This window comes from Ferrovibrio terrae (assembly GCF_943372915.1).
Classification (GTDB): domain Bacteria; phylum Pseudomonadota; class Alphaproteobacteria; order Ferrovibrionales; family Ferrovibrionaceae; genus Ferrovibrio; species Ferrovibrio terrae_A.
The window spans coordinates 1-40684 of record NZ_CALSAN010000033.1 but is presented as its reverse complement, the minus strand read 5'-3'; the positions used below and the strand labels follow the sequence as shown (position 1 = coordinate 40684).

Here is a 40684-nt window from a genome sequence, read left to right as displayed (position 1 = left end):
GACGGCGTGGTGCGCGCGCCTTCGGCATTCTCGATCACCTTCGGGTTTTTGCCATCCATGATGGCGAGGCAGGAATTGGTGGTACCCAGGTCGATGCCAATAACTTTGGCCATAGTGTCACTCCTGTTTTTGGCGGTCCGCGGCTGCCTCATCCGAGCACGGCGGCAGACCCCTTTCGGTTCAACTCATGGCCGGGTATGTAAGAGTGCCTCCCCCGTCCCGCAACGGGTGGAGGGCAAAAAATGTCCAGAAAAGCCATGGCGATGCCGCTCCCCGGCAGAACAGCCGGGCATGAGGAACCGATGTCCGAGAAGACCTTTCCGCCTGCTTCCACCCCGGGCCAGGCACGGGTTCCGGACCAATCCGGAACCACTGCCCGGGCCGCCTTGCCCGGGCCGCTGCCTTGGGCGGGCATCGCCTTCGGGCTAGGTGGTTATTTTCTCTGGGGAATCTCGCCGATCTATTTCAAGGCCGTGGGCGCCGAAGGGGTCGCGCTGCTGGATTTGACCGCCCATCGCATCCTGTGGTCCTGCCTGCTCTGCCTTGGCCTTCTGCTGGCGTTTGGCAAACGGGCCGAATGGCTGGGCGTGCTGCGCAACCCGCGCCTGCGCCGGGCGCTGGCCGGCAGCGCGGTGTTCCTGCTGATCAACTGGCTGGTCTTCGTCTGGGCGATCGACCGCAACCAGGTGATCGCCTGCAGCCTGGGCTATTACATCAATCCGCTGTTTGCCGTGGTGCTGGGCCGGCTGGTGCTGAAAGAGCAGGTCTCGGTCGTACAATGGGGTGCCTTTGCCCTGGCGGGCGCGGGCGTGCTGGTGCTGATCGGCAATGCCGACTCGGCGATTTACCTGTCGCTGATCATCGCGCTGACCTGGGGCTTCTACGGCCTGATCCGCAAGCGCTTTGCCGTCGACAGCCTGATCGGCCTCACCGTGGAAACCATGGTGCTGTTGCCCTTCGCGCTGGCCTACATGGCTTGGCTCGCCTGGCAGGGCCAGGGCGCGCTGGGCATGGCGAACAGCTGGACGCATATCCTGCTGCTCTGCGCCGGGCCGGTGACGGCCGCACCCTTGGTGCTGTTTGCCGCCGGCTGGCGCCGGCTGCGCATGGCGACCATGAGCCTGCTGCAGTATCTCTCGCCCAGCCTGCAGTTCCTGATCGCCGTGCTGCTGTGGAACGAACCCTTCACCACCGTGCATGCGATTGCCTTTGCCTGCATCTGGGGCGCACTGCTGATCTACAGCTGGAATTCCTGGCAGATTGCCCGCAGAAGCGCCTGACGCACGCCTGAATTGCAGGCAGTAAAAAATCATTGGACGCACGCAAACAAAGGGTCTTTGCTTGAGCCGCTGACTCAACAAGAAGCGGGGGCGTATCATGGTCAATCGACGTCAGATGTTGATGGGTCTGGGTGGTGTGGCGGCATCTGCCGGCCTATTCGGATATGCGGGGCCGGTGCTGGCTGCCGGCAAGGTGTCGCGCGGCGCCAAGAGCGTGCTGATCGTGGTCGATGTGCAGAACTGCTTCGTGCCCGGCGGCAGCCTGGCAGTGAAGGAAGGCGATGTGATCGTGCCGCTGATCAACAAGATCGCCAAGACGTTCAACAACGTGGTGCTGACGCAGGACTGGCATACCGCCGATCATGTGTCCTTCGCCTCGCAGCACAGCGGCAAGAAACCCTTTGAAGCGGTGAAGCTGGCCTATGGCAACCAGGTGCTGTGGCCCGATCACTGCGTCCAGGGCACCGAGGGGGCGTCGCTGGTGAAGGATCTCAGCATCCCGCATGCCCAGCTGGTGATCCGCAAGGGCTACCACAAGGATGTCGACAGCTATTCGGCTTTCATGGAGGCCGATGGCAAGACCTCCACCGGACTCGGTGGCTACCTCAAGCAGCGCGGCATCAAACGCGTGTTCGTGGTGGGGTTGGCGACCGATTTCTGCGTGGCCTGGACGGCCATGGATGCCCGCAAGCAGGGCTTCGAGACCTATGTGATCGAGGATGCCTGCCGCGGCATCGATGCGCAGGGCTCGCTGGCCAAGGCCTGGTCGTCGATGAAGACGGCTGGCGTGAAGCGGATCCAGTCCGGCGACCTCGCCTGATTTCAAGGATTTGATCCCGCGAATTTGATCTTAGTCGATCTAGACAATCCCGGGGCATGCGCCAGATTTCTGGGGCATGCCCCATGTTGATTCCCATGCCAGCCTGAACACCTCGCAGACCGGCTTCCGGCTGTTTCCGGGCCTGCTGGATACGGCACGGCAGCGCAGCCTGCTGGAGGCGGTGCAGGGCGTGCTGGCGGTCGCCCCGGCCTATCATGCGCGGATGCCGAAAACCGGCCAGCGCATGAATGTGGCGATGAGCAATGCCGGCCGATATGGCTGGTACTCCGACAAGGAGCAGGGCTATCGCTATATCGAACGGCATCCGGAAACCGACCTGGCCTGGCCCTCCATCCCTGATCCGATGCTGGCGGTGTGGTGGTCGGTCGCCGATTACGACCATGCCCCGGAATGCTGCCTGATCAACCTGTATCGCGAGACGGCCAAGATGGGGCTGCATCAGGATCGTGACGAAGCCGAGATGGCAGCGCCGGTGGTGTCGATCTCGCTCGGCGACGATGCGCTGTTCCGTCTTGGCGGCACGACGCGCAAGGCACCCACGCGGTCATTCAAGCTGGCATCGGGTGATGTGCTGGTGCTGGGTGGCGCGGCGCGACTGGCCTATCACGGCATCGACCGGGTGATGGGGGGCACCAGCCGGCTGATCCCCGGCGGCGGCCGGATCAATCTGACGCTGCGCCGGGTAACGCGGCCAATCGGGCGGTGATTTCGGCTTTGCTGGGCGGCGGCGGGAATTCAGCGCTGATCGTTGTGCCCTCGCCGGGCACCGAGGCGATCTCGAACCGACCGCCATGCATCTCGACCAGTGATTTCACCAGTGGCAGGCCGAGTCCGGTGCCTTCATATTGCCGGGTCAGGTCGTTCTCGACCTGACCAAAAGGTGCCAGCACCACCGGGATATGCTCGGGCGCAATGCCGATGCCGGTGTCGCGCACCCAGATGCGGAAGGCGGCATCGTTGAGCGGCTGTGCACCCACCTCGATGCGACCGCCGGAGGGGGTGAATTTCACCGCGTTGGAAATCAGGTTGAGCAGGATCTGGCGCAGCGCCTGCCGGTCGACGAAGCCTTCGAACAGTCGGGCATCCACCGCCAGCGACATGAATACGCCGCGGCCTTCGGCGCGTTCGCGGAAGGTGCGCAGGCTGGCTTCCATGATTTCGACCGGGTCGGTCATTTCCGGCTGAATGCGCCAGCTGCCGCTCTCGATCTTCGACATGTCGAGAATGTTGTTGATCAGGCTGAGCAGATGCTGGCCGCTGGAATGGATGTCGGAGACATATTCGGCGTAGCGCGCATTGCCCAGCGGGCCCAGCAGCTCCTTCTGGATCACCTCGGCAAAGCCGATGATGGCATTCAGCGGTGTGCGCAATTCGTGGCTCATATTGGCCAGGAAGCGGGTCTTGCTTAAACTGGCTTCCTCGGCCTGCTGGCGGGCGCGGTCGAGCGCGCGGTTGCGCCGTTCGCTGCGCGCCATGCCCAGTTGCAGCAGCGACAGCGCGGTGCCGACGCCATAGTAGCGTTCGCTGCGGGTGACGATGAAGCCGCGCAGCAGGGCGCTTTGATGTTCGTCGGCGATCAGGCTTTCCAGCGTGTCGACGCTGATGCTGGCATCGACGATCAGCGGCGCGCGATCCATCAGCGCCGAGACCGGCTTCTTGGCATAGAGCGCCCGGCCATAATCCCGGGATAACTGGGTGATCAGGTCGTAGCGGTTGATCAGGCCGACCGGGCGGCCGTTTTCCACCACGGCAATCGCGCCGAGATCGGGATCGGCCTGGAAACGCAGGTCGACCTCTTCACAGCGCATGGTGGCGTGTACCGGCGGCAGCGGCACGGCCATGGTGCCGATGGTCTCGAGCGCCTCGGTGGTCATCATGTCCAATGGTCATCCCCCGGTATGCGGGGCGACTATCGGTGCTGGAGATTGCGGATTTTTGACAAAGACGGATGTCTGCGTCGAATTGTCGAGGCGAGTGACCGCCGTGACAATTCGCGCAGAATGATCCGGAGGTGTCAGGCCTGGGTGTTGACCGACTGGCCCGGCTGGATTTCGGGCGCGGGACCGCCCTTGGAAACGCCGACCATGGCGGCACGCAGCAGGCGGCCGTGCTGCATGTAGCCGGCCGCGATCACCTGCACGACGGTGCCGCTTGGCTGATTCGGATCCTGCACCTCGAACATGGCCTGGTGCAGGTTGGGGTCGAAGCGCTGGCCCTTGGGGTCGATGCGGGAAATGCCATGGCGTTCGAAGACCGACAGCAGTTCGCGCTCGGTCGCCTCGACGCCGACCACCAGATTGCGCATCGGCTCGGAAGCTTCGCCCTCGGCCTTCGGCGCGCTTTCCAGCGCGCGGCGCAGGTTGTCGGCCACCGTCAGCACATCCTTGGCGAATTTGCCCGAGGCGTATTTGACGGCGTCGTCCTTCTCGCGTTCCAGGCGCTTGCGCAGGTTCTCGCCCTCGGCGACGGTGCGCAGCAGGCGGTCCTTCAGTTCGGCGACCTCGGCCTGCGCCTTTGCCAGGGCGTCAGCCTCGGGCGCGGCAGCGGCCTGGGCCGTTTCAGCGGCCGGCTGCGGCTGGGCGGCATTCAGGGTCGGTTCAATTCTCTGATTATCGTTCTGGCTCATAGGGGTCTCTCTGCAAGGCCCTGCATATACGGACGGCCGCGCGGAAATGAAAGGGGTGTGTTCGGAAATCCCCGGTTTTTAGCCGATCAGCCGGCCAACAACCTGGGCCGTGAAATCCACCATCGGCACCACCCGGGCATAATTCATGCGGGTCGGGCCGATCACGCCGATGGCGCCGACAATACGCTGCTGCTGGTTTTGCAGCGGCGCAACAATCAGCGAACAGCCGGCCCGGCGGAACAGCGTGTTCTCCGAGCCGATGAAGATGCGCACGCCTTCGCCGCCCTGCGTCAGGTCGATCAGGCGCAGCATCTCCTCGGAATTCTCCAGCTCTTCCATCAGATTGCGGATGCGTTCCAGATCGGCCATCGCCGCGACGTCATCCAGCAGGTTGGCGCTGCCGCGCACGATCAGGGTTCCGCGATCCGGCTCGCCACCCCAGACTGCCAGGCCGGCTTCCACCACACGGGCGGCCAGTTGGTCCAGTTCGGCCTTGCGCAGGCTCAGCTCATGCATGATCTCGTTGCGGGCCACACCCATGGTGCGGCCCTTCAGGCGCCGCGACAGGAATTCGCCGGCTTCGTTCAGCGCCGCCTGGGTCAGGCCCACCGGCAGGTCCAGCATGCGGTTTTCCACCTGGCCGGACTCGGACACCATCACCACCAGGGCTTTGCCGGGGCCGAGCGGCACGAATTCCACATGGCGCAACGGCGCGTCTTCCTTCGGCGCCACCACCAGGCCGGCATGGCCCGACAGGCCGGACAGCACGCCGGTGGCTTCCTTCAGCACATCCTGGAAGCCGCGGCCCGAGGCGGCGACGCGGCCTTCGATCGAGCTGCGCTCGTCCTGGGTGAGGTCGCCCACCTGCAGGAGGCCATCGACGAACAGGCGCAGGCCGCTTTCGGTCGGCAGGCGGCCGGCCGAGGTATGCGGGGCATAGAGCAGGCCGGCATCTTCCAGATCGGCCATGGTGTTGCGAATGCTGGCCGGGGAGAGGCGGTGCTCCAGCTTCTTGGAAATGAAGCGCGAGCCCACCGGTTCGCCGGTGGTCATGTAGGTCTCGACGACCAGCCGCAGGATGTCGCGGCTCCGCTGGCTCATTTCCTGGATCATGGCTACCAGACTTAAGAACCTGCCGGGGCCACGTCAATGCCGGGCTTGGCGTGGTTTGCCTCAGTTGGCTGCCAGACTGCGCTCTTCCTCGCGCTGGGCCTGCCGCAGACGGGCGGCTTTGGCGGCTTCCTCCCGGCGTTTCAGCAGTTCATAGGCCACGGCACCCAGCAGGGTGACGGCAATGATCAGTACGGCCAGGGCGCTGATCGCCGGGGTGGTGCCCTGGCGCAGGCGACCGGCCAGCACGGTGGTGAGCGTCTTGTCGGCGAGGATCGAGAAGGTGGTGGTGTTGTAGTTCTCGAATGACGACAGGAAGGCCAGCGCCGCGGCCGACAGGATGGCCGGGCGCATGAAGGGCAGCAGGATGTGCAGAAACACCTGCGGATGGCTGGCGCCGAGATCCAGCGCCGCTTCCTCCTGGGCGCGGTCGAAGCGCTGCAGCCGGGCGAGGAAGATCAGCATGGTATAGGCCGAGATGAAGCTGGATTGCGCCACCACGGTCATCAGCGTGCCGTCATAGAGGAAGCGCGTGCCGGTGGCGCCGGTCATCTCGCGCCAGAAGATCACGGTGGAGATGCCGATGATGACGCCGGGTGTCAGCACTGGCGACACCACGATCAAATAGTAGAACGAGCGCGCGCGGGCATAGACCTGGGTCATTAGAATGGCGGCGGCCAGGCCGATCGGCACCGACACCAGCACCACCAGGAAGCCGATCCACAGTGAATTCTTCAGGCCATAGATGATGTCGCTGTCGCGCAGCAGGCCATCAAACCATTTCAGCGTGAAGCCCTCGAAAGGATAGACCTGCGGATAGCTGGACGCATTGAAGGCGGTGATTCCCATGATCACCAGCGGCCCGAACAGATAGAGGAAGAACAGGCCGATATAGAACCAGATGGCGATGCGGTTGATGGTTGCACTCTTCATCGCGCGATCTCGCCCAGTCCGACGCGGAACAGCCGCAGCACCAGCAGCACGAAGATGATGCAGGCCAGCAGCAGGATGAAGGCATAGGCGGCGCCCTGCTGCCAGTTGAAGGCCTGGTAGAAGCGGTCGTAGACGATCGGCGTGAACCACAGGGTGCGCGGCCCGCCCAGCACCAGGGGTGCGGCCAGCGCGCCGGCATTCAGCATGAAGACCAGCGTGGCGCCCGAGGCGATGCCGGGCTTGGCATGCGGCATCACCACCGACCAGTGGATATACCACCAGGGCGCGCCGAGATCGCGCGCGGCCTCGATCTGGTTGCGGTCCAGGCTCTCGATGGCGTTGTAGAGGGAAAACATCATCATCAGCAGATAGGCATAGGCCAGGCCGGCATAGAGCCCGACATCCAGGCCGAGAAAATCGATCGGCTGGTCGATCACGCCGGTCTTGAGCAGCAGGGTGTTGATCACGCCCTGGCTACCCAGCAGCACACGGAAGGCGAAGGCGCGCAGCACCTCGTTGACCCAGTATGGCGTGATCAGCAGCAGCATGAAAATGCGAACGCGTGCCTTTGTCGTCACCTGCGCCATGTAGAAGGCAAGCGGATAGCAGATGATGAAGTTGAGGATCGTCACCAGCACGGAAGCGCCGATGGTGAGGAAGAAAGCCTTGATGTGGGTGGTGTTCCAGTTCGCCGAAGAGGTGGTCGAGCCGTACAGGAAGTAGTGGTAGTTCTCCAGCGTGTAGACATCGCGCGGCCCGCCGGTCTGCGCCGGGGTCAGCTTGGGTCGCAGTGACAGGTCGACCATGTAAAGCTGGGGCAGCACGATCATGATCACGGTCCACAGGCCGACGGCGATGACCAGATAGCTCGAAATCGCGATACCGTTGCGGCGCCAGAAAGACACCGGCGCCAATGAGCCAAGCTTGCGGCGTTCCAGCATCGAAAGGATGAAAAAGGCTGCAATCACCACCAGCGGCAGGGCCAGGATCAGGCTATGGCCAACCGAGCTGTGCATGCTCAATCCCGGCCAAAGCTCTCGCGCGGCAGCACCAGGGCTTCCTCGACCGGATAGCCGATGGCGGCCTCGGTGCCGATGGCCGGCACGGCGCCGGCGTCAGAGCGGCCCAGGGTCATCGTGATCTTCTGGCCAATATCGCCGGCACTGAAGGCCACATGGGTAAGGCTGCCTTCATAGGCCATCTCGCTGACGCGTCCGCCGATCCACTGGTGTCCAGCGGGTGGATTGGGCTGCAGCGCATCGGGGCGGATGAACAGCACGGCCTCCGATCCCTTGACCAGTCCACGTGCATTGCGGCCTTTCAGCAGGCCGATTGGCGTTTCCACCACGGCAATGCCGCTGTCAGACGCCACCACCTTGCCGATGAAGGCATTGTTCTCACCGACGAAGGAGGCAACGAAGGCAGTCCGCGGCGCCTCGTAGACACTGCGGCCATCGCCGACCTGCTCGATCACGCCGCGATTCATCACGGCGATGCGGTCTGACATGGTCAGGGCTTCGCCCTGGTCATGGGTGATATAGATGAAGGTGATGCCGACCCGGCGCTGGATGGCGCGCAGTTCGTTGCGCATATGCTGGCGCAGCTTGAGATCGAGTGCCGACAGCGGCTCGTCCAGCAGCAGAACCTTGGGTTCGACGGCGAGCGCGCGGGCAATTGCCACGCGCTGCTTCTGGCCACCCGACAGTTCGTCCACGCGCTTGCCGCCCTGATCGGGCAGGGCGATCAGATCGAGCAGTTCCTCGACCTTGGCGTTGCGCGCACGCCGCGACAGGCCGCGCACACGCAGGCCATAGGCGATGTTGTCGGCCACGCTCATCATCGGGAACAGCGCCAGATTCTGGAAAATCAACGCAGTGGGACGTTTGTTCGGGCCGATACCCTGCATGTCGCGGCCATCCAGCAGCACGCGGCCCTGGCTGGGCTCGATAAAGCCCGAGATGGTGCGCAGCAACGTGGTCTTGCCGCAGCCCGAGGGGCCGAGGAAGGAGAAGAATTCACCGGGTGCGATCTGCAAAGATGCATCGTCAACGGCGAGGAAATCACCGAAGCGGATGCTGACATGATCCAGCGTGATGGCGGCAGTCAGGGATGCGGTCATGATCTATGGCGAGACAAAACAGGTGGCGCCGGCGGCTACGGACCGCCGGCGCCGCCGTATTACGCGGCCTTGAACTTTTCGGCGTATTGCGTGCGCAGTTCGGCGAACCACGAGGGCTCCGGCGGGCGATGCCACAGCTTGGTGGTGGCATCGTCCGGGAAGGCTTCGGTGAAGTTCTTCTTCGCCACATCCGACAGCAGTGCATCGGCGCCCTTGGCGACCGGGTTGTAGCCCGAGCCATCCGCCACCTTGGCCGAGACTTCCGGCGTATGCAGGTAGTTGATCCACTCATAGGCTTGGGCGACATTTTTCGCGCCGGTGGTGAGCGCCCAGCCGTCGAGCCAGGCGATCGCGCCTTCCTGCGGTGCCATATACGACACTGGCCGGCCCTGTTTCTTGAGCGACAGTGCCGGGCCATCCCAGGTCTGGCCGATCACCACGCCGTTTTCCATGAAGCCGGATTTGGTGTTGTCGGCTGAATCCCAGAACTGCTTGATCCACGGCTTCTTGCTGACAGCGAATTTCAGGATCTCGTCGTAGATCTTCTTCATGGTCGCCTCGTCCTTGAAGGCGTCCATCATGCGGTTGCTGGGCAGCTTGCCGATCCGGTCCCACCACAGGCCAATGCCGAGCAGCAGCGAATGCGGCCGCCCCTGCACCTTGCCCTTGAATTCGTCGTCCCACAGCGTGCCGTAGCTGAGCGTCTTGTAGTCCAGCTTGGCCTGATCGGTGCGCCAGGCGATGGCCTCGCTGCCCCAGCAGTGCGGCACGTGATACAGCTTGGAATCCCAGGTCCATACGCTGGTCGAACCCTCCAGCATTGCCGGCAGCAGGTTGTCGAGCTTCAGCTTCTTGGTGTCGAAGGGCTGCAGCACGCCGATATCCTTGAACTGCGGCGCGCGGTCGCGGGTCGGCTGGCACAGGTCAAAGCCGGTGCCGGCAGTCGCCTGCAGCTTGTTGATCTGCTCTTCGTTCTGCGAGAACGGGGTCTTGTTGATCTTGATGCCGGTCTTCTTCTCGAAATCGGGGATCACCGGATCGGGCAGTTCGTCATCCCAGTGCAGGATGCTGAGCGTACCCGACGACGATCGTGCATCCTGGACGAACCATGGGCCCAGGGCGGCGACCGTGCCGGCCGCAACCGTGGATTTCAGCAGGGTGCGGCGGGTGAAGGCATGGGCAGCACGATAGGTGGCTAAGGCGGAAGGAACGCGGTCACGCGTCTTGGTCATTGCAAATCCTCCTCTGGATACCAAGGAGGAAGTCAGCAGGATTCGTGCCATGGCCAGACTCGGGTGCGGGCGCGAACGGACCGGCAATTGCGGCCCCCTGCTGCACCCCAAGCGAGCAGGATGGGTACGGACTGCTCCGAATCAGGGCAGCCGGTCAGGCCGGGTTGAGCCACCAGATCGCGGCATTGAGCCAGACGGCAAAGCTGACCCAGGCCAGGTAGGGCACCAGGAGCAGCGCCGCACGGCGGTCATGGCGCCAGAACTGGATGGCAGTTGCAGCAATCGCGGCCCACAGGATGGCGATCTCAGCCAGGGCAAGGTCGGGCCGTTGCAGCCCGAAGAACAGCACCGACCAGGAGAGGTTCAGCAGCAGCTGGACGCCAAACAGTACCAGCGCGCCTCGGGCGCGGTGCAGGCCGGCACTGCGCCAGACCAGCCAGGCAGCAATCGCCATCAGCGCATAAAGCAGGGTCCAGACAATCGGGAAGGCGAGGTCCGGCGGTGTCAGGGCGGGCTTGACCAGTGTCGGGTACCAGCTTTTCACCGGGCCGGCGGTGATGGCGCCGCCCAGCCCCGAGATGGCGAAACAGGCGACAAGGCTGAGTGCCAGCGCGCCAAGGCTTGGCAGCGACAGAACGGGATGGCGCATATGGCGTCTGTACATGGATGCAGACCTTAGGCCGTGCTGCCGGCGAGGCAAGGGCGGGTTATGGCTTCGCTCCTGCCGGTGCGACGACCGAGCTGGTGAGGCCCATGGTGTCGAGCGACTTCCGCACGCTGCCATTGGCCTTCTGTTCCTCGATGACCGTATTGGCATAGGCCAGGGCAGCGGCCCTGCCGCGGGGCACCGCAACGGCTGTCATCGTGTTGAGGAAGCCGCCATCGAGCACGCGGGAGCCCGGCACCTTGTCGAGCAGGCCGACCAGCGATTCCCGTGACAGGCCGATGGCTTCGGCATTGCCGGCATTCACCAGGGCTACGGCGTCGTCCACACCGCGCACATGGACAACCTTGGCCTGCTTGAGGAAGGCGGCGGCGGCACGCGCCGTGGCGGTGCCCTCCACGCCGGCGACGCGGATATCGGGCCGGTCCACATCCGCCAGGGTTTTGACGTTGGTGCGGCCGGCCACCAGCAGCGTGCTCTGCAGCAGATGATAGGCGGCGCCAAAATCCACCAGCTTGGCACGGGCGGTATCGTGGGGCATGAAGGTGACGTCCCAGGCATCCGTGTCGCCAGCTGCCGTGATCTCGCCGGTCGAGGCATAAGCCACGAACTGCACCGGCCGGCCGGCCTTGGCGGCGATGGCATTGCCCAGATCGACCGTCACGCCCTTGAACTGCCCGGCGGCATCCTTGATGGCGTAGAGCGCAGAGGGTGCCGGCGAGATGGCGATGGCCACGCGCACCGGCCCTTTGGGTGCCAGCTCATTAAAGGGTGCCGGCTGTGCCCGGGCAGGACCGGTCAGGATGAGCGCAGCCGCAAGGGCTGCCAGACTGAAGATGGCGCGCATGGTTCCTCCCGCCGGCCTGATGGCCCTTCGGGCAAGTCTAGCGGGGCCTGACAGCAGCCGACAGCCGGGAACGCCAGACGGCGGTCCGATCACGACGGATTGTGTGGGAACTGTAGGATTGATCCGGAAATTTGGAGCGGGCGAAGGGATTCGAACCCTCGACCCCAACCTTGGCAAGGTTGTGCTCTACCCCTGAGCTACGCCCGCTCGGCGCTGGTTTTGCCGGCAGGGCCGGCAGGCCGGGAAAACCCGGTTCGGTCATTGGGAAACCCGAAGACGGGAAACCCGAAGGCCGATCAACCGGCGGGGTGCCGGTTGCAGGCGCGCACTATACCCAGCCATGACTCCGATGCAAGCGTCTCGTTCGACAAAATAACCGCCCGGCCAAGGGCTTCCGCGCAGCCCGCGGAAGCGGCCAACCCGCTGGGGAATCTGAACTTATTATCGCTTGCCAAATTGGCCGGCCGCCGGCGAAACCCCTTGCGCCCACAGGCCCGCTCCTGTATCTGGTGCGCCTCGCGCGGCAGGTCTGCGCGGCTTATGGGTCCCCATCGTCTAGAGGCCCAGGACGGCGCCCTCTCACGGCGCAAACCGGGGTTCGAATCCCCGTGGGGACGCCACTTCAGGCACATACACTATCAATCAGCCGATCTGGCCGGCCTGGCCGGGGGGATTAAGCCGGCTTTTGCCCAAAACGCCGCTGGTCAGGACGCGCGATCCATCATTAAATGGACTGGATTTCGCCGGGTCGGGAACCAATCATTAAGAATGGTTGTGTACCAGTATCCCTCGGCAACTGTGGCCTGTTTTCCGACATGACCACAGTCGGGGTTGTCGTTCACATTATGTGGGCGTCCTGCTGTTGAATTTACCGGTATTGATCTGAGCGCGATGTGGCAGGCATCCGCAGAAATAGATCATGAGGGTCTGCATGAGCAGTGTTGCGGTCGTTTCAAAGGAAGACACGTTTGGCCTGCAGGCCTTCGTGGATGCAGCGGCGGGCGGGGACCCGGTGCTGCAGGAAGTCAATAACTACCACCTGTCCTACGCTTTTCAGAAGCGGCTGGGTCGGGCGGAACTCATCATGATCTCGTCCACCGGCCATCGCGCCGTCTATGTGCAGTATGTGCGCATGGATGACGATGGCGGCATTATCGGTCGCCCGCCGATCACGCCGGATGTGGCGAAGTTCATCTTCGACAATTTTGCCGTCCGCGGCCACACCGAATCCTTCAATATCCTGGCGCGCGACCTGGAAACTGGCCGCCTGTCGCCGCGGCTTGCTGCGCCGAAGCCCGAAGATGTGCGCCACAAGCTGGGCAACACGGAAAACAGTTTCACGGCCACCGGCGCCAAGCTGGCGGCGCATTGGCCGATCTTTCACAAGCTGCGCGATACCGGCTATGGCAGCATCATCCGCGCCACGCTGACCAACCATCAGGTCTGCTCGTCGCGGTGTCATTTCTGCTCAACGATCGCCCGTAACAAACGGGACTCGGTGACGCTGGAAGAGGCGCAGAATTTCGTCACCGCGCTCTACGACGATCAGGCGGCTTACAATCGCGAGCATTTCGCCAAGTATAACGACGAATACCGTGCGCTGACCGGCAGCGATATTCGCCTGCGCGGCCTGATCCTGTCGGGCGGCGGCCAGCCGAACCTGTGGCCGCACTTCACCGAATTCGTGCGCTGGCTGGCCGAGCGCGACATCGATCTCGGCCTGATCACCAACGGCTTCCCGCAGAAGATTCCGGAAGACGTCTACAAGCATTTCAAATGGGTGCGCATTTCGGTCACGCCGGCGGATGCGTCATCCTTCTATCCGGACGGCAAGTTCGAGCGGCAGTACATTCCCTCCACACTGAAAAACAACCCGGACATCACCGTCGGCTATTCCTATGTGGATGGCCCCTGGGCCGAGGAAGATATCCTGCAGCGCATCGACAAGTCGGCGGTGGAAAACGGTTTTCAGTATGCCCGCGTGCTGACGGACTGCAATCTGGGCCGTTCCGCCCAGCTGCAGGCGCATCATAATCTGGCTGAAAAACTGCACGATATCGGTCTGGTCAGCGATGAAGGCGTGGCGAAGTCGCGCGTTTTCCAGCAGCTGAAATATCATGGCACCGAGGACGAAGCGCAGAAGCTCTGGGACAAGGGCCAGTGCTTCCTGCAGTCCTACAATGTGTTCTGGGATACCACCGGCCATGAAGAGAATGGCCACTCCTACTGCTATCCCTGCGATTCCGTGACAGTGCTGTCCGACGACGCGGTGGAATTGAACTCGACCGCCTCCGAGCGCCGCTTCAACTCGTCGAAATGGGGCACGGTACCCAATACCGAGGTGGCGAAGCTGTATACCGAAAAGCTTCACCCCTTCTTCGACCCGCGCGAGATCTGTCATTCCTGCCTGTTCATGCGCAACAACCAAGCCACCAAGGCCCTGATCAATCGCGCCGACTACAGCGACATCAAGCTTCCCGCCAACATCCAGCATCAGAACTTCCCATGACCGAGAAACTTCGCCTGGTGACTGAAAACGATCTGGATGCGCGTCGTCGCGCCCTGAACGCGGAATACGACGAGGACTATTACGAGCGCGGCGTGGTCGTCGGCAAATCCGGCTACATGAATTACAGCTGGATGCCAGAACTGACCATCCGCATGGCACATTTCATGATCACCACGCTCGGCATCAAATCGACCGATCGCGTGCTGGACTACGGTTGCGCCAAGGGCTACCTGGTGCGCGCGCTGCGCCTGCTGGGCGTCAATGCTGAAGGAGTCGATGTCTCACGCTATGCCATCGACAATGTTGACGGTGCGGTCAAGGCGCATTGCCGCCTGATTGCCGACTCAGCCGATGCGCAGCTCTTCAAGGGGCAATACGATCTGATGATCGCCAAGGATGTGTTCGAGCATATCCTGGAGGATGACCTGCGGACCCTGCTCAAGCATGCACATCCGAACTGCAAGCGCATGTTCGTCGCGGTGCCGCTGGCGGCTGACGACCACAGCAATTCCTTCATCGTGCCGGAATACAACAAGGACATCACCCACATTACGATCAAGAGTTCGGGCTGGTGGACCAAGCTGTTCGAGGATGCCGGCTGGAGGGTTGACCAGTTCTCGCACACCTTCCCTGGTGTGAAGGAGAATTGGACCGGTGCCTGGGTCGACGGCAACGCCTTCTACAACATTTCATCCGGCAAGGCCTGACCGGCCAGACAATGGCGGGGTGCCGGTGAAGGGTGGGCAGGCTTCTAAAAGCAGTTAAATGCTTTCGTTACCATTCCGGTCAGACACTCGGTCAACACGTCCTGCAATTCCGGCCCGGCACAGTCACAGTGATCAGGGCCCGCCAAGGAGTACCGGTACCGTGTCAGAGCAAGTTGCCACCAGCGATATCACCGATCCCAATACCCATTGGTGCCGCGTCGTCATGGACCGCGAAACCAGGAAGCTGATGAGCGGTCTGGACTATTCCAATATGTCGGCCCTGGAGATTTCTGGCGCCGCCTGGAAGGACTTCGGCTTCAAGGACTATACCGTAGCCGTTTATCCGGAATTCGATGTCAGCAAACATGTTGCCTACAAGCCCGGCGGTGGCCAGTTTGATGTCGTGATCGCCGAGCAGGTGATGGAGCATGTGCCCACCCCCTGGGTGGCGGTTACCGGCATGCGCGCCAGCCTCACGGATGGCGGCTATCTGCTGATCACAGTGCCTTTCTTCATCCGCGTGCATGGCCATCCCAACGATTATACGCGGTGGACCGAAAGCGGCCTGCGCAACATGCTGGAATGGGCCGGCTTCAAGCCGGAAAATATCCAGACCGGCTCCTGGGGCAACCGGGCTTGCGTGAATGCCAATTTCAAGGGCTCGGTCTGGCGCGGTGAGCCTTACGATCCGGCAAGCCATTCGCTGGAAAACGAACCGGATGTACCGCTGATGGTTTGGGTTCTGGCGCAAAAATAAGCCTGCGCCCGCGACGATGGCAAATTTCGATCTTCGCTATATCAACCTGGACCAGGCGACGCAGCGCAGGACCATGGTGGAGCAGAGTTACGGCCAAAGTCGCTTTTCACAGCGCTGGTCTTTCGAGCGCTTTTCCGCGGTCTCAGCCGAATCCGATCTGGTTCGGGATGCGCCGGGCAGGCTGAGCGGACCCTACAAGGGCAATTTCCTCAGCCACATGACCTGCGTCAGGCAATCGCTCGACAGCGATGCCCATCTTTTCGTTGTCGAGGACGATGTACAGTTTTGCGATCAGACTGGCCCCATCCTGGAGGGCATGGTCGATACCATGGCGGAGGATGCCTGGGATGTCATCCGCACGGAAATCAGCCTGCTGAGCGCGGTGGATTTTCCCAAGATCTATAAACTAAGCGTTTCCGCGGCCGGCCGGGAAAAGGTCAGGCTGCTCAATCTGGGGGGCATCGATTGTCCCGGCACGGGCGCAAGTGCCTATATCGTCAATCGCCAGTCGAAGCGGAAATTCATCCAGATGATGGACGCAATGGTTGTGCGTAATGGCGGGCTGAATGCTCCATTCGATGTCTGCCTGCATGAAATGATTCGCCATAAATTCCTGCTCGGCTATGTGACGGTGCCATTCCTCACGGCACCATCATTCCATGCGGATGAAACCCAGGCCCCCGTCATGACTGCCGATCAAGCCACACCTCAGGATGAGATGCTCCGACGGTTTAACCAAAAACTGCTGGAACTGATGTCAGCATTCCGGCGGCTCGTTTGGATCGGATATACGCCTGACAAGGTCCTGCCCGGCAGCTATGGGGCCGGGAATGATCTGTTTCGCATGACCGAACAGGATGTGCTTTATCAGAAGATTTCCAGCTGGATGCTGATCCTGCAACAGAATATCCCCTACAGCAGCGACTTCCGGCTGCAGCCGCCCGAGATCACTCGGGATATCTCTCCTTATTGCGACGGAATGGCACAATGACTGACTTTGATCTGTTCTATATCAATCTTGATCAGGCAGTTCAGCGGCGTGAGCTGATCGAGAAAAGCTTCGCTGACAGTAAATTCTCCAACCGCTGGACCTTCAACCGTTATCCAGCGGTCTCAGCGACTTCGGAGATGGTTCAACGTGCCGAGGGAAAGCTGAGCGGCGCTTACAAGGGCAATTACTTCAGCCATGTCGAATGTGTGCGGCAGTCGGTAGGGCGGGACCGGCATCTGTTTATGGCAGAGGATGATCTAGAGTTCTGCGCTGAAACCGGTCCGATCCTTGAACAGATTGTTGACAGCGTGCCTGAGGATTCCTGGGACATCATCCATGCAGAAATCACGCTGATGAGCGCGCGTGATTTTCCGATGCTGTTCAAGCTGGACCGCCAGTCCGAGGGACGCAAGAAGGTGAAGTTGATCAACCTTGTCGGCTTTCCTTATGCCTATTCCGGTTCGGGTGCCTATATCGTCAATCGCCGCGCGAAGGAAAAGTTCCTCTCCTTCATGGACACGACAGTGAAGAACTACGGCGGGCGGATTGATCATCCGTTCGATATTTGCCTGCGCGGGGCGCTCAAGTTCGGCGGCCTGAACGGCTTCCTCACTTTCCCCTTCCTGACCGCGCCTTCGATCCATGCCGATCAGACCCAGGCCCCCTGGGGGGCTTACGATGCCTCGGTTGAACAGGTGAAGCAAATCCACCTGGAACTGATCAATGCGTTCAGGCGACTGGTCTGGGTGGGCTATTCACCGGAGAAAGTGATGCCTGATGTGCTGAACCGGCACGGGCATGAAATGCTGCTTATGAGCGAACGTGACAAGCTGTTCCAAAAGATCATGCCCTGGCTGTTGTACTTGCAGTACAACGCGCCCTATACCGACTACAGCGACATCAAATTCCTGCCACAGCAGTATGATTGCGTCGCAGCCGGCAAGAATTTCGACCCGCCTTGAACTCGCAGGCTGCCTTTAGTCGGCGGCGACCTCTTCGGCCGGCATGTCGACCGGAACGCCCGGCTCGCTCTTCGAGCAGCGGATGGTCAGCGCGGTTTTCACATGCGCGACATTCTGCAGCGCGGTCAGTTCCTTGGTCAGGAAGGTCTGATAGGCGTCCCAGTCGCGCGCCACGATTTTCAGAATGAAATCATTCTCGCCGGCCAGCATGTAGCATTCGCGCACCTGGGCCCAGCCAGCCACGGTCTGCTCAAACGCCACCAGGTCATGCTCGGCCTGGCTGTTGAGGCCAACCATGGCAAAGACGGTGACGCCGTAGCCAAGCAACTGGGGATTGAGGTCTGCGTGATAGCCTTTGATATAGCCGGCCTCTTCCAGGGCCCGCACCCGGCGCAGGCAAGGCGGCGCCGAGATGCCGACCCGCTGGGCGAGGTCGACATTGGTCATGCGGCCATCGGCCTGCAGATCAGTAAGAATCTTGCGGTCGATGAGGTCGAGTTTGACGCGTTGCATGGAAATTTTCTCAAATGGGGAAGATTGCGCAATAATATTATAATTTCCCGCAAGAATCCAAGGGCTGCGGCAGAAAGAAAATTACGTATGCGGAGGGTTTTGCCCTCCTGCCACCGGATGCCCGCCGGGCACGCGCGTATGCGTGGGCGGTGGTGCTGCCGGCCTATCCGGCCACTGCATGGCCGTCATACGCCAGCGCGGCAGGTCAATGGATTCGGCTGCCCTATATCGAGTCTTCACCAAACGAGTCGCAAACCGATCTGTCACAACGCTGTCATTTGACGCAGGGAAAAAGCCGCGCCATTGCTGCCTTCAGGCTTTCCTGGGCGCCTTGGCCTTGCACCTGAACCGCCCCCTGTCATAATCGGAAATCGCTCGTTTTTAGCCTATTCGCCGCGTCCGGAGTCGCATGATCATGGCCACAACACACCGCACCAAGGTTCTCATTCTCGGTTCTGGCCCGGCCGGCCTGACGGCTGCGATCTATGCGGCGCGCGCCTCGCTGCAGCCGATCCTGGTGCACGGCCTGCAGCCTGGCGGCCAGCTCACCATCACCACCGATGTGGAGAACTATCCCGGTTTCGCCCAGACCATCCAGGGGCCCTGGCTGATGGAGCAGATGGAGGCGCAGGCCAAGCATGTCGGCACCACCATCATCAATGACTACATCACCGCGGTAGACCTCTCGAAACGGCCTTTCGTCGCCAAGGGCGACGGCGGCGACACCTACATCGCCGATACGCTGATCATCGCCACCGGCGCCCAGGCCAAGTGGCTCGGCCTGCCCAGCGAACAGGCCTATCAGGGCTTTGGCGTTTCGGCCTGTGCCACCTGTGACGGCTTCTTCTACCGCGGCAAAAAGGTGGTCGTGGTCGGCGGCGGCAATACCGCCGTGGAAGAGGCGTTGTATCTCACCAATCACGCCACCGAAGTGGTGCTGGTGCATCGTCGCGACAGTTTCCGCGCGGAAAAGATCCTGCAGCAGCGTTTGTTCGCCAACCCGAAGATCACGGTGATCTGGGATCATGTGGTGGACGAGATTCTGGGCGCTGAAGGCAAAGGCGTGACTGGCGTGCGGCTGAAGAGTGTCAAGACCGGTGCAACCCAGGACATCGCTACCGATGGCTTCTTTGTCGCTATCGGCCATACGCCGAATACCGAACTGTTCAAGGGGCAGTTGCCCCTCGATTCAGAAGGGTATCTGACCACCAAGCCGGGTACCACGCAGACCACGGTGGCTGGGGTGTTTGCCGCCGGTGATGTGCAGGACAAGATCTATCGCCAGGCCGTCACCGCTGCCGGCACCGGCTGCATGGCGGCGCTGGAGGCCGAGAAATTCATCGCGCATCACGCGCATTCGGAGGCAGCTGAGGCAGCCGACTAAACGCAGCTGCAACTGCGTTCATAAGGGGGGATTATGTCGGCGCTTGATTGGGACAAGCTGCGCATTTTTCATGCGGTGGCCGAGGCCGGCAGTTTGACTCATGCCGGCGAGTCGCTGGGCTTGAGCCAGTCGGCGGTCAGTCGTCAGATCGGTGCGCTTGAGACCCAGCTGAATGCGACGCTGTTCCACCGTCATGCCCGCGGCCTGATCCTGACCGAACAGGGTGAACTGCTGTATCGCACAGCGCGGGACATCTTTGCCCGCCTGGCCGTCACCGAAGCGATGATCGCCGATGCCAAGGACAAGCCATCAGGCGAGCTTTGCGTCACCACCACAGTGGCCTTTGGCACCGTCTGGCTGGCGCCGCGGCTGAAGGAGTTCATGGATCTGTATCCCGATATCCGCATCGAGATGGTGGTGGATGATCGCGAGCTGGATCTTTCGATGCGCGAAGCGGATGTGGCGATCCGCATGTGGAAACCGACCCAGGCCGACCTGATCCACCGCAAGCTGTTGACCGTGCATAATCACGTCTATGCCTCGGTGGACTATGTCACCCGCTTCGGCGCGCCGCAGACCATCGAGGATCTCGATCGCCATCACCTGATCGTCTATGGCGAAGAGGCGCCGGCGCATTTCAATAATATCAACTGGCTGCTCAAGGTCGGCGATCCGGTCACGCCGCGCGACCCGATCCTGACCGTGAACAACGTCTACGGCGTGATGCAGTCGGTCGCCAGCGGTCTCGGCGTCGCGGCGCTGCCCGATTATATGGTGGAGGGCAATCCGCGCATCGTGCGCGTGATGCCCAATATCGACGGGCCAAGTTTCGATACTTACCTCGTTTATCCCGAGGAGCTGCGGAACACCAAGCGCCTTGCGGTGTTCCGCGATTTCCTGCTGCGCAAGGTCGCCGACTGGCGCTACTGAAGATGCCTTTTCAAGCAGATCTGCCGAGCGGTATGGCGCGACGCAATGAATTGCTGGTGCGCGTGCGCCGTCCGTTGGACATGGCACTGCAGGTGTTGGCTGCCGTGGCCGTCGTCTTTCTGCTGGATGATCATGTTGCCGGCGATCTGCGCTTTGGGTATCTCGGCGCCACGATCCTGGTGGTGGGCCTGCAGTTTTTTACACACCGGCGGTTCATGGCCGACCGCGCGCGGCGCAGTCATGCCGCGCTGTGGCGCACGCGTCTGATCACTGTCTATGCGCTGAATGGTGTCCTGTTCGGGGTGACGGCGGCCACGATCGTGCAGTTGCCATACGAGGCGGCGCCGCTGCTGGCCCTGCTTTGCGTGCTGGGCATGATTGTTTCGGTGAGCCTCACGGTGGCAGTGCAACTCACCGTGTCTGGCATTGTGATTGCGCTTGCCATCCTGCCCTCGGTTGGCATTCTGCTGCTGAGCGACACCCCCGATCAGCGCCTGCTTGCCGGTGCCGGGCTGATTGTGATGGTCCTGCTCTTCAGTTTTTCTCACCGGCTCAACCGCTACTTCCGGCGTACCACCGATCTGGTCGAGCGGCTGCGCCTCATGCTGCAAGATCGCACGCGCAGCAGTGCCGATGCCGAGGCCGCCGAGCGCCGGCTGCGGTCCATTCTCGATACGGCACCATTCCCTATCGTGGTGGCGCGCCGCAGTGATGGAGCATTCCTCTACAGCAACCGGCCGGCAGCAGAACTGTTTGGCATCAAGGATGGCGGCCCGTTGACGGGACCGCGCTATGTACTCGACCCCGCACATCGGGTGCGGATTTTCAACAGCGATGGCGGGCAGCCCGAGGAAGAGCTTCAGATTGCCACCGTGCAGGGGCGGGCGATCTGGGCGACCATGGCTGCGGTACCAATGCAGTATGGCGACGAGGCCGCTGCGCTGGTGGTGGTCAACGATATTACCGCGAAAAAGGCCTCGGAGGAGAAGCTACGCCAGGCCGAGCAGCGCCTTAGCGATGCACTGGCAGTCGCCCCCGATGGTGTTGCCCTGTTTGACAGCGACGAACGCATGCTGGTTTGCAACCCGGCCTATGCCAGCATCATCGGCGTGCCATTGGCGAACATTTCTGGCATGACCCATCGGGAAATCTGCCTGGCCTCAGTGCGTGATCGCCCGACGCCCTCGGCGGCTGGCGTGCATACGGATTACGATGAATGGGTCACAACCCGTATGCGCACGTTCAGCGAGGGCCGCAGCGAACCGCATATCTTTTATGACACCCGCGACTGCCGTTGGCTGCAGATTCGCGACTTCCGCCTTGAATCCGGCGGTACTGCCTCGTTGGTCACCGATATCACCCTGCTCAAGCGTAGCGAGCGCGAATTGCGCGAGGCCAACGAAACCCTGGCGGCCCGCACCGAGACGCTGGAGGCTGCACGCAAGACGGCGATCAAGGCGCATCAGGACGCAGAATACGCCAACCGGGCCAAGAGCCAGTTCCTCGCCCATATGAGCCACGAATTGCGCACGCCGCTGAATGCCATCATCGGCTTCTCCGAGATCATGGCGTTGCAGCTGCTCGGCGCTTCGGGTGTGCCGCAGTATGACCGCTATGCCAATGACATTCTGGCGGCAGGCCGGCATCTGCTGGCCGTGATCGACGACATTCTCGACCTGTCCAAGGTCGAGGCCGGCAAGATGAAGCTGGTGGCCGAGCAGGTGTCATGGGACCGCCTGTTCCAGGATTGCATGACTCTGCTGCGCCCGCTTGCCGCCGACCGCATGGTGACGCTGCAGACCGCGCCGGCGCCGGAAGGCGCCACCATCTATGCTGACGAGCGTCTGGCCAAGCAGATGCTGGTCAACCTGTTGTCGAATGCCGTGAAATATACGCCGTCCGGCGGCTATGCGCGGGTCAGTCTGCAGACCGATGCCACGGGCGCTGCCATCGTCGAGGTCACCGATACGGGCGTTGGCATGGACCAGGCCGATGTGCAGAAGGCCCTGGAACCGTTCGGGCGCATTGATTCGGCACTGGTCTCGCAGATGCGTGGCACCGGCCTGGGTTTGCCACTGGTCAAAGCGCTGGTCGAACTGCATGGCGGCAGGCTGGAAATCGACTCCATGCCCGGCCGCGGCACCACGGTGCGGCTGTATTTTCCGCCCCCGCCCGCATTGGTGGTCGCCGGTATAAGCGTTTGAGTCGTATGGCTTTCGCGGCCACAGTCAGTTATGCGCTACCCGCATGGCTGAGTTGAGAATTCAATGGATACTCAAATGAGTCACCAGGCGGTACATCATTGCCTGTCAGATGTTGCGTCGCAGCATCTCCCGGTTTTTGGCTTCGGCCAGAAACTTTGGCCGCTGCAGCTCCCCCGCTGCTTCGGCCAGTCCGCGCGTCTCGCGCGGAGCCTCCCTGTTAAGACTTTGCCGGCCTGGTCTCCAGGCCGGCTTTTTTTTGCTTCAGGCCAGCAGCAATGCCGGCAGTGCTGCCATGTCACGAAACACCCGGCAGCCCAGTGCATCAAAAGCCGCGTCGTCGCCCGCAGGCCGATAGGCAAACACCGTCATGCCGGCGCGGATGCCGGCCGTAGCACCGGGCAGGCTGTCTTCGATGACGGCACAGCCGGCAGGCGGATGGCCGCCCATCTGTGCCGCGGCGAAATGAAACAGGTCCGGATGCGGCTTGCCGCGCTCGACCTGCTGGGCGCTGAAAATATGCGGGCCGAAATGATGGCTGAGGCGGCAGAGATCGAGGCTGAGCGCGATCTTGTCGAGTTCGGAGGATGAGGCGACGCATTTGCGTGTCGCCACGGCCTCCAGCATGGCCGGCACGCCGGCGATGGGCTGCAGCTCGCTACGCAGGCGACGATAGGTCTCGGCCTGCAGGTCGTCTTCGAAGTCGGCCGGCAGGACCAGGCCGTATCTGTCACGCAGCAGCGTGAAACAGCTCGGCAGGCTCAACCCGGTCAGGGCATGGGCGAGGCCCGCCTCGTCGACCTCGGGTGGCAGGCCATAAGGCTGCAGTTTTTCGTAGAAGACGCGGTTCGCTAGCGGCTCGCTGTCCACCAGCGTGCCATCCATGTCAAAGATGATCAGGTCATAAGCCATCCCATCGGGATAGCCAAAACCGCCTCACATGAAAAGCTTTTCGCTGCCGAGGTTTTTGTACAGTTCGGCAACCTGCTCGCCATAGCCGTTATAAATCTGCGTCGGGATGCGCTTCCCCGTGCCGATCACTTCCTCGGTGGCCTGGCTCCAGCGCGGATGCGCCACCATCGGATTGACGTTGGCCCAGAAGCCGTATTCGTTATCAGCCAGCGCCTCCCAGAAAGTCTTCGGCCGCTTGTCGGTGAAGGTGAAGCGCACGATCGACTTCACTGACTTGAAACCGTATTTCCACGGCACGGCGAGGCGCAGTGGCGCACCGTTCTGTCGCGGGATCGGCTTGCCATAGATGCCGGTGGCGATGAAGGCCAGTTCGTTACGGGCCTCCTCGATGCTCAGGCCTTCGGTATAAGGCCAGGGATACCAGAACTGCTTCTGGCCGCTGGCCTCCTGCGGCCGTGAGAAGGTTTCCATCTTGAGATATTTGGCGCCCGACATCGGCTGGGCGAAATCGACCAGCGCCTTGAGCGGGAACCCCGTCCATGGCACCGCCATGCTCCAGGCCTCGACGCAACGGAAGCGGTACAGCCGCTCTTCCAGCGGCAGCTTGCGGATCAGGTCCTCGGCATCGATGGTGATCTCTTTGGTCACCATGCCGTCGATCTTCACCTGCCAGGGCTTGATGGTGAGCGCCTGAGCCGGCTTGACGATGTTCTTGGTGGTGCCGAATTCGTAGAAATTGTTGTAGCTGGTGGCGACCTTTTCCTCGGTCATGTCGCGGCCCAGTTCATAGGCCGGATTGCGCTTGGCCGGGTAGAGTTCCGCTGCCACCGCAGTGGCATCGGCGGCACCGAAAGCGGGGCGCCAGCCTGCACCGGCGGCGATACCGGCAGCACCCATGCCGAGCAGCAGTTTACGGCGATCGAAGAACACCGATTCCGGGGTTGCCTGGCTTTCCGGCAATTCCCAACCGCGTCGCCGTTTGATCAGCATGTTTTTGCACTCCATCCAAGACTCTGGGTCGGAAATCCGCCCGCAACCAGCAGGGTTAACCTAGCGGGTCGCGGGCCGGCTTCCAATCAAGCTTCGGTGAGACGGGGTGAAACGTTACAGAGGCAGGCCGAGAATTTTGGCTTACTTCTTTTCCAGCAGGCTGCGCAGCATCCAGGCGGTCTTTTCATGGATCTGCATGCGCTGGGTCAGCAGGTCGGCGGTCGGCTCGTCCGACGACTTGTCGACGACGGGGAACAGCGCGCGCGCGGTCTTGCTCACCGCCTCGTTGCCCTTCACCAGATCCTTGATCATGTCCTGGGCGCCCGGCACGCCGGTCTCTTCCTTGATCGAAGACAGCTTGGCGTATTGCGCATAGGAACCGGGCGCATAATGACCCAGCGCGCGAATGCGTTCGGCGATCAGATCCACGGCCAGGGCCAGTTCGGTGTACTGCAGCTCGAACATGGTGTGCAGGGTCTGGAACATCGGGCCTTCGACATTCCAGTGATAGTTATGGGTCTTCAGATAGAGCGTGTAGGTGTCGGCCAGCAGGCGCGACAGACCATCGGCAATTTTTTTGCGTTCTTTTTCGGCAATGCCGATATCGACGGCGACAGCCATGGGGATACTCCTTGGTTTGCGGTTCCGCTTCGTTAATTTAGAACTATTCCAATGGTCTGCAAGTTCCCCTGCCATGCAAAGCTATCATGGCAGGTCGGAATCTGCGCCGATTGAAGCGGAAATGTATTGCCGCAGGATGTCGCAGTTATCACGCTGCTACTCGGCCGGCTCCAGCGCCACGCCTTCGCCGGTGAGCAGTTTTTCCTTGCGCTCCAGGCCCCAGCGATAGCCGCCCAGGCCGCCATCGCTGCGCAGCGCCCGGTGACAGGGGACCAAGACGCCGATGATGTTGTTGCCGCAGGCCGACCCGACCGCACGGGCGGCCTTGGGTGCGCCCAGGCTCTGCGCGATCTGCTGGTAGGTGCGGGTTTCGCCCGGCGGGATGGCCTGCAATGCCGTCCAGACGCGAATCTGGAATGGCGTGCCGCGCAGATCCAGCCGCAGGCCTTTTGCGGGTGCCCTGCCTGCCAGCATGGCTTCCAGTGCCGCGAAGGCGGCCTTGCCGGCGGCATCGTCGCGGTCGATACGGGCAGCGGGAAATTCGTCGCGCAGTTCGGCCAGCATCGCCTTTTCGGTATTGCCGAACAGCAGCGCGGCCACGCCGCGCGTGCTTTCGGCCACCAGGGTCGAACCCATCATGGTGCGCCGGATCGCCACCGTGAGGGTCAGGCCTTCGCCACCGCGGCGGTAATCGGCCGGTGTCATGCCCAGCCAGCGGCCGGCCTTTTCATAGACCCGGCTGGCGGCGCCGAAGCCGGCGCCATAGATGGCATCGCTGACACCGCTGCTGTGGCGCAGTTCATGTTTCAACGTCGCGACACGCTGCGCCTCGGCATAGGCGCGCGGGCTCAGGCCATAGGCGGCGGCAAAGCGGCGCTGCAGATGGGTGGCGCCCATATGAGCCTCCTTGGCCAGCTGGGCCAGGGTGGGTGTCGATTCACCGGCGGCGAGCCGACGGTCGATCAGCAGCCGCGCGCGTTCCAGCCGTGCATCTGCGGCGGGCGCCCGATCGGGGCGGCAGCGTTTGCAGGGGCGGAAGCCTGCCTCGGATGCGGCTGCGGCATCACTGAAGATGCGCACATTCTCGCGCTTGGGCGCGCGGCTGACGCAGGAGGGCTGGCAGAACACCTTGGTACTGGCCACGCCATAAAGGAAGCGGCCATCGAAGCTGGCGTCATTGCCGCAGATGGCGGCGAATTCAGTGTCAGTCGGTCGTCTTTGGATGGGCAGTCGCTGTGTGTTTGTCATGGCGAGGAAGATAGGGCGTCCGGCCGGGGCCCACTATCCGCCTTTTGCGCAGCGATTCCTACCGGTCAGACCCGCAGTTCAGATTGGCCAGTCCACCGGCACCGGTACGGGGAAATCCAGCAGCATCTGGGCAAAGGCCTTGCCCTGCGGATCGTTGCGCAGGGAGGCAATGCCGCCGCCGCCCAAGGCCTGATGCAGCAGGAAATTCAGGCCGTTGATGCCGGGCCATTCAAAGCGCTCGACCGGACCTTCGACCAGATGGGCAAACCAGCCGGCGACGGCCTCCACGGTCAGCGCGGCGCGGATCGCCGGCAGGTATTCGGGTTTGCGGGCAATGACGCCGATATTGCTGTCATTGCCCTTGTCGCCCGAGCGGGCATAAGCCAGCCGCACCAGTGGCACGGTTTTGCGAGAGCCGGCAGGAAGTGCCGTCAGGTTCGGCTGCCCGGCAGCGGGGCCATCCGTGTTGCCAGCGATCAGCGGTGTTTCGAAGGGTTGGGCATGGCCATCGGTGTCGAGCGAAAGCGGCAGGGTGGCCTTGGCTATGAAACAGGAATAGAGCCGCACCACCGGTTGCGGTGATGGCCGGCCGCCGAAGAATCCCGTCGTACCCGGCGAGAAGGATGTGCCGGCCGGGGCGATCTCGCGGGCGAAGATTTCCAGTGCGGTCTTCTCGGCATGGCTGACCGCCAGTTTCATCACCACTTCGCGGCTGGCACGTGCACCCGCACTGGCCTGCGGGCCATACATCGCCTCAGAGCCGAGGATTTCGATCGAGGTGGCGCGATAGTCACCCAGCTTCATCATGGCAAAGATATTGCGCGTGCGCTTGAGGATCGCCTCGGCGCTGCGCTCGGCTTTTTCGCGCGCATCGATGCCGCCGATGGTCATATGGGCCACGGCGCGGAAGCCATCCAGATAGGTGGCCGAGACCTTGTAGCGGTCCGATGGCGGTCGGCCTTTGGCATGCGACACGCGCACGCGGTTATCGCCAAGATCCTCGATTTTGACGGCGCTGAAGTCGCAGGTCACATCCGGCAGTCTGTAGCAGGCCGGATCGCCGATCTCGTAGACCAGTTGTTCGGCCACGGTGCCGAAGCTGACCAGGCCGCCGGTGCCCCTGGGTTTGCTGACGATAAAGCTGCCATCTTCGGCAATCTCGGCGATGGGATAGCCGATATTGTCCCAGTCCGGCACCTCGCGCCAATCGGTGAACAGGCCGCCAGACGCTTGGGCGCCGCATTCGATGATATGGCCGGCCAGACTGCCGCCCGCCAGCCGGTCGAAATCCTCCAGGCTCCAGCCGAATTCATGCAGCAGCGGGCCGAGGCAGAGCGCGGAATCGACACAGCGGCCGGTGATCACGATATCGGCGCCCGCCTTCAGCGCAGCCGCAATCGGCGCGGCCCCCAGATAGGCATTGGCCGACATGAAACGCGCCGGCATCTCGGCATCGGCCTCCATCGGTTCAAGTCTGGATTTGAGTATTTCGATCTGTGGCAGCAGATCATCGCCCAGCACCACGCCGACTTTCAGCGACAGCCCTGCCTCGGCAATCATTGCGCGAATGGCCGCAGCACAGGCCGCCGGATTCACACCACCGGCATTGGCGACAACCTTTACCTTGCGCCGCGCTAGGTCTGGCAGCAGGCGCTTCATGGTGACGGTGACGAAATCGGTGGCATAGCCCTGTGCCGGGTCTTTGGCGCGAATGCGCGCCATGATCGACATGGTGATTTCGGCCAGATAGTCGAAGATCAGGTAATCGACCTCGCCCTGCGCCAGCAGTTGTGGTGCGGCCACCATGGAATCGCCCCAGAAGGCCGATGCGCCGCCGATGCGGATGGTCTTGCCGCTCCCCCCCACGCTGCCGCTCATGTTCCGTTTCCTCTGCCCACTTTTTCTGCCACCATAGCCAGCATCGGCAGCGCCGTCATGCCTGACGCTGCGTCATACCCGGGTATCCATGCTGGCGAGTGACGATATCCCTGCCTTGCAAGCACTCCGCCATGGCTGGCGTAGAGTCTGGCGTAGCGGTGTCGATGCGTTGCTGCCGCCGCAATGCATGCTGTGTACCGCGCAGGTCGACGAGCCCGGCCGGCTCTGCCTCGATTGCTGGCCCAGTGTCAGTTTTATTGCCGAACCCTGCTGCCCGGTCTGCGGCATTCCCTATGCGATGCCGGTCCCCGATGGCCTGGTCTGTGGCGCCTGCCTGAAGGACCCGCCGCCCTTTGGCCGGGCGCGCGCCGCTTTCACCTATGCCGGTGGCGGCCGTGATCTGGTGCTGCGGTTCAAGCGCGGCGACCGCACCGACCTGGCCCCCGGCCTGGCCGGCCTGATGCGGGCGGCAGGTGCGCCATTGCTGGCCGAGTGCGATGTGATCCTGCCGGTGCCGCTGCATCGCTGGCGCCTGTGGCGCCGGCGGTTCAACCAGTCGGCCCTGCTGGCTCAGGCGCTGGGGCGGGCCAGCGACAGGCCGGTGCAACTCGATCTGCTGGAGCGCCCGCGCCCCACCCGCAGCCTCGGCCGGCTCAACCGCACGGCCCGGCAGCGGGAACTGGCGGGTGCCATCCGGGTTGCCGCTGGGCGGGCGCAGGATATCCGGGGGCGGCGTCTGCTGCTGGTGGATGACGTGTTCACCACCGGGGCGACGGTGAATGCCTGCTGCCGGGCCCTGCGCCGGGCCGGTGCCGCCGAGGTGACGGTCCTCACCCTGGCCCGGGTTGTTCGGGCGGAGCAGGGCGCCATATAATCGGGCATGACAAGCGAGGGGCGCTCGCTTAAAGGACACTGCCATGGCCCAGATTGAAATCTACACCACCTTCATGTGCCCCTATTGCGCGCGCGCCAAGGCGCTGCTCGACAAGAAGGGCCAGACCTATAACGAGATCGACGTTTCCTATGATGCTGCCAAGCGCGAGGAGATGACCCAGAAGGCCGGCGGTCGCCGCACGGTGCCGCAGATCTGGATCAACGGCACGCATGTCGGTGGCTCTGACGATCTCTACGCTTTGGAACGCGACGGCAAGCTCGATCCGCTGCTGAACGCAGCCTGAAACAGGAAAGCACTGGCATGGCGCACAAGGTCAGGATCGGGCTGGTACAGCCCAATATCTGGGACGATATGGATGCGAATATCGCCCATGTCTCCGCCCTGGTGCGCAAGGCCAAGGCCGACGGCGCCGAGTTCATTGCCACGCCGGAGAATTCCGGCTTCATGGGGCTGAATGCGGCGGCCAGCGTCGCCGCCGGCCGGCCGGAGGAGAGCCACCCGGCGCTGCAGGCCTTCCGCAAGCTGTCGGAAGAACTGAGCACCTGGCTGCTGGTGGGATCACTCGCGATCAAGCCGGATGGCGCCAATCGTAACTTCAACCGTTCCTATCTGCTGGCACCCGACGGCCAGATCGCCGCCCGCTACGACAAGATTCATCTCTTCGATGTCGATCTGCCGTCGGGCGAGACCTATCGTGAATCCAATTCGATCGCGCCGGGCGGTGAGGGCGTGTTGGCATCGCTGCCGTTTGGCATGCTCGGCATGTCGGTCTGCTACGATCTGCGTTTCCCGGGACTCTATCGCGGCCTCGCCCAGGCCGGCGCCGACCTGATCTCGATTCCGGCCGCCTTTACCCGCACCACCGGGCAGGCGCATTGGCATGTGCTGATGCGGGCGCGTGCCATCGAAACCGGTGCCTTCGTGATCGCGCCCGCCATGTGGGGCGATCATCCCGGCGCGCGGCAGACCTATGGCCATTCGCTGGTTGTCGATCCCTGGGGCCGCGTGCTGGCCGATATGGGCGATGGCGTCGGCGCCAAAGTGGTGGAAATCGATCTGGCCGAGGTGGCCAAGGCGCGCGGGCAAATCCCCGCCTGGCGCCACGATCCGGTTTATACGCTGCCGGCGCGTAGCCTGACCGGTCGCGCCGCAGAATAGAGCGGCAGGCCCACGCCCATCGCCTGCGCGAAGGGCTCCCACAGGGCCGGCGTCAGCATCAGCACCGGCTCGGCCTTTTCCAGGCCACCGGCCTCGTAGTCATTGGTCAGGCCACCAGCCTCGCGCACCAGGATCAGGCCGGCCAGCGCGTCCCAGGCCTTCATCTTCAACTCATAGAAACCGTCCAGCCCGCCGGATGCGGTCAGCGCCATCAGCAGCAGGCCGCTGCCCAGCCGGCGATACTGGCAATGGGCCCCCAGCAGGCGGTCGATGATCGCCGCATGCGGCCCGGGTGCCTCGCCATGGCCATAGCCGATGCCGATGCAGGCGCGGTCGAGCAGCACGGTGTCGCTCACCGAGATCGGCTTGCCGTTGCAGAAGGCGCCATGACCGTGGCGCGCGGTGTAAAGCTTGTCGGCGACCGCATCGTAGATCAGGCCCAGTTCGATACGGCCCTCCACCATCAACGCGATGGCAACACACCAGTAAGGCAGTCCACGCACGTAATTCGCCGTGCCGTCGATCGGATCGATCACCCAGAGTGCATTGGTGTCGCCGCCGCGACGGCCGCGTTCCTCGCCCAGGATGCCATCATGCGGAAACACGGCCAGCAGGCGCGAGGCAATCAGGTCTTCGGTCTCGGAGTCTGCCTGGCTGACAAAATCCTGCACGCCCTTCAGCTTGACCACCAGGTCGCTGCGGTTGTCGAAAAAGCTGCGCGCCAGTTTCCCGGCTTCACGGATCACCTGGCTGGCATGCTGCAATCGGTGTTCGATATCGATCATCATGGGGTGGATGCTACGCCTCGGCGCGCGGCGACCCAACAGCTAATTGGTAAAATTCACGCTGGTATATCGCTTGGCACACTTTCCGTTTGCAACGTGTTCCAGCTTTCGCGCGGCAGGTTGAACCAGCTCACGGTCTTTTCCCAGATCGGACCGTCGCCGGTGTAAGCAAAACCAAGTTTGGTCAGCACGCGTTGTGACCCCCGGTTTTCCGGTGCCGTGAGTGCGATCAGCGTGTCCAACCCGGCGCGGTCAAAACCAAACTGCAATGCCGCGCGGCCGGCCTCGCTGGCCAGGCCGCGGCCCCAGGCGGTCTTGGCCAGCAGATACAGCAACTCGGTTTGCTCTGCCTCCGGTACCCAGCGCAGGCCGCATTGGCCGATCAGTCGCCCGCTGGCACGATCCAGCAGGGCCCAGACGCCATAGCCGCGGCGGTCCCAGTGATCGTTGAAATTGTGGATGTTGCTCTTGGCACGCTCCTGCGCCTGGGCGCGCGGCAGGCCGCGGCCGGGCAGCATATGACGCATCACCTGGTCGTCGGCGTAAAAGCGCGCCAGACCTTCAAAGTCGCGGCCTTCGAAACGGCGCAGCACCAGACGCTCGGTCTCGATCATGCGGGTTTCACGGCACAGATGCGCTGCCGGACCGCATTGGTCTCCTCGCCCTGTTCGAAGGCGCGGATATCGAAGGCGGCGTCGCGGCACCAGTCCAGCAGTTCATGTGGCTTGAGCAGGAAATCGGGATTGCTCGGCTTGCCGAACCGTTCGTTGCCCAGCATGAAGGTTTCGTAGATCAGCACGCCACCCGGGGCGACGGCCGCAGTCAGCCGCTGTCTCAGCGGCCGCCACAGATAGTTGGTCACCACTAGGGCAGCAAACTGGCGCTGACCCAAGGGCCAGGGGCCGGTCTCGATATCGGCTTCGATCAGCTCGGCGGCCGGATGTGTCTTCAGGTCGATGACACCGGCCAGCGTGCGATCCAGGAATACCACCGGATGGTCGCGGCCGAGGAACAGCCGCCCATGGCGCCCGCCGCCGCAGGCCAGGTCCAGCACGTTGCCACCGGCTGTTACCAGTGGCGCGAAGCGTGCAACCCAGGGCGAGGGGGTGAGGCTACCGGCTGGATGCACGCCCTCCCGATTTCCCCCCGGAAATCGCCCCCTTGTTGCGCAGGCGTGACAGCCCCATGTATAACCTGTTTCACGATATGGAAGGTTCCGGCACGGGCCGAATCACAGACGAGCCATGATCAAGTACGAACTGAAATGCCGCAAGGACCATGTCTTCGAGGCGTGGTTTTATGACAGTGCCGCCTATGATAAACAGGCGGCCGGCGGCAAGGTCGTGTGCCCGGTCTGCAACTCGCGCAAGGTGACGAAGGCGCCGATGGCGCCGCGCATCGGCAAGTCGAAGAGCGAGGTTGCCGTCGCCGAAGCCAAACAGCAGGCCCTGGCTCTGAAAGCGCTGGCCGAAATCCGCGACCATGTCGAGAAGAATGCCGATTATGTCGGCGACCAGTTCGCCGAAGAGGCGCGCAAGATCCATTACGGCGAAGTGGACAAGCGCAGCATCTACGGCGAAGCGACCAAGGAAGAAGCCAAAGAGCTGGTCGAAGAAGGCGTCGACGTCGCCATGATCCCCTGGCTGCCACGCGGAGATGCCTAACGGGGCGACGCGTAAGTCACGCCGCCTTAATCGCCACCATCATGTAATTCACATCGGTATCGCGGCCAAGTTTCCAGCGGTCGTTGAGCAGGTCATAACTGACACCGGTCACCTCCTGCAGCGTCAGCCCGGCGCGGCGCAGCCCGCCGGCCAGCTCATGCGGCTTGAGAAATTTCTTCCAGTCATGCGTGCCGCGCGGCACCCAGCCGAGGATGTATTCCGCCGCCACGATCCCCAGCGCATAGGATTTCGGCGTGCGGTTCAAGGTGGCGGCGATCAGCAGCCCGCCCGGCTTCACCATCTGGCCGCAGGCCTGCAGGAAGCCCTCCAGGTCGGCGACATGCTCCACCACCTCCAGCGCCAGCACCACGTCAAACTGCTCGCCGGCCGCTGCCAGCGCCTCGGCGCTGGTGCAGCGATAGTCCACGGCCACCCCGGCTTCGGCGGCATGCAGGCTGGCCACACCGATATTGCGTTCGGCCGCGTCGGCGCCGACCACCTGGGCACCCAGCCGGGCCATCGGCTCGGCCACCAGGCCGCCGCCGCAGCCAATATCCAGCAGGCGCAGTCCCGCCAATGGACTGGCGGACAGGCTGTCGCGACGGAAGTGTGTTGCGATGCAGTCGCGAATAAACCCCAGCCGGACCGGGTTGAATTTATGCAGCGGCCGGAACTTGCCCTGCGGGTCCCACCATTCCGCCGCCATGGCGGAAAAACGGGCGATTTCGGCGGGGTCGATACTGGCGGCAGACTGGCTCATGCGGCGACTCGCTGGGCCCCGACAAAGGGCTAAGGAAACGGGGGATTTTTCCACTCCGGTCGGCTTGCCCCGGGGCGGTCCCGAGAGTATTAAGTACCCGCCTTTTAACCGGCAAGGTTCCTGCCGGTAACTATCGACAACGAACAGTGAAATAGGATCGAGCGACATGGCGCGCTTGGTGATGAAATTCGGCGGCACATCGGTCGGTTCGGTTGACCGGATCAAGAATGTGGCCGCCAAGGTGAAGCGCGAGGTCGACGCCGGCAACCAGGTTGCCGTGGTGGTGTCGGCCATGTCGGGCGAGACCAACCGTCTGGTCGACCTGTGCAAGCAGATCGACCCGGTGCACGACCAGCGGGAATACGACACCGTCGTGGCCGCCGGCGAGCAGGTCACCACCGGCCTGGTCTCGATCGCCCTGCAGGCGGCCGGCGTGAAGGCCCGCTCCTGGCAGGGCTGGCAGGTGCCGATCCGCACCAACGACATGCATGGCCGGGCCCGCATCGAAGAGATCGACGGTGCCGCCATGCTGAAGGATATGGCTGCGGGCGTGGTGCCGGTGGTGGCGGGCTTCCAGGGCGTCGGCCCGGGCGAGCGCATTGCCACGCTGGGCCGCGGCGGCTCGGATACTTCGGCGGTGGCGCTGGCCGCCGCACTGAAGGCCGATCGCTGCGATATCTACACCGATGTGGACGGCGTATACACTGCCGATCCGCGCATCGTGAAAAAAGCCCGCAAGCTGGATAAGATCACTTACGAGGAGATGCTGGAACTGGCCTCCCTCGGTGCGAAGGTGCTGCAGACCCGTTCGGTGGAAATGGCGATGAACCATCGGGTCCGCACCCAGGTTCTGTCGAGTTTTGCCGATGTGGCCGGCACGCTCGTAGTGGATGAGGAAGAGATCGTGGAAAAGCAGATTGTCTCCGGCGTCACCTATTCCGCCGATGAAGCCAAGGTCACCCTGATCGGCGTTGCCGACCGCCCCGGCATTGCCGCCGGCATTTTCGGTCCGCTGTCGGATGCCGGCATCAATGTCGACATGATCGTCCAGAACATTTCCGAGGACGGCAAGAAGACCGACATGACCTTCACCATGGGCCGCGGCGATCTGGATCGCGCCGTGCAGATCCTGGAGAAGCAGGAAAAGAACCTTGGCTGGGCCAAGCTGGTGCCGGACAAGAACGTGATCAAGGTATCCGTGGTCGGTGTCGGCATGCGCAGCCATGCCGGCGTGGCCCATATCATGTTCAAGGCGCTGGCCGACAAGAACATCAACATTCAGGCGATCACCACGTCCGAGATCAAGGTCAGCGTGCTGATCAGTGCCGATTACACCGAACTGGCGGTGCGCGCCCTGCACACCGCTTTCGGGCTCGACGCCGAATGAAGACGGAGGGCCGATGCGGGGAGGGCAAACCACACCAGCCTCTCCGGTAACTGGTAACGGAGAACGGCTGTGACGCCGGGCCGGGCAGCAGCCCCAGGGCCGCGCGGCTTATTGCGTCGTCTCCGCGAGGTGATGGCCGAGGCCGGCACCGTCGATGAACGCCTTGCCCGCGTGGTGCGCAATATCGCCGCCAACATGGTGGCCGAAGTCTGCTCCGCCTATCTGCTGCGCAATGACGAACTGGAACTCTACGCCACCGAGGGTCTGAACCCCGAAGCGGTGCACAAGACCCGCCTGAAGGTGGGCGAGGGCCTGGTCGGCGATATTGCCGCCCATGCGCGGCCGCTGGCGCTGGCCGATGCGCAAAGCCATCCGCAATTCGCCTACAAGCCGGAAACCGGTGAAGAGGTCTATCACTCGCTGCTCGGCGTGCCGATCCTGCGCGACAACCGCGTGATCGGCGTGCTGGTGGTGCAGAACCAGACCCGTCGGCAATATGTCGAGGAAGAGGTCGAGGCGCTTGAGACCATCGCCATGGTGCTGGCCGAGATGGTGGCCTCGGGCCAGCTCTCGGGCGGCGAAGACCTGGCCAGCACCAATCGCGCACCCTTCGGCCCGTTCCGCGCCGATGGCCGCATGCTGTCGGAAGGCCTCGCCATCGGCGTCGCCGTGCTGCATGAGCCGCGCATCCATGTCGAGAAGACGATTGCCGACGACATTCCGTATGAGAAAACCCGGCTTGATGCTGCCGTGGCCTCGATGCGCGACCAGGTCAACCGCATGCTGGAGACGCCAGACAGCGATCTGGTCGGGGAGAGCCGCGATGTGCTCGAAACCTACAAGATGTTCGCCCATGACACCGGCTGGCTGGCCAAGCTGCATCAGGCTGTCGATTCCGGCCTGACGGCGGAGGCTGCCGTGCTGCGCGTGCAGGGCGATACCCGCCATCGCATGCAGGCGATCACCGATCCGTATCTGCGCGAGCGCCTGGCCGATCTCGACGATCTGGCCAACCGTCTGCTGCTGCATCTGGCCGGCAAGCCGCATCATTCGGCCGCCGAAAACCTGCCTGACAACGCCATCCTGCTGGCCCGCAGCATGGGGCCGGCCGAGTTGCTGGATTACGACCGCCGCAAGCTGCAGGGCGTGATCCTGGAGGAAGGCTCCAGCGCCAGCCATGTCGCCATTGTGGCCCGGGCCCTGTCGATTCCGGTGCTCGGCGGTGTCGAGGGTGTGATCGCCAAGGTCGAGCCCGGCGATATCGTGGTGGTCGACAGCGACCATGCCCAGGTCTTCGTGCGGCCGGCGCCGGATGTGGTGTCGGCCTTCCACCAGAGCGTGGCACTGCGCCGGGCGCGGCTGGCGAAATATGCCTCGCAGCGCGAAGATCCGGCGATCACCGTCGACGGCACCAAGATTGCCATGCTGGTCAATGCCGGCCTGCTGATCGATCTCAACAATCTCGATGAGACCAATGCCGATGGCATCGGCCTGTATCGCACCGAGCTGCAGTTCATGGTGCGCCCGACCATGCCCAAGGCCGATGCACAGACCGCGATCTATCGCCGCGTGATCGAACATGCCGGTGACCGCCCGGTGGTGTTCCGCACGCTCGATATCGGTGGCGACAAGGTGCTGCCCTATCTGGCGAAATATCCGGAAGAGAATCCCGCCATGGGCTGGCGTGCCATCCGCCTGACGCTGGATCGCCCGGCGCTGCTGAAGGTGCAGCTGCGCGCGCTGCTGGAAGCGGCGGCCGGGCGCAGCCTGCATGTCATGTTCCCGATGATTGCCGAGGTGGATGAGTTCCGCCGCGCCCGCCGCCTGCTCGACCGCGAAGTGCAGCGTCTGGTGTCCTTGCGCAAGCCGGTGCCGCTCAAGGTGCAGGTCGGCAGCATGCTGGAGGTGCCGGCCCTGGCCTGGCAGTTGCCGGCCCTGCTGCCGCTGGTCGATTTCATTTCGGTCGGCTCGAACGACCTGATGCAGTTCATGTTCGCCGCCGACCGCGGCAATACCAAACTGGCGGACCGCTATGATCCGCTCAGTCCCGCCATGCTCAGTTTCCTGCACTGGGTGGTGCAGCAGTGCCATGCCGCCAACACGCCGATCACCATGTGCGGCGAGATGGGCAGCCGGCCGCTGGAGGCCATGGCGCTGCTCGGCCTGGGCTTCCGCCGCCTGTCCATGCCGGCCAATGCGGTCGGCCCGGTCAAGGAAATGCTCCGTAGTCTGTCTGTTCCGCAGCTGTCTGAATATATGTCTAAGTTGTATAGCTCGCCCGAGCACAGCGTCCGCGGGCCCCTCGAGGAATTTGCTCGGGAAAATGGTGTAATTGTTTGAAAATGCTGGCCTGATCGGCACATTGCCGTAATATGTCGGCAGCGGAAAATACAGGCGGGACAATGAATACCCAGTCAGGCACGCAGCCGGCCATGGCCGACGTCGCCACCGCAGAGGGGCGTTACGAAGGAGTCGGACATAGCCTGAAAGTGGTGCGTGAGCGGCGCGACCTCGCGCTCTCCGACGTGTCCGCGCGCCTGCGCATCCGCCGCCCGTATCTTGAAGCCATAGAGAATGGCCGCTTTGGCGAATTGCCCGGCGCCGTCTATGTCAGCGGTTTTCTCCGCCAGTATGCGGAATTTCTCGGCCTCGATCCCGAGCAGGTGCTGAAGAACTACCAGGCCGAGGCCGATGGCACGGTGCGCCGCACGGTGCTGAATTTCCCGATGCCGCGGCCGGAAGAGCGCACGCCGCGCCTCTGGCTTGTGATCGGCGCCCTGGTGGTCGCGGGTATCGTCTACGCCCTGTGGTATCGCCATCAGGAAGCCCTGCGCATCGGGCAGGATCTGATCCAGGCCGTGCCGGCCCGGCTTGCCGATCTGGTGCCAAGCCCGCAGCCCATCGCATCGGCCGCGCCGATCGTGCTGCCGCCGCAGAACCGCACACCGGCACCTCCGCCGCAGGTTGCCCAGACGTCGGCGCCTGCTGCGCCCGCCGTTTTGGCTCCGGCCGCCCCGACAACTGCCCCGACAGTAGCCGCCCCGGCGCCAGCAGCGCCCGTGGCGCAGACGCCGGCCGCCCCGGTCGAGCCGACACCGCCGGCCGCTGCAGTCGCGGTGGCGCCGCCAGCCGCGGCCCCGGTCCTGCCGACGCCCGCGCCGACTCCTGCGGCCATGCCGCCGAGCAATGCCCCGGCCAGCTACGGCGCCGCCGATGCGGGCCGCATCCGCGTCGAGGCCACAGCGCCGGCCTGGATTCAGGTGCGCGGGCCCAATAACGAGCAGATTTTCACCCGCCTGCTGAATACCGGCGAACGCTATCAGGTGCCCGACCGTGCCGGGCTGACCCTGCTGACCGGCAATGCCGGTGGGGTGCGGATCGTGGTCGACGGGCAGACCATCGCGCCGCTGGGCGCGGAGGGCGAGGTCAAGCGCGGCATCCAGCTTGATCCGGAACGGCTGAAAAACCCCGGCGGCGAGCGGCAAGGCTAGTCTGCCGCAGCCCCGCTGCCTTGCCATCCCCCGGTAAAGACGCCATGTTACGCCACGTCCGTCAGCTCCCCCATGGGCTTAACTGAAGCCGGACGGAAACCAGACCATGAGCATCCGACCCTATCGCGATATTCAGCGCCGCACGTCGCGCAAGATTTTTGTCGGCCCCGTACCGGTGGGCGGCGATGCGCCGATCACCGTGCAGACCATGACGAATACGCTGACCAGTGACGTCCAGGCGACGGTGGAGCAAATCCGTCGCTGCGAAGAGGTTGGCGTCGATATCGTGCGCGTTTCCTGCCCTGACGAGGATTCGACGCGGGCGCTGAAGGATATCGTGCGCCAGGTCAAAGTCCCGATCATCGCCGATATCCATTTCCACTATAAACGCGCCATCGAGGCTGCCGAGGCCGGCGCCGCCTGCCTGCGCATCAACCCGGGTAACATCGGCAATGCCGACCGTGTGCGCGAGGTAGTGAAGGCCGCGAAGGATCATGGCTGCTCGATGCGCATCGGCGTCAATGCCGGCTCGCTGGAAAAGCATCTGCTGGAGAAATACGGCGAGCCCTGCCCGGAAGCCATGGTGGAAAGCGCGCTGGATCATGCGCGCATCCTGGAAGACCACGACTTCCGCGAATTCAAGATCAGTGTCAAGGCATCAGATGTCTTCCTTGCCGTTGCCGCCTATCAGGGCCTGGCCGAGGCCTGCGACTATCCGCTGCATATCGGCATCACCGAAGCTGGCGGCCAGCGCATCGGCACGGTGAAATCCTCCATTGGCCTCGGCATGCTGCTGTGGTCGGGTATCGGCGACACGTTGCGCGTGTCGCTGTCGGCGGCACCGGAGGAAGAGGTCAAGGTCGGCTTCGACCTGCTGAAGTCGATGAACCTGCGCCACCGCGGCGTGAACGTGATTTCCTGCCCGTCCTGCGCCCGCCAGAACTTCGACGTTATCAAGACCGTCGAGGTGCTGGAGCAGCGCCTGGCCCACATCACCACCCCGATGACGCTCAGTGTGATCGGCTGTGTGGTGAACGGCCCAGGCGAGGCGCGTGAAACCGATATTGGCTTCACGGGCGGCGGCAAGAATACGCATCAGATCTATCTCGCCGGCCAGCCGGCCCACCGGCTGCAGAACGAGGATATCGTCGCGCATCTGGTCGGCCTGGTCGAAGCCAAGGCCCGCGAGATCGAAGCCGCCAAGGCCGATAAACAATCCCAAGACGCGGCCGACGCCGCTTCCTAGCTTCCACCTTCCAACGACGGAGACACGCCGTGGCCCAGTTGCAGCCCGTGCGCGGCACGCATGACATTCTGCCCGACGACTATGCCCGGTTCCGCCATGTGGTGGATACCGCACGGCAGGCCGCGCTTGTTTTCGGTTATCGCGAGATGGCGACGCCGATTTTCGAATTCACCGATGTTTTTGCCCGCTCGATGGGCGAGACGTCCGATGTCGTGTCCAAGGAGATGTATTCCTTCACCGACAAGGGCGGCGAAGGCCTGACCCTGCGGCCGGAATACACCGCCGGCATCTGCCGCGCCTTCATTTCCAACGGTCTGCAGCAGCATGTGCCGTTCAAGGTTTTTGGCTGGGGTCCGATGTTCCGCTTCGAGCGGCCGCAGAAAGGCCGTCAGCGGCAGTTCCACCAGATCGACGTGGAAGTGATCGGTGCCGCCGAACCGCAGGCCGATGTGGAAGTGATCTCGGTGGCTGCCGAAATCCTGCGCCGGCTCGGCATCCTCGATAAATGTGTGCTGGAGCTGAACACCCTGGGCGATCCGGAAAGCCGCGTCGGCTACCGCGATGCCTTGGTGAAGTATTTCTCCGGCCATGTCGAGGAACTGTCGGAAGATAGCCGCAAGCGGTTGGAAAAGAATCCGCTGCGCATTCTCGATTCCAAGGATGAGGGTGATCGCGCCCTTGTCGCCAATGCACCGCTGATCCATGACTACCTGACGCCGGCTGCCAGCGATTTCTTCAAGGCGCTGCAGGATGGCCTCGGTGCCAGCGGCGTGCCGTTCACGGTCAGCCCGCGTCTGGTGCGCGGCCTGGATTACTACACCCATACCGCTTTCGAATTCACCACCACCATGCTGGGGGCCCAGGGCACGGTTCTCGCCGGCGGTCGCTATGACGGCCTGATCGAACAGCTGGGCGGCAAGCCGACGCCAGGCATCGGCTGGGCCGGTGGCATCGAGCGCCTGGTGATGCTGAGCGATCCGCAGCCGGTGGCGCCGCGCATCGTTGCCATTATCCCGATCGGCGCTGCTGCCGAAGCCGCTGCA

Annotated in this window: 40 protein-coding genes and 2 tRNA genes; 21 read left to right on the top strand and 21 right to left on the bottom strand. The window is 63.1% G+C overall.

Annotated elements, in window-relative coordinates; translation table 11 throughout:
• Positions 1-113: Hsp70 family protein (locus AAG821_RS18550; protein ID WP_341916377.1), on the bottom strand; the 113-nt coding region annotated here is incomplete at its 3' end.
• A gap of 189 nt (positions 114-302) precedes the next feature.
• Between AAG821_RS18550 and rarD the strand changes: the two genes are divergently transcribed.
• The 3 genes from rarD (at position 303) to AAG821_RS18535 (ending at position 2827) form a co-directional block, all read left to right on the top strand.
• Positions 303-1280: an EamA family transporter RarD gene (gene rarD, locus AAG821_RS18545; RefSeq protein ID WP_341915221.1), complete on the top strand. Its 978-nt coding sequence runs from the start codon at positions 303-305 to the stop codon at positions 1278-1280.
• Between the two features lie 97 nt (positions 1281-1377).
• Complete coding sequence (gene pncA / locus AAG821_RS18540; RefSeq protein WP_341915219.1) at positions 1378-2100, top strand: bifunctional nicotinamidase/pyrazinamidase; 723 nt, start codon at positions 1378-1380, stop codon at positions 2098-2100.
• 76 nt (positions 2101-2176) lie between these two features.
• The gene (locus AAG821_RS18535; protein WP_341915218.1) at positions 2177-2827 is read left to right on the top strand and encodes an alpha-ketoglutarate-dependent dioxygenase AlkB; all 651 of its coding nucleotides are present in this window, start codon (positions 2177-2179) and stop codon (positions 2825-2827) included.
• On the opposite strand, the gene AAG821_RS18530 is transcribed toward AAG821_RS18535, so the two are convergent.
• From AAG821_RS18530 to AAG821_RS18485, 10 genes are all read right to left on the bottom strand, one after another.
• Complete coding sequence (locus AAG821_RS18530) at positions 2784-3998, bottom strand: HAMP domain-containing sensor histidine kinase (RefSeq protein WP_341915217.1); 1215 nt, start codon at positions 3996-3998, stop codon at positions 2784-2786. The genes AAG821_RS18535 and AAG821_RS18530 overlap by 44 nt on opposite strands.
• A gap of 137 nt (positions 3999-4135) precedes the next feature.
• Positions 4136-4747 (bottom strand): nucleotide exchange factor GrpE, encoded by a 612-nt coding sequence (gene grpE / locus AAG821_RS18525; protein ID WP_341915215.1) that lies wholly within the window; start codon positions 4745-4747, stop codon positions 4136-4138.
• Positions 4748-4825: 78 nt separating this feature from the next.
• Positions 4826-5860 carry a heat-inducible transcriptional repressor HrcA gene (gene hrcA / locus AAG821_RS18520; RefSeq protein WP_341915214.1) on the bottom strand — a complete coding sequence of 345 codons (1035 nt, stop codon included), beginning with the start codon at positions 5858-5860 and terminating at the stop codon, positions 4826-4828.
• Between the two features lie 60 nt (positions 5861-5920).
• Complete coding sequence (locus AAG821_RS18515) at positions 5921-6790, bottom strand: ABC transporter permease (RefSeq protein WP_341915212.1); 870 nt, start codon at positions 6788-6790, stop codon at positions 5921-5923.
• Positions 6787-7806 (bottom strand): ABC transporter permease, encoded by a 1020-nt coding sequence (locus AAG821_RS18510; RefSeq protein ID WP_341915211.1) that lies wholly within the window; start codon positions 7804-7806, stop codon positions 6787-6789. The genes AAG821_RS18515 and AAG821_RS18510 overlap by 4 nt, the downstream gene beginning before the upstream one ends.
• Before the next feature lie 2 nt (positions 7807-7808).
• Positions 7809-8909 (bottom strand): ABC transporter ATP-binding protein, encoded by a 1101-nt coding sequence (locus AAG821_RS18505; protein WP_341915209.1) that lies wholly within the window; start codon positions 8907-8909, stop codon positions 7809-7811.
• Positions 8910-8968: 59 nt separating this feature from the next.
• Complete coding sequence (locus AAG821_RS18500; protein ID WP_341915208.1) at positions 8969-10141, bottom strand: extracellular solute-binding protein; 1173 nt, start codon at positions 10139-10141, stop codon at positions 8969-8971.
• A gap of 154 nt (positions 10142-10295) precedes the next feature.
• Positions 10296-10790 carry a TspO/MBR family protein gene (locus AAG821_RS18495; protein WP_341915207.1) on the bottom strand — a complete coding sequence of 165 codons (495 nt, stop codon included), beginning with the start codon at positions 10788-10790 and terminating at the stop codon, positions 10296-10298.
• Between the two features lie 58 nt (positions 10791-10848).
• On the bottom strand, positions 10849-11652 hold the full coding sequence (locus tag AAG821_RS18490) for a transporter substrate-binding domain-containing protein (protein ID WP_341915206.1): 804 nt from the start codon (positions 11650-11652) through the stop codon (positions 10849-10851).
• A gap of 132 nt (positions 11653-11784) precedes the next feature.
• Positions 11785-11859 (bottom strand) — tRNA-Gly (locus AAG821_RS18485).
• A gap of 337 nt (positions 11860-12196) precedes the next feature.
• On the opposite strand from AAG821_RS18485, the gene AAG821_RS18480 reads away from it, so the two are divergent.
• From AAG821_RS18480 to AAG821_RS18455, 6 genes are all read left to right on the top strand, one after another.
• A tRNA-Glu gene (locus AAG821_RS18480) sits at positions 12197-12272 on the top strand.
• Between the two features lie 311 nt (positions 12273-12583).
• A complete protein-coding gene (locus AAG821_RS18475) occupies positions 12584-14161 on the top strand; it encodes a radical SAM protein (protein ID WP_341915204.1) in 1578 nt (525 codons plus the stop codon).
• Positions 14158-14868, top strand: a complete 711-nt coding sequence (locus AAG821_RS18470) for a class I SAM-dependent methyltransferase (RefSeq protein WP_341915203.1) — start codon at positions 14158-14160, stop codon at positions 14866-14868. The genes AAG821_RS18475 and AAG821_RS18470 overlap by 4 nt, the downstream gene beginning before the upstream one ends.
• A gap of 160 nt (positions 14869-15028) precedes the next feature.
• Complete coding sequence (locus AAG821_RS18465) at positions 15029-15625, top strand: methyltransferase domain-containing protein (RefSeq protein WP_341915201.1); 597 nt, start codon at positions 15029-15031, stop codon at positions 15623-15625.
• Between the two features lie 16 nt (positions 15626-15641).
• Positions 15642-16616 carry a glycosyltransferase family 25 protein gene (locus AAG821_RS18460; RefSeq protein ID WP_341915200.1) on the top strand — a complete coding sequence of 325 codons (975 nt, stop codon included), beginning with the start codon at positions 15642-15644 and terminating at the stop codon, positions 16614-16616.
• Positions 16613-17578 carry a hypothetical protein gene (locus AAG821_RS18455; protein WP_341915198.1) on the top strand — a complete coding sequence of 322 codons (966 nt, stop codon included), beginning with the start codon at positions 16613-16615 and terminating at the stop codon, positions 17576-17578. The genes AAG821_RS18460 and AAG821_RS18455 overlap by 4 nt, the downstream gene beginning before the upstream one ends.
• A 15-nt stretch (positions 17579-17593) precedes the next feature.
• Here the strand turns inward: AAG821_RS18455 and AAG821_RS18450 are convergent, their stop codons facing one another.
• Positions 17594-18091, bottom strand: coding sequence for an Lrp/AsnC family transcriptional regulator (locus AAG821_RS18450; RefSeq protein WP_341915197.1), 498 nt, complete (start codon positions 18089-18091; stop codon positions 17594-17596).
• A gap of 415 nt (positions 18092-18506) precedes the next feature.
• On the opposite strand from AAG821_RS18450, the gene trxB reads away from it, so the two are divergent.
• From trxB to AAG821_RS18435, 3 genes are read left to right on the top strand one after another with little or no spacing between them, the layout of a single operon-like run.
• Complete coding sequence (trxB, locus tag AAG821_RS18445; RefSeq protein ID WP_341915195.1) at positions 18507-19475, top strand: thioredoxin-disulfide reductase; 969 nt, start codon at positions 18507-18509, stop codon at positions 19473-19475.
• 33 nt (positions 19476-19508) lie between these two features.
• The gene (locus AAG821_RS18440; protein WP_341915194.1) at positions 19509-20405 is read left to right on the top strand and encodes a LysR family transcriptional regulator; all 897 of its coding nucleotides are present in this window, start codon (positions 19509-19511) and stop codon (positions 20403-20405) included.
• 2 nt (positions 20406-20407) lie between these two features.
• A complete protein-coding gene (locus AAG821_RS18435; protein WP_341915192.1) occupies positions 20408-22609 on the top strand; it encodes an ATP-binding protein in 2202 nt (733 codons plus the stop codon).
• A 261-nt stretch (positions 22610-22870) separates the two neighbouring features.
• On the opposite strand, the gene AAG821_RS18430 is transcribed toward AAG821_RS18435, so the two are convergent.
• From AAG821_RS18430 to AAG821_RS18410, 5 genes are all read right to left on the bottom strand, one after another.
• Positions 22871-23518 (bottom strand): HAD family hydrolase, encoded by a 648-nt coding sequence (locus AAG821_RS18430; RefSeq protein ID WP_341915191.1) that lies wholly within the window; start codon positions 23516-23518, stop codon positions 22871-22873.
• Between the two features lie 24 nt (positions 23519-23542).
• Positions 23543-24508, bottom strand: a complete 966-nt coding sequence (msrP, locus tag AAG821_RS18425) for a protein-methionine-sulfoxide reductase catalytic subunit MsrP (RefSeq protein ID WP_341915189.1) — start codon at positions 24506-24508, stop codon at positions 23543-23545.
• Positions 24509-24649: 141 nt separating this feature from the next.
• On the bottom strand, positions 24650-25129 hold the full coding sequence (locus AAG821_RS18420; protein WP_341895659.1) for a Dps family protein: 480 nt from the start codon (positions 25127-25129) through the stop codon (positions 24650-24652).
• Between the two features lie 156 nt (positions 25130-25285).
• Positions 25286-26377, bottom strand: a complete 1092-nt coding sequence (ada, locus tag AAG821_RS18415; protein ID WP_341915188.1) for a bifunctional DNA-binding transcriptional regulator/O6-methylguanine-DNA methyltransferase Ada — start codon at positions 26375-26377, stop codon at positions 25286-25288.
• A gap of 78 nt (positions 26378-26455) precedes the next feature.
• Positions 26456-28255, bottom strand: coding sequence for an acyclic terpene utilization AtuA family protein (locus AAG821_RS18410; RefSeq protein WP_341915187.1), 1800 nt, complete (start codon positions 28253-28255; stop codon positions 26456-26458).
• A 115-nt stretch (positions 28256-28370) separates the two neighbouring features.
• Between AAG821_RS18410 and AAG821_RS18405 the strand changes: the two genes are divergently transcribed.
• From AAG821_RS18405 to AAG821_RS18395, 3 genes are read left to right on the top strand one after another with little or no spacing between them, the layout of a single operon-like run.
• Positions 28371-29129 (top strand): ComF family protein, encoded by a 759-nt coding sequence (locus AAG821_RS18405; protein ID WP_341915185.1) that lies wholly within the window; start codon positions 28371-28373, stop codon positions 29127-29129.
• A 43-nt stretch (positions 29130-29172) separates the two neighbouring features.
• Positions 29173-29433 carry a glutaredoxin 3 gene (gene grxC / locus AAG821_RS18400; protein WP_341915184.1) on the top strand — a complete coding sequence of 87 codons (261 nt, stop codon included), beginning with the start codon at positions 29173-29175 and terminating at the stop codon, positions 29431-29433.
• A 17-nt stretch (positions 29434-29450) separates the two neighbouring features.
• Entirely contained in the window at positions 29451-30308 is an 858-nt protein-coding gene (locus AAG821_RS18395; protein WP_341915182.1) for a carbon-nitrogen hydrolase family protein, read from the top strand.
• Here the strand turns inward: AAG821_RS18395 and AAG821_RS18390 are convergent.
• The 3 genes from AAG821_RS18390 to AAG821_RS18380 are packed head-to-tail and all read right to left on the bottom strand — an operon-like array spanning position 30263 to position 32222.
• Positions 30263-31096, bottom strand: coding sequence for an inositol monophosphatase family protein (locus tag AAG821_RS18390; protein ID WP_341915180.1), 834 nt, complete (start codon positions 31094-31096; stop codon positions 30263-30265). The genes AAG821_RS18395 and AAG821_RS18390 overlap by 46 nt on opposite strands.
• A gap of 53 nt (positions 31097-31149) precedes the next feature.
• Complete coding sequence (locus AAG821_RS18385; RefSeq protein ID WP_341915179.1) at positions 31150-31707, bottom strand: GNAT family N-acetyltransferase; 558 nt, start codon at positions 31705-31707, stop codon at positions 31150-31152.
• Positions 31704-32222 (bottom strand): class I SAM-dependent methyltransferase, encoded by a 519-nt coding sequence (locus AAG821_RS18380; RefSeq protein ID WP_341915178.1) that lies wholly within the window; start codon positions 32220-32222, stop codon positions 31704-31706. Before AAG821_RS18380 ends, AAG821_RS18385 begins: the two co-directional genes overlap by 4 nt.
• 115 nt (positions 32223-32337) lie before the next feature.
• Between AAG821_RS18380 and AAG821_RS18375 the strand changes: the two genes are divergently transcribed.
• Positions 32338-32757: a DUF1178 family protein gene (locus AAG821_RS18375; RefSeq protein ID WP_341915176.1), complete on the top strand. Its 420-nt coding sequence runs from the start codon at positions 32338-32340 to the stop codon at positions 32755-32757.
• Between the two features lie 16 nt (positions 32758-32773).
• On the opposite strand, the gene ubiG is transcribed toward AAG821_RS18375, so the two are convergent.
• Positions 32774-33517: a bifunctional 2-polyprenyl-6-hydroxyphenol methylase/3-demethylubiquinol 3-O-methyltransferase UbiG gene (gene ubiG, locus AAG821_RS18370; protein WP_341915174.1), complete on the bottom strand. Its 744-nt coding sequence runs from the start codon at positions 33515-33517 to the stop codon at positions 32774-32776.
• 166 nt (positions 33518-33683) lie between these two features.
• Here ubiG and AAG821_RS18365 point away from each other — a divergent pair, with 166 nt between their 5' ends.
• From AAG821_RS18365 to hisS, 5 genes are all read left to right on the top strand, one after another.
• Complete coding sequence (locus AAG821_RS18365) at positions 33684-34904, top strand: aspartate kinase (RefSeq protein ID WP_341915173.1); 1221 nt, start codon at positions 33684-33686, stop codon at positions 34902-34904.
• 111 nt (positions 34905-35015) lie between these two features.
• The gene (gene ptsP / locus AAG821_RS18360; protein WP_341915172.1) at positions 35016-37244 is read left to right on the top strand and encodes a phosphoenolpyruvate--protein phosphotransferase; all 2229 of its coding nucleotides are present in this window, start codon (positions 35016-35018) and stop codon (positions 37242-37244) included.
• A gap of 62 nt (positions 37245-37306) precedes the next feature.
• Positions 37307-38395, top strand: coding sequence for a RodZ domain-containing protein (locus AAG821_RS18355; protein ID WP_341915170.1), 1089 nt, complete (start codon positions 37307-37309; stop codon positions 38393-38395).
• Between the two features lie 106 nt (positions 38396-38501).
• On the top strand, positions 38502-39641 hold the full coding sequence (gene ispG / locus AAG821_RS18350) for a flavodoxin-dependent (E)-4-hydroxy-3-methylbut-2-enyl-diphosphate synthase (protein ID WP_341915169.1): 1140 nt from the start codon (positions 38502-38504) through the stop codon (positions 39639-39641).
• 29 nt (positions 39642-39670) lie between these two features.
• Positions 39671-40684: histidine--tRNA ligase (gene hisS, locus AAG821_RS18345; protein WP_341916376.1), on the top strand; the 1014-nt coding region annotated here is incomplete at its 3' end.

Coding starts and splice junctions, on each gene's coding strand:
- rarD (WP_341915221.1), top strand. CDS start 303: ATGTCCGAGAAGACCTTTCCGCCTGCTTCCACCCCGGGCCAGGCACGG.
- pncA (WP_341915219.1), top strand. CDS start 1,378: ATGGTCAATCGACGTCAGATGTTGATGGGTCTGGGTGGTGTGGCGGCA.
- AAG821_RS18535 (WP_341915218.1), top strand. CDS start 2,177: ATGCCCCATGTTGATTCCCATGCCAGCCTGAACACCTCGCAGACCGGC.
- AAG821_RS18530 (WP_341915217.1), bottom strand. CDS start 3,998: ATGATGACCACCGAGGCGCTCGAGACCATCGGCACCATGGCCGTGCCG.
- grpE (WP_341915215.1), bottom strand. CDS start 4,747: ATGAGCCAGAACGATAATCAGAGAATTGAACCGACCCTGAATGCCGCC.
- hrcA (WP_341915214.1), bottom strand. CDS start 5,860: ATGATCCAGGAAATGAGCCAGCGGAGCCGCGACATCCTGCGGCTGGTC.
- AAG821_RS18515 (WP_341915212.1), bottom strand. CDS start 6,790: ATGAAGAGTGCAACCATCAACCGCATCGCCATCTGGTTCTATATCGGC.
- AAG821_RS18510 (WP_341915211.1), bottom strand. CDS start 7,806: ATGCACAGCTCGGTTGGCCATAGCCTGATCCTGGCCCTGCCGCTGGTG.
- AAG821_RS18505 (WP_341915209.1), bottom strand. CDS start 8,909: ATGACCGCATCCCTGACTGCCGCCATCACGCTGGATCATGTCAGCATC.
- AAG821_RS18500 (WP_341915208.1), bottom strand. CDS start 10,141: ATGACCAAGACGCGTGACCGCGTTCCTTCCGCCTTAGCCACCTATCGT.
- AAG821_RS18495 (WP_341915207.1), bottom strand. CDS start 10,790: ATGCGCCATCCCGTTCTGTCGCTGCCAAGCCTTGGCGCGCTGGCACTC.
- AAG821_RS18490 (WP_341915206.1), bottom strand. CDS start 11,652: ATGCGCGCCATCTTCAGTCTGGCAGCCCTTGCGGCTGCGCTCATCCTG.
- AAG821_RS18475 (WP_341915204.1), top strand. CDS start 12,584: ATGAGCAGTGTTGCGGTCGTTTCAAAGGAAGACACGTTTGGCCTGCAG.
- AAG821_RS18470 (WP_341915203.1), top strand. CDS start 14,158: ATGACCGAGAAACTTCGCCTGGTGACTGAAAACGATCTGGATGCGCGT.
- AAG821_RS18460 (WP_341915200.1), top strand. CDS start 15,642: ATGGCAAATTTCGATCTTCGCTATATCAACCTGGACCAGGCGACGCAG.
- AAG821_RS18455 (WP_341915198.1), top strand. CDS start 16,613: ATGACTGACTTTGATCTGTTCTATATCAATCTTGATCAGGCAGTTCAG.
- AAG821_RS18450 (WP_341915197.1), bottom strand. CDS start 18,091: ATGCAACGCGTCAAACTCGACCTCATCGACCGCAAGATTCTTACTGAT.
- trxB (WP_341915195.1), top strand. CDS start 18,507: ATGGCCACAACACACCGCACCAAGGTTCTCATTCTCGGTTCTGGCCCG.
- AAG821_RS18440 (WP_341915194.1), top strand. CDS start 19,509: ATGTCGGCGCTTGATTGGGACAAGCTGCGCATTTTTCATGCGGTGGCC.
- AAG821_RS18435 (WP_341915192.1), top strand. CDS start 20,408: ATGCCTTTTCAAGCAGATCTGCCGAGCGGTATGGCGCGACGCAATGAA.
- AAG821_RS18430 (WP_341915191.1), bottom strand. CDS start 23,518: ATGGCTTATGACCTGATCATCTTTGACATGGATGGCACGCTGGTGGAC.
- msrP (WP_341915189.1), bottom strand. CDS start 24,508: ATGCTGATCAAACGGCGACGCGGTTGGGAATTGCCGGAAAGCCAGGCA.
- AAG821_RS18420 (WP_341895659.1), bottom strand. CDS start 25,129: ATGGCTGTCGCCGTCGATATCGGCATTGCCGAAAAAGAACGCAAAAAA.
- ada (WP_341915188.1), bottom strand. CDS start 26,377: ATGACAAACACACAGCGACTGCCCATCCAAAGACGACCGACTGACACT.
- AAG821_RS18410 (WP_341915187.1), bottom strand. CDS start 28,255: ATGAGCGGCAGCGTGGGGGGGAGCGGCAAGACCATCCGCATCGGCGGC.
- grxC (WP_341915184.1), top strand. CDS start 29,173: ATGGCCCAGATTGAAATCTACACCACCTTCATGTGCCCCTATTGCGCG.
- AAG821_RS18395 (WP_341915182.1), top strand. CDS start 29,451: ATGGCGCACAAGGTCAGGATCGGGCTGGTACAGCCCAATATCTGGGAC.
- AAG821_RS18390 (WP_341915180.1), bottom strand. CDS start 31,096: ATGATGATCGATATCGAACACCGATTGCAGCATGCCAGCCAGGTGATC.
- AAG821_RS18385 (WP_341915179.1), bottom strand. CDS start 31,707: ATGATCGAGACCGAGCGTCTGGTGCTGCGCCGTTTCGAAGGCCGCGAC.
- AAG821_RS18375 (WP_341915176.1), top strand. CDS start 32,338: ATGATCAAGTACGAACTGAAATGCCGCAAGGACCATGTCTTCGAGGCG.
- ubiG (WP_341915174.1), bottom strand. CDS start 33,517: ATGAGCCAGTCTGCCGCCAGTATCGACCCCGCCGAAATCGCCCGTTTT.
- AAG821_RS18365 (WP_341915173.1), top strand. CDS start 33,684: ATGGCGCGCTTGGTGATGAAATTCGGCGGCACATCGGTCGGTTCGGTT.
- AAG821_RS18355 (WP_341915170.1), top strand. CDS start 37,307: ATGAATACCCAGTCAGGCACGCAGCCGGCCATGGCCGACGTCGCCACC.
- ispG (WP_341915169.1), top strand. CDS start 38,502: ATGAGCATCCGACCCTATCGCGATATTCAGCGCCGCACGTCGCGCAAG.